Source organism: Paracidovorax konjaci (assembly GCF_900112675.1).
GTDB lineage: Bacteria > Pseudomonadota > Gammaproteobacteria > Burkholderiales > Burkholderiaceae_C > Paracidovorax > Paracidovorax konjaci.
In genome coordinates, this window is record NZ_FOMQ01000009.1 from 115,344 (window position 1) to 173,014 (window position 57,671).

At 67.4% G+C, this 57,671-nt stretch carries 43 protein-coding genes and 1 pseudogene (1 of these 44 only partly in view); 17 read left to right on the plus strand and 27 right to left on the minus strand.

Going from position 1 to position 57,671, the window contains the following annotated elements:
• Window positions 1-14: 14 nt before the first annotated feature.
• The 5 genes and pseudogenes from BM144_RS14655 to BM144_RS14675 all read right to left on the minus strand — a co-directional run bounded on the left by BM144_RS14655 (window position 15) and on the right by BM144_RS14675 (window position 5,174).
• Window positions 15-812: a flagellar hook-basal body protein gene (locus BM144_RS14655; RefSeq protein ID WP_092953559.1), complete on the minus strand. Its 798-nt coding sequence runs from the start codon at window positions 810-812 to the stop codon at window positions 15-17.
• Between the two features lie 55 nt (window positions 813-867).
• A pseudogene (gene flhA / locus BM144_RS14660) lies at window positions 868-2,967 on the minus strand (flagellar biosynthesis protein FlhA).
• Window positions 2,964-4,058 (minus strand): EscU/YscU/HrcU family type III secretion system export apparatus switch protein, encoded by a 1,095-nt coding sequence (locus BM144_RS14665; protein WP_092953561.1) that lies wholly within the window; start codon window positions 4,056-4,058, stop codon window positions 2,964-2,966. Before BM144_RS14665 ends, flhA begins: the two are co-directional and overlap by 4 nt.
• Window positions 4,059-4,064: 6 nt before the next feature.
• Window positions 4,065-4,898 carry a flagellar biosynthetic protein FliR gene (locus BM144_RS14670; RefSeq protein ID WP_092953563.1) on the minus strand — a complete coding sequence of 278 codons (834 nt, stop codon included), beginning with the start codon at window positions 4,896-4,898 and terminating at the stop codon, window positions 4,065-4,067.
• 9 nt (window positions 4,899-4,907) lie between these two features.
• Window positions 4,908-5,174 (minus strand): flagellar biosynthetic protein FliQ, encoded by a 267-nt coding sequence (locus BM144_RS14675; protein WP_092953565.1) that lies wholly within the window; start codon window positions 5,172-5,174, stop codon window positions 4,908-4,910.
• 351 nt (window positions 5,175-5,525) lie between these two features.
• On the opposite strand from BM144_RS14675, the gene BM144_RS14680 reads away from it, so the two are divergent.
• The 3 genes from BM144_RS14680 (at window position 5,526) to ligD (ending at window position 10,173) form a co-directional block, all read left to right on the plus strand.
• Window positions 5,526-6,083, plus strand: a complete 558-nt coding sequence (locus BM144_RS14680; protein ID WP_092953567.1) for a hypothetical protein — start codon at window positions 5,526-5,528, stop codon at window positions 6,081-6,083.
• A 250-nt stretch (window positions 6,084-6,333) separates the two neighbouring features.
• Entirely contained in the window at window positions 6,334-7,437 is a 1,104-nt protein-coding gene (gene ku / locus BM144_RS14685; RefSeq protein ID WP_092953569.1) for a non-homologous end joining protein Ku, read from the plus strand.
• Window positions 7,438-7,449: 12 nt separating this feature from the next.
• Window positions 7,450-10,173 carry a DNA ligase D gene (gene ligD / locus BM144_RS14690; protein ID WP_092953571.1) on the plus strand — a complete coding sequence of 908 codons (2,724 nt, stop codon included), beginning with the start codon at window positions 7,450-7,452 and terminating at the stop codon, window positions 10,171-10,173.
• Window positions 10,174-10,220: 47 nt separating this feature from the next.
• On the opposite strand, the gene bioB is transcribed toward ligD, so the two are convergent.
• The 4 genes from bioB to BM144_RS14710 all read right to left on the minus strand — a co-directional run bounded on the left by bioB (window position 10,221) and on the right by BM144_RS14710 (window position 14,566).
• Window positions 10,221-11,300: a biotin synthase BioB gene (gene bioB, locus BM144_RS14695; RefSeq protein WP_092953573.1), complete on the minus strand. Its 1,080-nt coding sequence runs from the start codon at window positions 11,298-11,300 to the stop codon at window positions 10,221-10,223.
• A gap of 329 nt (window positions 11,301-11,629) precedes the next feature.
• Entirely contained in the window at window positions 11,630-12,274 is a 645-nt protein-coding gene (locus BM144_RS14700) for an aspartate/glutamate racemase family protein (protein ID WP_092953575.1), read from the minus strand.
• 13 nt (window positions 12,275-12,287) lie between these two features.
• Window positions 12,288-13,178 (minus strand): amino acid ABC transporter substrate-binding protein, encoded by an 891-nt coding sequence (locus tag BM144_RS14705; protein ID WP_092953577.1) that lies wholly within the window; start codon window positions 13,176-13,178, stop codon window positions 12,288-12,290.
• Window positions 13,179-13,237: 59 nt separating this feature from the next.
• The gene (locus BM144_RS14710) at window positions 13,238-14,566 is read right to left on the minus strand and encodes an aspartate aminotransferase family protein (protein ID WP_092953579.1); all 1,329 of its coding nucleotides are present in this window, start codon (window positions 14,564-14,566) and stop codon (window positions 13,238-13,240) included.
• Between the two features lie 143 nt (window positions 14,567-14,709).
• Between BM144_RS14710 and BM144_RS14715 the strand changes: the two genes are divergently transcribed.
• Window positions 14,710-15,588 (plus strand): MurR/RpiR family transcriptional regulator, encoded by an 879-nt coding sequence (locus tag BM144_RS14715; RefSeq protein ID WP_092953581.1) that lies wholly within the window; start codon window positions 14,710-14,712, stop codon window positions 15,586-15,588.
• Between the two features lie 16 nt (window positions 15,589-15,604).
• On the opposite strand, the gene BM144_RS14720 is transcribed toward BM144_RS14715, so the two are convergent.
• The 8 genes from BM144_RS14720 to scpA form a co-directional block, all read right to left on the minus strand.
• Window positions 15,605-16,081, minus strand: coding sequence for a VOC family protein (locus BM144_RS14720; RefSeq protein ID WP_092953583.1), 477 nt, complete (start codon window positions 16,079-16,081; stop codon window positions 15,605-15,607).
• Window positions 16,082-16,140: 59 nt separating this feature from the next.
• Window positions 16,141-18,189 (minus strand): acetyl-CoA carboxylase biotin carboxylase subunit, encoded by a 2,049-nt coding sequence (locus tag BM144_RS14725; RefSeq protein ID WP_092953585.1) that lies wholly within the window; start codon window positions 18,187-18,189, stop codon window positions 16,141-16,143.
• A gap of 61 nt (window positions 18,190-18,250) precedes the next feature.
• A complete protein-coding gene (locus BM144_RS14730) occupies window positions 18,251-18,787 on the minus strand; it encodes an NYN domain-containing protein (RefSeq protein ID WP_092953587.1) in 537 nt (178 codons plus the stop codon).
• Between the two features lie 55 nt (window positions 18,788-18,842).
• On the minus strand, window positions 18,843-20,375 hold the full coding sequence (locus tag BM144_RS14735) for an acyl-CoA carboxylase subunit beta (protein ID WP_092953589.1): 1,533 nt from the start codon (window positions 20,373-20,375) through the stop codon (window positions 18,843-18,845).
• 13 nt (window positions 20,376-20,388) lie between these two features.
• Window positions 20,389-22,365, minus strand: coding sequence for an NACHT domain-containing protein (locus BM144_RS14740; protein ID WP_092953708.1), 1,977 nt, complete (start codon window positions 22,363-22,365; stop codon window positions 20,389-20,391).
• Complete coding sequence (gene meaB, locus BM144_RS14745; protein WP_092953711.1) at window positions 22,358-23,392, minus strand: methylmalonyl Co-A mutase-associated GTPase MeaB; 1,035 nt, start codon at window positions 23,390-23,392, stop codon at window positions 22,358-22,360. The genes BM144_RS14740 and meaB overlap by 8 nt, the downstream gene beginning before the upstream one ends.
• Window positions 23,389-23,817 (minus strand): GNAT family N-acetyltransferase, encoded by a 429-nt coding sequence (locus tag BM144_RS14750; RefSeq protein ID WP_092953714.1) that lies wholly within the window; start codon window positions 23,815-23,817, stop codon window positions 23,389-23,391. The genes meaB and BM144_RS14750 overlap by 4 nt, the downstream gene beginning before the upstream one ends.
• 104 nt (window positions 23,818-23,921) lie before the next feature.
• The gene (scpA, locus tag BM144_RS14755) at window positions 23,922-26,090 is read right to left on the minus strand and encodes a methylmalonyl-CoA mutase (protein WP_092953591.1); all 2,169 of its coding nucleotides are present in this window, start codon (window positions 26,088-26,090) and stop codon (window positions 23,922-23,924) included.
• Window positions 26,091-26,220: 130 nt separating this feature from the next.
• Here scpA and BM144_RS14760 point away from each other — a divergent pair, with 130 nt between their 5' ends.
• Complete coding sequence (locus BM144_RS14760; RefSeq protein ID WP_092953593.1) at window positions 26,221-26,856, plus strand: GntR family transcriptional regulator; 636 nt, start codon at window positions 26,221-26,223, stop codon at window positions 26,854-26,856.
• 268 nt (window positions 26,857-27,124) lie between these two features.
• Window positions 27,125-29,299 carry a sensor domain-containing diguanylate cyclase gene (locus BM144_RS14765; RefSeq protein ID WP_092953594.1) on the plus strand — a complete coding sequence of 725 codons (2,175 nt, stop codon included), beginning with the start codon at window positions 27,125-27,127 and terminating at the stop codon, window positions 29,297-29,299.
• 120 nt (window positions 29,300-29,419) lie between these two features.
• On the opposite strand, the gene BM144_RS14770 is transcribed toward BM144_RS14765, so the two are convergent.
• Genes BM144_RS14770 through BM144_RS14780 form a run of 3 tightly spaced genes read right to left on the minus strand, consistent with a single transcriptional unit; the run spans window position 29,420 to window position 31,785 of the window.
• The gene (locus BM144_RS14770) at window positions 29,420-30,220 is read right to left on the minus strand and encodes an amino acid ABC transporter permease (RefSeq protein WP_092953597.1); all 801 of its coding nucleotides are present in this window, start codon (window positions 30,218-30,220) and stop codon (window positions 29,420-29,422) included.
• Window positions 30,217-30,879: an amino acid ABC transporter permease gene (locus BM144_RS14775; RefSeq protein ID WP_092953599.1), complete on the minus strand. Its 663-nt coding sequence runs from the start codon at window positions 30,877-30,879 to the stop codon at window positions 30,217-30,219. The genes BM144_RS14770 and BM144_RS14775 overlap by 4 nt, the downstream gene beginning before the upstream one ends.
• A 3-nt stretch (window positions 30,880-30,882) precedes the next feature.
• A complete protein-coding gene (locus BM144_RS14780) occupies window positions 30,883-31,785 on the minus strand; it encodes a glutamate ABC transporter substrate-binding protein (protein ID WP_092953601.1) in 903 nt (300 codons plus the stop codon).
• Window positions 31,786-32,137: 352 nt separating this feature from the next.
• On the opposite strand from BM144_RS14780, the gene BM144_RS14785 reads away from it, so the two are divergent.
• From BM144_RS14785 to BM144_RS14795, 3 genes are read left to right on the plus strand one after another with little or no spacing between them, the layout of a single operon-like run.
• On the plus strand, window positions 32,138-33,121 hold the full coding sequence (locus tag BM144_RS14785; protein ID WP_092953603.1) for an ABC transporter permease: 984 nt from the start codon (window positions 32,138-32,140) through the stop codon (window positions 33,119-33,121).
• A gap of 16 nt (window positions 33,122-33,137) precedes the next feature.
• Window positions 33,138-34,052 (plus strand): ABC transporter permease, encoded by a 915-nt coding sequence (locus tag BM144_RS14790; RefSeq protein WP_092953605.1) that lies wholly within the window; start codon window positions 33,138-33,140, stop codon window positions 34,050-34,052.
• 33 nt (window positions 34,053-34,085) lie between these two features.
• Complete coding sequence (locus BM144_RS14795) at window positions 34,086-35,792, plus strand: ABC transporter ATP-binding protein (RefSeq protein ID WP_092953607.1); 1,707 nt, start codon at window positions 34,086-34,088, stop codon at window positions 35,790-35,792.
• Window positions 35,793-35,882: 90 nt separating this feature from the next.
• On the opposite strand, the gene BM144_RS14800 is transcribed toward BM144_RS14795, so the two are convergent.
• The 5 genes from BM144_RS14800 to BM144_RS14820 form a co-directional block, all read right to left on the minus strand.
• A complete protein-coding gene (locus BM144_RS14800) occupies window positions 35,883-37,475 on the minus strand; it encodes an ABC transporter substrate-binding protein (protein WP_092953609.1) in 1,593 nt (530 codons plus the stop codon).
• A gap of 174 nt (window positions 37,476-37,649) precedes the next feature.
• Window positions 37,650-39,305, minus strand: coding sequence for a hydantoinase B/oxoprolinase family protein (locus BM144_RS14805; RefSeq protein WP_092953611.1), 1,656 nt, complete (start codon window positions 39,303-39,305; stop codon window positions 37,650-37,652).
• Window positions 39,302-41,005 carry a hydantoinase B/oxoprolinase family protein gene (locus BM144_RS14810; RefSeq protein WP_092953613.1) on the minus strand — a complete coding sequence of 568 codons (1,704 nt, stop codon included), beginning with the start codon at window positions 41,003-41,005 and terminating at the stop codon, window positions 39,302-39,304. The genes BM144_RS14805 and BM144_RS14810 overlap by 4 nt, the downstream gene beginning before the upstream one ends.
• Window positions 41,002-43,173 carry a hydantoinase/oxoprolinase family protein gene (locus BM144_RS14815; RefSeq protein WP_092953615.1) on the minus strand — a complete coding sequence of 724 codons (2,172 nt, stop codon included), beginning with the start codon at window positions 43,171-43,173 and terminating at the stop codon, window positions 41,002-41,004. Before BM144_RS14815 ends, BM144_RS14810 begins: the two co-directional genes overlap by 4 nt.
• Before the next feature lie 327 nt (window positions 43,174-43,500).
• Entirely contained in the window at window positions 43,501-43,956 is a 456-nt protein-coding gene (locus BM144_RS14820; protein WP_092953617.1) for a hypothetical protein, read from the minus strand.
• Window positions 43,957-44,379: 423 nt separating this feature from the next.
• On the opposite strand from BM144_RS14820, the gene dusA reads away from it, so the two are divergent.
• A complete protein-coding gene (gene dusA / locus BM144_RS14825; protein WP_092953619.1) occupies window positions 44,380-45,468 on the plus strand; it encodes a tRNA dihydrouridine(20/20a) synthase DusA in 1,089 nt (362 codons plus the stop codon).
• Here the strand turns inward: dusA and BM144_RS14830 are convergent.
• Complete coding sequence (locus BM144_RS14830; RefSeq protein ID WP_092953621.1) at window positions 45,441-48,251, minus strand: bifunctional diguanylate cyclase/phosphodiesterase; 2,811 nt, start codon at window positions 48,249-48,251, stop codon at window positions 45,441-45,443. The two genes, dusA and BM144_RS14830, sit on opposite strands and share 28 nt — an antisense overlap.
• 213 nt (window positions 48,252-48,464) lie before the next feature.
• Between BM144_RS14830 and BM144_RS14835 the strand changes: the two genes are divergently transcribed.
• The 3 genes from BM144_RS14835 to rsxB all read left to right on the plus strand — a co-directional run bounded on the left by BM144_RS14835 (window position 48,465) and on the right by rsxB (window position 51,870).
• Window positions 48,465-49,541 carry a GTP pyrophosphokinase gene (locus BM144_RS14835; protein WP_092953623.1) on the plus strand — a complete coding sequence of 359 codons (1,077 nt, stop codon included), beginning with the start codon at window positions 48,465-48,467 and terminating at the stop codon, window positions 49,539-49,541.
• 200 nt (window positions 49,542-49,741) lie between these two features.
• Window positions 49,742-51,166 (plus strand): polyhydroxyalkanoate depolymerase, encoded by a 1,425-nt coding sequence (locus BM144_RS14840; protein ID WP_092953625.1) that lies wholly within the window; start codon window positions 49,742-49,744, stop codon window positions 51,164-51,166.
• Window positions 51,163-51,870, plus strand: coding sequence for an electron transport complex subunit RsxB (gene rsxB, locus BM144_RS14845; RefSeq protein WP_092953627.1), 708 nt, complete (start codon window positions 51,163-51,165; stop codon window positions 51,868-51,870). Before BM144_RS14840 ends, rsxB begins: the two co-directional genes overlap by 4 nt.
• A 25-nt stretch (window positions 51,871-51,895) precedes the next feature.
• On the opposite strand, the gene BM144_RS14850 is transcribed toward rsxB, so the two are convergent.
• Window positions 51,896-53,410, minus strand: a complete 1,515-nt coding sequence (locus BM144_RS14850; RefSeq protein ID WP_092953630.1) for a methyl-accepting chemotaxis protein — start codon at window positions 53,408-53,410, stop codon at window positions 51,896-51,898.
• A gap of 123 nt (window positions 53,411-53,533) precedes the next feature.
• Here BM144_RS14850 and dapC point away from each other — a divergent pair, with 123 nt between their 5' ends.
• The 4 genes from dapC to dapE all read left to right on the plus strand — a co-directional run.
• Window positions 53,534-54,736: a succinyldiaminopimelate transaminase gene (gene dapC, locus BM144_RS14855; RefSeq protein WP_092953633.1), complete on the plus strand. Its 1,203-nt coding sequence runs from the start codon at window positions 53,534-53,536 to the stop codon at window positions 54,734-54,736.
• 16 nt (window positions 54,737-54,752) lie between these two features.
• Window positions 54,753-55,577, plus strand: a complete 825-nt coding sequence (gene dapD, locus BM144_RS14860; protein ID WP_092953636.1) for a 2,3,4,5-tetrahydropyridine-2,6-dicarboxylate N-succinyltransferase — start codon at window positions 54,753-54,755, stop codon at window positions 55,575-55,577.
• Between the two features lie 74 nt (window positions 55,578-55,651).
• On the plus strand, window positions 55,652-56,815 hold the full coding sequence (locus BM144_RS14865) for a PilT/PilU family type 4a pilus ATPase (RefSeq protein WP_092953639.1): 1,164 nt from the start codon (window positions 55,652-55,654) through the stop codon (window positions 56,813-56,815).
• A 134-nt stretch (window positions 56,816-56,949) separates the two neighbouring features.
• Window positions 56,950-57,671, plus strand: the 5' portion of a protein-coding gene (gene dapE, locus BM144_RS14870; RefSeq protein WP_175526038.1) for a succinyl-diaminopimelate desuccinylase. It continues 457 nt past the right edge of the window; only the first 722 of its 1,179 coding nucleotides appear in the window; its start codon is at window positions 56,950-56,952; its stop codon lies beyond the right edge, outside the window.

The following is a 57,671-nucleotide window of genomic DNA, read 5'->3' on the forward strand; positions in this document are numbered from 1 at the left end:
GGGGGGCTGCGCGCTCAGGAGAGCTCGCCGAGCTTGCGGATCGCCTGCCCCGTCATTTCGTCGTAGCCCAGCGCCACTTTCTGCATGGACTCGAAGTGGCGCATGGTCTGCACGAGCTGGACCATCTCCTGCATGGAACTGACGTTCGAGTTCTCCAGAAATCCCTGGCGCAATTGCACTTCGGCGTCCGGCAGCATCGCCATGGCGCCGTCGGTACGCATCAACCCCTCTCCCGCATGCTCCATGCCGGCCCTTCCCTCGGGCTGCACGATCTTCAGTTGGGCCACCGGCATGGCTGCGCGGGCCCCGCCCTGGGCTGCGGACTCGGCCGACACCACGTTGCCTGCGCCATCGATCTGCGGAGCGCCCATGCCGGGATAGATCTCCCCGCCCTTGCCCATCACGGGGTAGCCCGCGGCGGTGACGAGCCGCCCCTGTGCGTCGAGCCGGAAATTGCCCTGCCGCGTGTAGGCAGGCCCTTGCGGCGTACTCACCTCGAAGAATCCCGCGCCGGCAATGGCAACGTCCAGGCTTTGGCCGGTCGATCGGAGCGTGCCCGGGCGCGGGTCGGTCTGTATCAACAAGCCGGAAGTCAACGCTCGCGCCGCGGCGGGCGTACCTTTGGGCGGCCGTGGTTCGCCTGCCCCCACCATCGATGCAAAGGCCAGTCCTGCGGGGACCACCGGACGCGCCGAAGCCACATCTCTCTGGTAGCCGGGCGTCAAGGCATTGGCAAGGTTGTTGCCGATCTTGTCGAGCCGCTGCATGTCAGTCTGCATCGACTGCAGCGCGAGCGCGAGTACTTCTTGCATGGGGAGAGGAAAAGTTGAAGAGATGGAAAACGAACGTGGAGGCGATGCCAGACGGCTACAGGCTCACCACCGCATAGGACTTCAGTTCGATGGCATGCGGAACCTCCGCCATCGACAGGACCCGCAGGTGGGGCATCATTCGCTCGGAAAGCGCGCGCACGTGGCGGCGCAGTTCGGGCGCGCACAGCAGCACGGGCAGGAGGTTGCTTTTCATCATGCGTTCCGCCTGCTGCATGAGCTTCACCATGATCTGCTCGGCAAGCCGGGGTTCCAGCACGAAGGGCGCAGCGGGCGCGGCGCCCTCGTCCGTGCGCGCATTGACCTGGGCCGACTGGATGTTCTGGAGCAACTGGCTCTCGATGGCCGGATCCAGCGTGATGACGTGCAACGCGTTGGCGTCGCCCACCAGGCCCTGGCAGATCGCGTGGCCAAGGCGCAGGCGGACCATCTCCGTGAGATAGGTGGCGTCCTTGGATTGCCGCCCGGCATCCGCCAGGGTTTCCAGGATCGCTTCGATGTGGCGGATGGAAACCTTCTCGCGCAGCAGGTTCTGCAGCACTCTCTGCACATCGCTGACCGACAGTACGGTGGGAATCAACTCCTCCACCAGGCTGGACTGCTGCTAACGCACGCGATTGAGCAAGCGGTCGGCTTCCGCCCGTGTGAGCAACGTGGCGGACTCGCGCCGCAGCACCTCGGTCAGGTGGGTCATGAACACGGTCGGCGCGTCCACCAGCGTGTACTTTCCGGCCACGGCCGCCGCACGGTGCTGCTCATCGATCCACAGGGCTGGCAGGCCGTAGGTCGGATCGCGTGTGGGTTCTCCTGGAACCCCGTCCATCTTCCCCGCGGGGTGGATGGCCAGCACCTTGTCCGCACGCACCTCACCGCGGCCGCAGATCACGCCATCCAGGTGGATTTCGTACCGGTCTGCGCCCAGGCGCACCGCATCCTTGAAGCGCACCCTCGGCAGCACGAGCCCCAGGTCCTGCGCATGCTGCTTGCGGAAGGTGACAATGCGTTCCATGAGCACGCTGCCGGGCTGGTTGACCAACGCTGCCCACTGGCTCCCCACATGCACTTCGATGGGCTCGACCTGCAAGGATGCGTAGGGATCCTCTTCGGTCTTGGCAGCTTCTGCGAGGCCGTCCACCCCCTGGGCATCTCCGGCGGCATCGGGACCTTCCTCTGCCGGCGAGCCTTTGCTGCGGTAGACCACCCAGGCGACCGCGCCCACCGCGGCGATGAGGATCAGCGTGGGCAGCGCGGGAATGCCGGGGAAGAACAGCAGGCCGGTGAGCGCCGCGCCCACGAGCAGCAGCGTCTTGGGAAACGAAGTGATCTGGCGCAGCACTTCCTGGCTCAGGTTGCCGTCGGAGGCCGAGCGCGTAACGATGATCCCCGTTCCCACGGCGATGATCAGTGCCGGCACCTGCGTCACGATCCCGTCCCCGATCGTGAGCAGCGAATAGGTCCTGAGTGCCTGGTACCAGGGCAGCTTGTGCTGCATCACCCCGATGACCAGACCGCCGATGATGTTGATGAGCAGGATGATGATGCCGGCGATGGCATCGCCCTTCACGAATTTGCTGGCGCCGTCCATCGCGCCATAGAAGCCCGCTTCTTTCTCGATGTTCTTGCGCCTGCGCTGCGCTTCCGCCTGGTCGATGAAACCCATGTTGAGGTCCGCATCGATGCTCATCTGCTGGCCGGGCATGCTGTCGAGCGTGAAGCGGGCGGCCACCTCCGAAATGCGTTGCGCACCGTTGGTCACCACGACGTACTGCACCACGATCAGGATCAGGAACACGATCAGCCCGATCACGTAGTTGCCACCGACCACATAGGCACCGATGGCGCCGATGACCCTGCCGGCATCCCCGTCGGAGAGGATGAGACGGGTGGCCGCAACGTTGAGCGACAGGCGAAACAGCGTGGCGATGAGCAGCAGCGACGGAAACGTCGAGAACTCCACCGGCCTTGCCATGTAGAAGGTGAGCAGGAGAATCAGGAACGCGAAGCTGAAGTTCGTCAGGATGAGAAAGTCCAGCAACGGGCTGGGAATCGGCGCGAACAGCACCACCAGCACGCCCAGCACCAGCAACACCATGGCGATGTCGCTGTGCTTGCCGAAGAAACGCTCCAGCGCCTTCATGCCGCGGCCTTCTGCGGCATGCCGCTGCGCCGCTCCCGCATGGCGAATACCCACACGATGATCCGCGCCACGTCGGCGAACATCTGCGGGGGCACATGGTGCTCGACATCCAGTTCCTTGAACAGCCGGCGCGCGAGGGCCGGGCTGCGAACCACCGGAATGCCATGGCGTGCGGCGATCTGCCGCATCGCGGCGGCCAGGTGCCCGGCACCTTTGGCGACGACCTGCGGCGAGTCCATCTCGCCGTGCACATACCGGAGCGCGATGGCCACATGGGTGGGATTGGTGAGCACGACGTCAGCGCTGCTCGTGTGCCGCAATGCCTGGCTGCGCTTGCGCGCTTCGCGGCGCAGGTCGCGCATCCGGGCGCGGACACGGGGGTCGCCTTCCCGCTGCTTGTGCTCGTCCTTGACTTCGCGCTTGCTCATGCGCATCTTCTTGGCGAACTCCCGCCGCGTGAACATCCAGTCCACTGCGGCGATGATCGCCAGCAGCAGTGCCATCTTGAAGCCGAGCCCGCCCAGGTCGGAAACCAGCAACTGCACGTAGCCCTGGGGCGACTGGCTCGCCAGGCCATAGAACTGCGGTGCGAGATCCTTGAGCGCGTAATAGGCCGTTCCCGCCAGCAGGACCAGCTTGGCGCACGCCCGCGCGGTATCGAAAAGCGCCCGAGCCGAGAAAATCCGCTTCAATCCGTTGGCGGGGTTCAGGCGGCTGAAATCCGCCGTGATGGGCTCGGACGAAAAAATGGGCCCGGTCTGCAGCACATTGCCCAGCATGGCGGCGATGACCACCGCGGCAAAGAATGGGGCCAGCCACAGCAGCGTATCCAGGAGCAGCCGGGACACCAGCGGCCACAGGGCGGCACCGCCGGGATCGCGCACGGTGCTTTGCAGAATCGCCATGCGATCGAGGCGGAACTGCGCCTGCGCCATGTCCCAGCCCTGCCCGGCAAGGTACGCCACGGCCACCACCAGCACCAGCGCCGAAACGACGTCCGCGCTCTTGGATACCTGCCCCTTCTCTCGTGCCTTCTGCAGCTTGTAGGGGGTGGCGTCCTCGTTGCGGTCCAGATCCTGTTGTTCAGACATGGCGCCTCACCGATCCCCGGGCCGCGGTACCGCGGCGGCCTGAATGAACATCGTCTCCCACATGCCGTAGATGCCGCCGTAGATCCGGTTCATCGCGCCGCCCATGCCCGTGAACCACAGCGACAACACCGCCAGGCCGACCACGATCTTCACGGGTATGCCAAGCACCAGCATGTTGATCTGCGGAAGGTTGCGCGATATGAGGCTGAGCGCGAACTCCACCAGCAGAATGCAGAACACCACCGGTGCAGCCAGTGAAAAACCCAGCATGAAGAGCCCGCTCGCCTGCTTGAAAACGGGTGCTGCCGCGCCTTCGATCTGCCAGGCGGCACCGGGTGGAAACACCTCGAAGCTGTAGGCCAGCGCGCGCAGCAGGGCATGGTGGCCGTCCACTGCCATGAAGCCGATCACGGCGATGTAGTTGAACGCGGACACCAGCAAGGGAGACGCCCGGTTGCCCACCGGATCGAAGACCTGGGCGATGCCGAAGCCGATCTGCACATCGAGCAGGTTGCCTGCCAGCGAGAAAGCTGCAAACGCGAGCAGAATGCCCAGCGCCATGGTGGCCCCGAGCGATAGCTCCACCAGCGCCATCTGCAGCAACTCACCCGCGCCGGGCACGGTCTTCGGGGTGCCCCTCACCAATGCCTGCGCGAGGGTCCAGGACAGTGCCATGACCACCACCAGGCGCACCCGGCCAGGCACCGGCATCGCATAGAGCACCGGCGTCATCGCCAGCACGACGGCGATACGCAGCGAAGGCAGGAAGAAAGCCGCCCACAGGCCTTGGGAGCCGCTTCCAGCCAGCGCCTGGAAGGGCGAAGATTGCAGGGAGTCCATACCAGCGCGTCAGAACATCGAAGGAATGTTCGTCCAGAGTTGCGTGGCGAATTGGCCCAGCTTCTTGAGCATCCACGGGCCGAAAAAAACCATTACGCCCCCTGCTGCCAGCAGCTTGGGAACGAACGTCAACGACATTTCCTGCACCTGTGTGACCACTTGCAGGATGCTGATCAGCAACCCGACCAGCATGGTGAGCCCGAGGATGGGCAGGCAGACGAGCAGCCCCGTCCAGAACAGGTCGGACATCATGCGCAGCGCGAGGTCGGCAGTCATGGGCACCCTGACTGCGAGGAACCGAACTTCGACACGCGCATTTTCCTGTATTGAAAAGTTACAAATATTGGAAAATTATACAAACGCGCAGCAATTACGGGGGCGCGCTCTGCAGCGACGTTGCTTTATTCCTACTCCATAACCGGCATGCGTTGCGTAAGCGCATTCCTACACGGATACGCCAATCCCGACCCACACGGCAGCCTGACGGGCTGTCCGAACATGGACGGATCCCAGCCCGGAAATCACCACTGATGGGCGTGGCCCGATACCCGGCTATTCCCAGCCCAGCCGGCCGAGACAGGCCTGCGCAGGCCGTCCCGTGGCGTACACAAAGAGGAGTTCTCCCCCATGACCTCGAATTTCCAGGATCTGCAGGCCAAGGCGATTGCCTGGTGCAAAGACTTCGAGCAGTACAAGGATGAGTGCGTGGTGTTCGCGCAAAGGTTGCGTGTGGAGTTCATCGACCACCTCGGCGCGCGGTCCGGAGACGTGGAGTTCCATGCGCTGGATGAGCGGTTGGAACGCATCGCGGACGAGCGGTCTTCCCTGTGGCCCAAGCTGCAGGTCGGTGACGACGGCTTTTTCTATTTCGGACTGACGCTGTTCTTCCGGGCCGATTCGCATTGCCTGGATGAGCATGTGCGGGTGGGCATACAGAAGTCGCGCAACCACTGGCGGGTGCGTTGGAACCAGAAAGAGTCGACCTATTCCCCCAGCGGGCCGAACACGGCTTTCTTCGAGAAGGTCACCGCGGTGACGCTGGAGAAATTCTCGACGCCGTTCCGGCGGATGAAAGGGCAACTGGGGTTCGTGCCCATGCTGCAGAGCGACCACCATCTCGTGGCGTCCGCGCCGCCCAGCCCCGTGTCGGGTGCGAGTGCCACGCCGGACAGCGGCGAAACCTGATCTCGCCCACTCCCGCCGTTCTTCGCCGCCCTTCACTACCTGGCGGTAACGCAGCGCCGTTGTCCCGCTCGGGTCCGCGGTTACAGAACCCGCCAGACAAGCCGGCGAGGCTGTCGAAGGCCGTCGCGGCTGTCCTACAGCGGCGCGCCGGGGCCCGCCCTACCTTCGGTGGAAATCGTTCCCGTCCCAAGGATCCGCGACATGTGCATTCCTTCGATCGATACCGCTGCCGCACGGCAAGGAGGGCGGCATGGCTGAAAAGAAGAAGCCGGCCGCTGCCGCATCGCCTCCCGCCAAAGCAACGGCCAGCGGGCAGGCCCCCACTTCCACGCGCGCGCTCTGGAAGGGCGCCATCAGCTTCGGCCTGGTGCACGTTCCCGTGGGGCTTTATTCGGCCACACAGGACAGCGGCATCGATTTCGACTGGCTCGACAAGCGCAGCATGGATCCCGTGGGCTACAAGCGCATCAACAAGAAAACCGGCAAGGAGATCACGGCCGAGAACATCGTCAAAGGGGTGGAATACGAAGACGGCCGCTATGTGGTGCTCACCCCCGAGGAAATCTCGCAGGCCTACCCCAAGACCACCCAGACCATCGAAATCGAGGCCTTCCTGGATGCCGACGACATCCCCTTCGTCTACCTGGAGCGCCCCTACTACACCGCCCCGCTCAAGCGCGGCGAGAAGGTCTATGCGCTGCTGCGCGAAGCGCTCAAGAAGAGCCACCGCGTGGGCGTGGGCAAGGTGGTGATCCAGACCAAGCAGCACCTGGCGGTGCTCATTCCCTGCGGCCGGGCGCTCGTGCTCAATCTGCTGCGCTGGGGCGGAGAGATCCGCTCCTTCGAAGAACTCAACCTGCCTCCGGCCGGCGGCAAGGCCGTGGGCCTGAAGGATGCCGAGATGCGCATGGCGCAGCAGTTGATCGAAGACATGAGCGAGGGATGGGATGCCGACAAATTCCGCAACTCCTTCTCCGAAGAAATCATGAAGCTCGTCGAAGCGCGGGCCCAGGCGGGGGACATTGCCGAAGTGGAGCCCCTGGAAGCCGCGTCGGATACCGGCAGCGCGGAAGTGGTGGACCTCACCGCCCTGCTCCGCCGCAGCCTGGAAGGCGGGCGGCGCAAGGGAACGCCCTCCCCGGGCGGCGAGAAGCCTGCAGGCGGGGATGACGAAAAGGACACGGGGTCCAGCGTTCGCCATCTTCCGGCCCGGGCCAAGCCGCGCAAGACCGCTTCCGCCAGCAACGCCAAGACAGGCCGCAGCGCAGCCAAGTCCGCACCGGCCCGCAGCACCGCGAACGGCGGAAAGTCGGCCGCCGCCAAGAAACCCGCCGCACGCCGCCGCGCCGCCTGAGCGGCCAACGCCATGGCCCGATCGCGCCGTGCCCCTTCCGCGCTCCCGGCCGCACTGGAGGACTATGCCCGCAAGCGGGACTTCAAGGCCACGCCCGAGCCTGGTGCGCAGGGCGCGGAAGCGCTGCCGGACGGCGCCTTGCGATTCGTGATCCAGAAGCACTGGGCCACCCGCCTGCACTACGACCTGCGGCTGGAAATCGACGGAACGATGAAGAGCTGGGCAGTGCCGAAGGGGCCGAGCTTCGATCCGGCCGACAAGCGCATGGCCGTGCAGGTGGAAGACCACCCCATCGCCTACAACCAGTTCGAAGGCCAGATTCCGGCAAAGCAATACGGTGCCGGGCGCGTGATCATCTGGGACAAGGGCTACTGGGTGCCCCTGGAAGACCCGGCCCGTGCCTACCGCGCCGGCAAGCTCAAGTTCGAGATCCACGGCCACAAACTGCGCGGCCGGTGGACGCTCGTGCGCATGCACGGGCGGGGCAACGAGCGCCAGCCGCCCTGGCTGCTCATCAAGGAGCGCGACGGACAGGACCGCCCGGCGGCCGAATACAGCGTGGTCGATGCAATGCCCGACAGCGTGAAGGCATTGCCCGATCTGCCGGTGCCCGCGTCATCCGACGCCGAGGGTGCCCGGCACCGCGCGCCGCGGGCGCCTGCCGGCAAGGCGGCCGGTGCCCGGCCAACCGGCGCGCGGCGCCGACGCGTGGATGGCGGATCGCTGCCGCAAGCGCTGTCGCCCCAACTGGCCACGCTGGTCGATGGCCCGCCCGGCAACCTCGCCGACTGGCTGTTCGAACTGAAGTTCGACGGCTACCGCATCCTCGCGCGCATCGAGGGCGGGCAGGTACGGCTCATCACCCGCAACGGCAACGACTGGACACACCGCATGCCGCAACTGGCGGATGCCGTGGCGGCGTTGCCGGTCGAATCGGGCTGGATCGACGGCGAGATCGTGGTGCTCGACCGGCACGGCATTCCGGACTTCCAGGCCTTGCAGAACGCCTTCGAGAGCACCCGCGGCGTCACCAGCCGCCGTGCCGCGAAAGCTGCCGGCCGGCCAGCCGGGGCGGAGGTTGGCGGGCTCATCTTCTATGTCTTCGATCTGCCCTATTTCAATGGGCATGACCTGCGCGGTGTGCCGCTGCGCGAACGCCGCGATGCGCTCCGCACCCTGGTAGCGGCCGGCGAGAGCGACACCGTGCGCTTCAGCGAGGCCTTCGAGGCAGCGCCCGACCAGCTCATCGCATCCGCCTGCCAACTCGGCTTCGAGGGCGTGATCGGCAAGCGCGCCTCGGCCACCTACGCGGAGGGCCGCTCGGCCGACTGGATCAAGCTCAAGTGCGGGCAGCGGCAGGAGTTCGTCATCGGCGGCTACACGGATCCGCAGGGAGCGCGCACGGGCATCGGCTCGCTGCTGCTCGGAGTGCATGGCGACGACGGCCTGCTGCACTACGTGGGCAACGTGGGCTCCGGCTTCAGCGAGCGCACCCTGAAGACGCTGCATGCGCAGCTCAAGGCGCTGGGCGCATCGGACAGCCCCTTCGCCGAGGGCACCCGGGTCGGCCGCAAGGCCCATTGGGTGGTCCCGTGCCTGCTCGCCGAGGTGGCCTTCGCGGGCTGGACGCACACCCGGCACATCCGCCACGCCGTGTTCCGCGGCCTGCGTGAAGACAAGCCTCCGCAGGACATCGTGCAGGAGACGCCCGCCAGTGCCGATGCCATCGCCGCCGCGCCACCCCCTGCCCCGCCCGCCCCACCCCGCATGACCGCTCGCAAGAAATCTCCTCCGGCCCCGCAGCCCGCCAGGCCACCGGCCGGCCGCGCTGCCGCATCCGGCCCGTCCCCATCGCTGCGCGTGACCCACGCCGAGCGGGTGATCGATGCGGACAGCGGCCTCACCAAGCTCGACCTGGTGCGTTACTACGCGCTCGTGGCGCCGCTGATGATGGAGCACCTGCGCCAGCGCCCGGTGTCGGTGGTGCGCGCGCCGGAGGGCGTCGGGCACGAGCTGTTCTTCCAGCGGCACCAGGAACAGGGCTCGGTGGAGGGCATCCGCCTGCTGGACAGGGCGCTCTACCCGGACCACCCCGCACTCATGGAGGTGGCCGCGCCCGAGGGCCTGCCTGCCTCGGCACAGATGAATGCGATCGAGTTCCACACGTGGAATGCGCGCAGCGACCGCATCGCGCGGCCCGACCGCATGACCTTCGACCTGGACCCTGGTGAGGGCGTAGGCTGGGAGAAGATCCAGGAGGCCACCACGCTCATGCGCGTGATGCTCACCGAACTGGGCTTACCGGCATTTCTCAAGACCAGCGGCGGCAAGGGCCTGCACGTGGTGGTGCCCATCAAGCGCCTGCACGGCTGGGACACCGTCAAGGGCTTCTCGCAGGCCGTGGTTCAGCACATGGCCCGCACCATCCCGCACCTGTTCGTGGCCAAGAGCGGCCCCCGCAACCGCGTGGGCAAGATCTTCGTGGACTACCTGCGCAACGGCTTCGGTGCCACCACCGTGTGCGCGTGGTCGGCGCGTGCACGCCCCGGCCTGGGGATCTCCGTTCCGCTGGCCTGGAGCGAGCTGGAAACGCTTTCCGGCAGCGCGCAGTGGACCGTGCGCAGCGTGGGCGACCGGCTTCGCGAAGGCAACGCGCCGTGGGACGGCTACGCGGGCGCGGCGGTGTCGATCACCCAGGCCATGCGCCTGCTGGAATACGAACCGCCCCGCGGTTGAGCGCGGCCGGCCGCTCCCTGCAACTGCCGGCGCCGCGCTGCGCCGCATCAGGCGTGGGTCACGGCCCCGTGCAGGTCGTGGGTGTCGGTGGACGCCACCCGGCGGCCGTTGAGTCCGAGCTTGGCGAGCAACTGCACGTCGGCCTCCACGTCGGGGTTGCCGGTGACGAGCAGTTTGTCGCCATAGAAGATGGAGTTCGCGCCCGCCATGAAGCACAGTGCCTGCACGGCCTCGCCCATCTGCTGCCGGCCGGCGGAGAGCCGCACCCGTGCCCGCGGCATGGTGATGCGCGCCACGGCAATCACCCGCACGAAATCGAACGGGTCCACCGGATCGCTGTCGGCGAGCGGCGTGCCCGGCACGCGCACCAGGCTGTTGATGGGCACCGACTCGGGATACGGGGCCAGGTTGGCAAGCTGCGCGATCAATCCCGCACGGTGCACGGGCGCTTCGCCCATGCCGACGATGCCGCCGCAGCACACGCTGATGCCCGCATCGCGCACGTGGCGCAGCGTGTCCAGCCGGTCCTGGTAGGCCCGGGTGCTTACGACATCGGTGTAGTACTCCGGCGCGGTGTCCAGATTGTGGTTGTAGTAATCCAGGCCCGCGCCGCGCAGCGCCCGGGCCTGGTGCGGCTCCAGCATGCCGAGCGTGGCGCAGGTCTGCATGCCCAGGTCCTTGACGGCGGCGATCAGCTCGCCCACCTTCTCGATGTCGCGGTCCTTGGGGGCGCGCCAGGCCGCGCCCATGCAAAAGCGCGTGGCCCCCGCATCGCGCGCGGCCCGGGCCGCGGCGGTGACCTCGTCCACGCTCATGAGCTTCTGGGCTTTCACACCCGTATCGAACTCCGCCGACTGCGGGCAGTAGCCGCAGTTCTCCGGACAGCCGCCCGTTTTCACGGACAGGAGCGTGGCCAGCTCGACATCGCCGGCCGGCCAGTGTTGCCGGTGCACGGCCTGCGCGCGCCAGAGCAGGTCCATGAATGGCAGGTCGAGAAGCTCCTGGATGGCCTGGACGGTCCAGTCGCCGCCGGACGGCGCGGTGGTGGCGGCGGTAGCCGGCCGGTGCCATTGCACGGGCTGTGCGGTGGGGGTATCGGAAGTGGTTGCAGTGGGTTGCATGGTCATGGGCTCTGAAGACGCCCGCCGCCGGAGTCCTGGAGGGGACCGGCGCGGGGCAAGGGTTTCCGCAGCGCGGCATACAAATTGTGGAAGGAAAAACCGGCCGCCCCCCTCTTCGCGCCCCAAAATTCCCGCCGCAGCGCAAAGGGCTCCAATTCCCGGCATTTCACGCGGTACTTTGCCGGCAGATGCCGACCGTGGCCGCCCAGTTAAAGGCATTTGGGGCACGTGCTTTCAGCCGGCCCCGCAACATGCGCCATCGCGCCGCCATCCGTCGCCAAGTGCCGTGCCGCCCTGGCTGGATGCCTGCGGAGATGGCGTCGGTTAACGCAACCTCACGCGCCCAGCAGGGTCTGCAACTTGCGGACCGCGCTGTCCACGGTGGTCAGGATCGGCAGGCCGGTCGCCCGCGCACAGGCATCCCGCGCGCGCGCCATGCTGAACTGGGCCAGCGCAATGCGGGTGCAGCCCTGCTCCGCCAGCCACGCTGCCTGGTGCGCGATGAGCGCGTCATGGGCGGCGGCGTCGCCGGAGTTCAATGCGTCGAGGGCTCCTTCGGCCAGGGCGATCCGCAGGGGCATGCCGGGCGGAAACTCCGCGGGCATGGATCGCAGCGTGGGCGGGAAGGTCGCCACCAGGCCGAGGGCACCCTGCCCCCCGGCCGCTTCTTCCACCATGGCCTCGTTGGGCTTCAGCACGGGCAGCGGCGCGTGTTCCCGCGCCACGGCCTCGATGCACGGCCCGAAGGCGGAGCAGGTGAACAGGATGCCTTGCGCCCCCGTATCCACCGCATACCGCGCCAGGCGTGCGAAGCGGGCGTGCATCGCGGCATCGAGCGAGCCGCCGCCGGCCGCCAGATCCGCCGAGAGGCTGTCGTCCAGCAGGTTCATGCGCACGGCCTCGGGCCAGTCGCGCGCGAAGGCCTCGTTGACCGGGTCGACCGAATGGGCCAGGGCGTGGATCAGGGCAATGCGTGGCATGCGGGCGGCGGGTTCAGAGGCCCTTGTCGGACGGTTGAGCGAAGGCATCGCGGGTTTCGGCGTTGAGCGGGTACTGGATGTTCACCCCGCGCGGCGGGATGGGCGACGTGAACCACTTGCGGTAGAGCTGTTCCATCTCGCCGGACTTCATCATGCCCGTGACGACGCGGTCCACCAGAGCCTTGAAGCCCGGGTCGTCCTTGCGGAACATGAGGGACTGGTTCTCGGTGCGCAGCGGCTCGCCGGTGATGATGAAATCCTTGGGGTTGCGTGCCGATGCGATGAGGCCTGCCAGCAGGATGTCGTCCAGCACGAAGGCCTGGGCGCGGCCGCTCTCGACCAGCAGGAACGAGTCGGCATGGTCCTTGCCGGCCATCTGCTGGATCTCGAGGTTCTTCCCCTTGTCGGCTTCGCGCAGCAGCCGCAGCGACGTGGTCCCGCTGGTGGCCACCACGGTCTTGCCCTGCAGGTCGGCAATGCTGCGGATGCCGGAATCGGCGCGCACCAGCATGCGCACGTTGTAGCGGAAGATGTCCGGCGAGAAGGCGACGAGCTTCTGCCGCTCCACGAGGTTGGTGGTGGAGCCGCACTCGATATCCACCGTGCCGCCCGCCACCAGCGGAATGCGGTTTTGCGAGGTGACGGTCTGGTAGCGGATCTCCACCTTCGGCAACTGGAGTTGCGCTTTCACCGCCTCCACGATCTTCATGCAGATGTCGAGGCTGTAGCCCACCGGCACGCCGGTGCCGGCGTTGTAGGAGAAGCCGAAGGACGACTCCCGGTGGCCGAGCGTGATGGCGCCCGTCTCCTTGATCTTCTGGAGGGTGGCGCTTTCCTGTGCATGGGCGCCCAGGGCGAAGGCGGCGGACAGTGCCAGGACGGCACAGCGGAACAACGAAGGCATGGTGGAACTCCTTGCGGGCAGGATGGTGGAGAGGCGGGAAAAAAGCGCGATGCGCGGGTTCAGAATTCGCGGGTGGCCGCGTCCACCGCGTCGGCCAGCCGGACCGCGATGTCCTGCAGCACCTCGCGCGTGGCGATGAAGGGGGGCGCGAGCAGCACGTGGTCGCCCGCATGGCCGTCCACCGTGCCGCCCATGGGGTAGCAGAGCAGCCCGCGCGCCATGGCTTCCCGCTTGACGAGCGCGTGGACCTTGCGGGCCGGATCGAAGGGCGCCTTCGCGGCGCGGTCCTGCACCAGCTCGATGCCCCAGAAGAAACCGCGACCACGGATGTCGCCCACGTGCGGATGGCTGCCGAGCGCCTGCCGCAGGGCCTGCTCGAAGAAGGCGCCGTCGTCCCGCACCTTGGCGAGCAGGCCGTCGCGCTGGATCACGCGCTGCACCGCGAGCGCGGCCGCGCAGGCCACCGGGTGCCCGAGGTAGGTGTGCCCGTGCTGGAAGTACCCGCTGCCCGCCGACATCGCCTCCACGATGCGCCGCTGCGCGAGCACCGCGCCCACCGGCTGGTAGCCCCCGCCCAGGCCCTTGGCCACGGTGACGAGATCGGGCACCACGCCCTCCTGCTCGCAGGCGTAGAGGGTGCCGATGCGGCCCATGCCGCACATCACTTCGTCCAGGATCAGCAGCACGCCGTGGCGGTCGCACACCGCGCGCACGGCGCGCAGGTAGCCGGGCACGGGCGTGAGCACGCCGGCCGTGGCGCCGCCCACCGTCTCGGCCACGAAGGCGATCACGCGGTCCGGGCCCTGCGCCCGGATGGCGGCGTCCAGTTCGTCCGCCAGGCGCTGGCCGTACTGCTCGGGCGTCTCGTCCGCGCGTTGCTCGCGGTAGGGGTAGCAAGGCGCCACGTGCGTCGCGGGCACCAGCAGCGGAGCGAAGGGCTCGCGCCGCCAGGCGTTGCCGCCCACGGCCAGCGCGCCCAGGGTGTTGCCGTGGTAGCTCTGGCGGCGCGCGATGAAGTGCGTGCGCTGCGGTTGCCCGATCTCCACGAAGTACTGCCGTGCCATCTTGAGCGCGGCCTCGACGGCCTCGGAACCGCCGCTCACCAGGTAGGCATGGTCCATGCCTTCGGGCGCGCCGGCGACCAGCGCGTCGGCCAGTTCCTCGGCCACCGCGGTGGTGAAGAAGCTGGTGTGGGCATAGGCCAGCCGGTCGATCTGCGCATGCATGGCCGCGATCACGTCCGGATGCCCATGCCCGAGCGACGACACGGCGGCACCGCCCGAGGCGTCGAGATAGCGCCGCCCCGCGGCGTCCACGATCGTGACGCCCTCGGCCGATACGGCGACGGGCGGGGTCTGGTGCAGGTGGCGATGGAATACGTGTGTCATGCAGTGCCGCTTTTGGATCAAATGTTCCCGCCCATTTTGTTTTGGAACATACGTTTCGTCAATGGGCTGGCATGGAACACCTGTGCCTTTTCGGTACATTCGTTCCCGTCACCCGCCCCTCTGCCCGCCCCTCTGCCCGCCCCATGACCGTCTCCGTCCAGGACCACCTCCGCCAGCGCTATGCCGATCTCAGCCCCGCGCTGCAAGCGGTCGCGCGCTACCTGCTCGACCACCCGGCCGAGGTGGTCACGTCATCGATGCGCCACCTGGGCGTGCAGGCCGGCGCCACGCCGCCCACGCTGGTGCGCTTCGCGCAGCAGGTGGGCTTCGACGGCTGGCCCGCGCTGAAGGCGGCGTTCGCGGCCGACCTGGGCCTGGGGGGCGATGCGTACGGCGCGCGGGCCCAGCGGCTCGTGGGCCGGGCCGCCGAAGGCGGCGGGCTCGCCGGGGAGATGTTCGAATTACAGCGCCGCAACCTCGAAAGCACGCAGACGCAGAGCGCCCCGCGCCTGGACGAGGCCTGCGCCCTGATCGAAAAGGCCCGCGCCGTGCACGTGGCGGGGTTCCGCGCCAGCTACCCCATCGCATTCGGCCTGGTCTACCAGTACCGGCTGTTCCGGCAGACGGTGCACCTGCTCGACGGCCAGGGCGGTACGCTCGAGATGCAGCAGCGCGCGTTCGCGAAAGGCGACGTGCTGGTGGTGGCGAGCTTCGCGCCCTACTCGCGCGAGGCGCTGCAGGTGGCCGAGGCCGCGCGGGACGCCGGCTGCCGCATCGTGGCGCTCACCGACAGCCTGGCCTCGCCGCTGTCGCTGATGGCGCAGCAGACGCTGCTGTTCAGCATCCACAGCCCATCGTTCTTTCCCTCGGTGGCGGCGGGCATGGCGCTCGCCGAGGCGCTGGTGGAACTGCTCGCCAGCCGCGCGGGCGCCGGCGCCGCGCGCTCCATCGGCGAGGCGGAACGCCGGCTGCACGCCACGGGCGCCTACGCCAAGGCGCGCCGCAGCCGCGCCGGCGGCTGAGCGGGGCCGAAGCGCTTCAGCCCAGCGCGGCGATCACTTCGGGCGGCGCCTGTACCAGCTCGATCAACACGCCCTCGCCCGCGATCGGGAACTCGTCGTTGCTCTTGGGGTGCAGGAAGGTGATGTCGTGCCCCGCCGCGCCCGGGCGGATGCCGCCCGGCGCGAAGCGCACGCCCCGGGCCGTGAGCCACTCCACCGCGCGCGGCAGGTCGTCGATCCACAGCCCGATGTGGTTGAGCGGCGTGGTGTGCACCGCCGGCTTCTTGTCCACGTCGAGCGGCTGCATGAGGTCCACCTCCACCGCGTGGGCGCCCTGCCCCATCGCCAGGATGTCTTCATCGACGTTCTCGCGCTCGCTGCGGAAGGTGCCCGTCTGCGCGAGGCCGAGCATGTCCACCCAGAGGCGTTTCATGCGGTCCTTGTCGGTGCCGCCGATGGCGACCTGCTGGATGCCGAGGACCTTGAAGGGGCGGGAGGCGATGGTGCTGTCCATATGTACGCTATGTTTTTGGTAGCAAACTATTCAATGAATACGGCGGCATGAAGGCGATTTCATTGAAACTCCAGAATCACCTGGTCCACCGCCAGCGATTCGCCCTTGCCGGCCACCACCTTGTCCACCACGCCGTCCTGCGTGGCGAAGAGAATGTTCTCCATCTTCATCGCCTCGATCACCGCGAGCTTCTCGCCGGCCTGCACCTTCTGGCCCGGCTGCACGGCGATGTCCACCAGCAGGCCCGGCATGGGCGAGAGCAGGAATTTGCTCAGGTCCGGCGGCGCCTTGAAGGGCATGAGCTGGTGCAGACGCGCGCCGAGCGGCGAAAGCACCAGGGCCTCTATCTGCGTGCCGTTGTGCGCGATGCGCAGCGCCAGCGGGTTCTTGCCGGCGCCCCGCTCCACCTGGGCGGTGAAGCCGATGCCGTTGCACTGGCCCTGCACGCGGACCTGGCCGAGCGTGGCGGCGCTGCTGATCTGGTAGTCGCGCCCCTCCACGTGCACGAGGCTGGAACCCGAGGCATCCTGGAAGTCGGTCACCGAGACGGCGTGGTGGGCATGCTGCCCTTCGGCGTCCAGCGCCACCACGACGAACTGCTCGCCCACCTTCACCTCGTGCCCCGCGAGCTGGCCGCTGATGCCGCGGGCGCGCGCGCGGTAGCGGCGGTGCATGTAGGCCGCCAGCGCGACGAGGAAGAGCGGGTCGTCGTGCGGCACGTCCTCGGCATGGAAGCCCTGGCCGTAGTGCTCAGCGATGAAGCCGGTGTTGAACCGCCCCGACACGAAGTCCGGGTGCGCGAGCAGCGCCGCCTGGAACGGGATGTTGCTGCTGATGCCGCGGATCACGAAGCCATTGAGCGCCGCGCGCATCTTGTGGATGGCGTCCTGCCGGTCGGTGCCGTGCACGATGAGCTTGGCGATCATCGAGTCGTAGACCATGGGGATCTCGCCGCCCTCGTACACGCCCGTGTCCACGCGCACGCCGAGCTTCTTGTCGGTGTCGGCCTGGAACATGCTCTCCTCCGGCGGCTGGAAGCGCACCAGCCGGCCCGTGGAGGGCAGGAAGTTGCGGAACGGGTCCTCCGCGTTGATGCGGCATTCGATGGCCCAGCCGTCGCGGCGCACGTCGGCCTGCGCGATGGGCAGCGGCTCGCCGGCCGCCACGCGGATCATCAGCTCCACGAGGTCCAGGCCCGTGATGCATTCGGTCACCGGGTGCTCCACCTGCAGGCGCGTGTTCATCTCCAGGAAGTAGAAGTCCTGGTCCTTGCCCACCACGAACTCCACCGTGCCCGCGCTCTGGTACTTCACGGCCTTGGCGAGGGCCACGGCCTGCTCGCCCATGGCCTTGCGCGTCGCGTCGCTGATGAAGGGCGACGGCGCCTCCTCGATCACCTTCTGGTGGCGCCGCTGGATGGAGCATTCGCGCTCGTTCAGGTAGATCACATTGCCCTGGCTGTCGCCCAGGATCTGGATCTCGATGTGGCGCGGCTGCTGCACGAACTTCTCGATGAAGATGCGGTCGTCGCCGAAGCTGTTGCGCGCCTCGTTCTGGCAGGCGGCGAAGCCTTCCAGCGCCTCCTTGTCGTCGTAGGCCACGCGCAGGCCCTTGCCGCCACCGCCGGCCGACGCCTTAATCATCACCGGGTAGCCGATGTCGCGCGCGATCCCGACGGCTGCTTCAGCCGACGGGATGGCGTCGTTCCAGCCCGGGATGGTGTTGACCTTCGCTTCGTTGGCCAGCTTCTTGGAGGCGATCTTGTCGCCCATGGCCGCGATCGAATGCGCGCGCGGGCCGATGAAGGCGATGCCTTCGTCCTCGCAGCGCTGCGCGAAGGCCTCGTTCTCCGACAGGAAGCCGTAGCCCGGGTGGATGGCCTGCGCGCCGGTCTGCTTGCAGGCCGCGATGATGCGGTCGGCCTGCAGGTAGCTCTCGCGGCTGGGTGCCGCGCCGATGTGCACGGCTTCGTCCGCCAGCTTCACGTGGCGCGCGTCCCGGTCGGCGTCGGAGTAGACGGCCACGGTGGCGATGCCCATGCGGCGGGCGGTGGCGATGACGCGGCAGGCGATCTCACCGCGGTTGGCAATCAGGATTTTGGTGAACATGGTGCGTCGAAGGAGGTGTTGCGTTCGGGCGGGCGCGGGGTGGCGTGGGGGGCGGCGCGGCTCAGGTGCGATCGATGGCCGGGCTCATGTCCTCCATCCACAGCACGTTGTCCGCATAGGACTGCAGGTCGGGCGAGAGGCTGGACATCGAGCCCGAGACCCACACTTCCTTGTGCAGCTCGGACTTGACGTAGGAGATGGCGTCCTCGAAGTCCCCGTCGCCCGCGGACAGGATCAGGCGGTCGTAGACGTTCTGCGCCGCCAGCTTGATCATCAGCGTGGCGATGCCGACGTCCACGCCCTTCTGCACCCAGCGGTCGGACGAGTGGCTGCAGGAGGGGCAGTGCACGTGCAGTTTCTTCAGCTTGTAGAGCTGCACGCGGAACTTCGGGCCCATGGGCGGCGCCGTCTTGATCCAGGCGTGGAAGGAGTTCTGCGCATCGGTGGCGGGCTCGGTCGCCGAGTTGAGGTAGTAGCTTTCGTAGATCGGCCCGCCGTTCAGGCGCGTGATCTCGTTCTTCAGCTTCAGGTAATCGAAGGGCTTGGACTTTCCGTAGCTGAAAAGGTAGGCGCCGTCGACGATCCAGACGGTTTTCATAGGCCTCCCGCTGCGGCCGGGCGCGGCGCGCCGGGAGTCTTCGGGGATCCGCCGTTCACAGCGGGATGTTTCCGTGCTTGCGCCATGGGTTCTCGATCTTCTTGTTCTGCAGCATCACCAGGCTGCGGCAGATGCGCTTGCGCGTCTCGTGCGGCAGGATCACGTCGTCGATGAATCCGCGGCTGCTGGCCACGAACGGATTGGCGAAGCGGGCCTTGTATTCGGCCTCGCGGGCGGCCAGCTTCCCGGGGTCGTTCTTGTCCTCGCGGAAGATGATCTCCACCGCGCCCTTGGCGCCCATCACGGCGATCTCGGCGTTGGGCCAGGCCAGGTTCACGTCGCCGCGCAGGTGCTTGGAGGCCATCACGTCGTAGGCGCCGCCGTACGCCTTGCGCGTGATGACGGTGATCTTGGGCACCGTGGCCTCGGCGTAGGCGTAGAGCAGCTTGGCGCCGTGCTTGATGATGCCGCCGTATTCCTGGCTGGTGCCGGGCATGAAGCCGGGCACGTCCACGAAGGTGACCACGGGGATGTTGAACGCATCGCAGAAGCGCACGAAGCGCGCGGCCTTGATGCTCGACTTGATGTCCAGGCAGCCGGCCAGCACCAGCGGCTGGTTGGCGACGATGCCCACCACGTTGCCGTCCATGCGCGCGAAGCCCACGACGATGTTGCGCGCGTAGTCGGGCTGCAGTTCGAAGAAGTCGCCGTCGTCCACCGTCTTGACGATCAGCTCCTTCATGTCGTAGGGCTTGTTGGCGTTCTCGGGCACCAGCGTGTCCAGGCTCAGGTCCTTGCGGTCGGCCGGGTCGGTGCTCTTGCGCACGGGGGCCTTCTCGCGGTTGTTGAGCGGCAGGTAGTTGTAGAGCCGGCGCAGCATCATGAGCGCCTCGACGTCGTTCTCGAACGCCATGTCGGCCACGCCGCTCTTGGTGGTGTGGGTGACGGCGCCGCCCAGCTCCTCGGCGGTCACTTCCTCGTGCGTGACGGTCTTCACCACGTCGGGGCCGGTCACGAACATGTAGCTGGAGTCCTTCACCATGAAGATGAAGTCGGTCATGGCGGGCGAGTACACCGCGCCACCCGCGCAGGGGCCCATCACCATGCTGATCTGCGGCACCACGCCGGAGGCGAGCACGTTCTTCTGGAACACGTCGGCATAGCCGCCGAGCGAGGCGACGCCCTCCTGGATGCGCGCGCCGCCCGAATCGTTGAGGCCGATCACCGGCGCGCCGACCTTCATCGCCTGGTCCATCACCTTGCAGATCTTCTCGGCATGCGCTTCCGAGAGCGCGCCGCCGAACACGGTGAAGTCCTGGCTGAAGACGAAGACCAGGCGGCCGTTGATCATGCCGTAGCCCGTCACCACGCCGTCGCCGGGCACCTTGTTGTCCTGCATGCCGAAGTCGGTGCAGCGGTGCTCGACGAACATGTCCCATTCCTCGAAGGTGCCGTCGTCCAGCAGCAGTTCGATGCGCTCGCGCGCGGTGAGCTTGCCCTTCTTGTGCTGCGCTTCCACGCGCTTGGCGCCGCCGCCCTGGCGGGCCTGCTCGCGTTTTTTCTCCAACTGTTCGAGAATATCCTGCATAAAACTCCTAATACTAGCTATTAATTTGTTGCTCTATTAGACGCATTTCTTTGTCATTTAATCCCAAAATTGCATCAAAATAATAACCCCGCTTGGTTGTAATTGCCACGTCCAAGCATTCCATCAATAACCTAGAAGCATAGAAGAAATTGATAAATTGCTCAGGCTTAATAAAATAGCCACCCAGTAGCCTAGCCAAGTCGAGCGGATCTTCTTTAAGGAATGCCGCTGCAGCAGACGAAATTCTTGCGCTTTGTTGATATTTTATCTTCGCAGCTCTTGATTTCAAAAAGGAATTGAGTACATTAATATGTTCCGCAAATTTACTCAACTCTGCACTTGTCAGGGAAGGCTGTCTGAGTTTTTGCACATATTTCTCAATTTGATCCCGCAGCCCGGCGAAATATTGATAAATACTACCAATCGGTGGAGATGTGTTTATCTCCATCAGCTTAGCCTCACAGTAGCACCAACCTAAAAAAATGAGCACCCCAGAACTAGCGACCTTCATGTTTAGTACTTGTTGCAGAATTTCATCAAGAAGAGAATCCGCCTCGGGCAAAAGAGCAACCGTATATATCATTACCTCGCGCCACTTCTGATCATTCAGCGCGGATTTAACAATTTGTCTTCTCAGATTTGCATTTTGATTTTTCGCAACAAAACAAGCGGTAAAATATTCCTGAATCGTTAAATGGGAGAATGTATATAAGTCTTTAGCTCTTTCAATTACCAAGCCATGTTGAGCTTCAATTTGCTTAACTAGTTCCGAACCGTCCACTTCGGAGTTAATGTCGGCATCAGGGAGGCTGTTTATAAATTTTTCAATGACCGTGGAGATTTCGGCCTTACGAAAAACCGTCCTGGAATCAAAGTAAAATTTAGCTGCCACAGTTTCCAATAACTGCTGACGTTGCCCAAAAGATAAGTTCTCATAAAACGCGTCGCGCACAATTAATCGTGACGTATCCCATTTTTTTAAAAGCGCATTTATAGCTTCTTGATAAACATCGACTTGGCGGGTGGGAAAAGTTAAAGTCTCATCAAATGCTAGACAAAGCAGTGTTAGCAAAAGAGGTGTTCTCCCCAGATCGCGGAAGCCAGCGCTCCTCGGGTTCCGCCATGCGTCTAAAAAGAGCGCCAGCTGTTTGGATTCGTTTCCATACCAGAGATTTGCAAAAAGCTCCTGTTGCTCACTCGTAAAGTCCGCCACCTCCACGTATGAAAATCGTTCAAACGAGTAATCAGTAGCTGCTGTCCTGCAAGTTAGGCAATACTTATTTTTATAGTATTTATTTGAAAAATCAACAATATCTTTTATTATTCGATTTCTTTTATCTTGCCATTGATTAACCTCATCAAGCCCATCGAAAAGAATTAATGCTTTACCAGCATCTAATAGTGATTCAACAAACTTCTCCGAATCAGGGAAGCCACATATTTCAAATTGCTTCGAAATGTATTTTAGTAAATTACTCGATGAGTCGCTCCAATCTTTTAATGATATAAAAATCGGAGTAGCTTCACTTCCCTTGCGGCAGGCAACGATTGCCAAGTGCTTTAGAAAGGTTGTTTTTCCCGCACCAGGACGACCAAGAATAAATGTATTCTTATTGCCAAGCGCGACATCTTCAGCTTTAATACGCTCCCTGGCATCCAAATTGCCACGTACATCAAATTCATCTTCATCAAGACTCTCAGCATATCTCCTAATCGCAGAGAGCTTGTCAAAGACATAAACATCAGTATATATTTTGTCTATCTCGATTTCTTTAGGATTTCCTAGTACCTTGGTGCACCGCACAATTTTTAAGAGATTAGATTTATATCTGCTCTCTGCTTCATGCCACTGCAATTGCGCCCATGAATCTGAAACTCTTTTAACGATGAGCTCAGCACCCTTTGTAACTCCTTTTTTTGCAGCAACTATAGCAAGCTGTGTTGTTGGATTTTTTAAATTCTCCCACGCCCACTCAACAATTTCATTCATAATCCCCTCCCATTTTTAAAAAAACTCTTAACAGTCTTCGTGCAGCAGTTGAAGCAGGAACTTCATTTGAAATAACGAGTTTGGAGAAATATGGCAATAACTCCTTAATATCATTATTGGTGTTAAATGCCAATTTGAGGCCCGCATCGATGCGCTCCCACATCCAGGACTGAGCCTGCTGGCGGCGGCGCGCATCCAGGCGCCCGTTGACACCCTGCAGCCGCCGGAAGTCCTGCACGGCCGCCCAGAAGGCGTCCACGCCGCGGCCCTGCAGCGCGCTGATCTGCAGCACGCGCGGGTGCCACAGGGCCTCGTCGTGGCGCGCATGCTCGGGGTGGCCGTGCTGGCCGATGAGCCGCAGGCTGGAGGTGATCTGCGCCTCGGCGCGCGTGGCGGCGTGCGGGTCGATGTCGGCCTTGTTGATGGCCACGAGGTCCGCGATCTCCATCACGCCCTTCTTGATCGCCTGCAGGTCGTCGCCGGCGTTGGGCAGCTGCATGAGCACGAACATGTCGGTCATGCCGGCCACGGCGGTCTCGCTCTGGCCCACGCCCACGGTCTCGACGATCACCACGCCGTAGCCGGCCGCCTCGCAGACCAGCATGGCCTCGCGCGTCTTCTCGGCCACGCCGCCCAGCGTGCCGCTCGACGGGCTCGGGCGGATGTAGGCCTGCTCGTGCACCGACAGCCGCTCCATGCGCGTCTTGTCGCCCAGGATGGAGCCGCCCGAGACGCTGGACGACGGGTCGATGGTCAGCACCGCCACGCGGTGGCCCTGCGCGATGAGGTGCAGGCCCAGCGTTTCGATGAAGGTGGATTTGCCCACGCCGGGCACGCCGCTCAGGCCCAGCCGGAAGGCCCGGCCGGTGTGCGGCAGCAGCGCGGTGAGCAGCGCATCGCCCTGCGCGCGGTGGTCGGCGCGGGTGGATTCGAGCAGCGTGATGGCCTTGGCCATGGCGCGGCGCTGCACCGGGCCGGGCGCGCCGGTGATGCCGGTGAAGAGCGGGTGCGGAGCCTGCGTGTTCATGCGCCCGCCTCCGCTGCAGCGCCCGCCCACGACGGGCTCCAGCGGTATTCGGTGTCGAAAGGCTCCTCGGCCACCGGCCGGAAGCCGTGGCGCAGATAGAAGCGGTTGGCATCGCTGCCCTTGAGCGCGCACAGGGTCACGTCGCAGCCGCGCTCCCGGGCTTGCGCCTGCACCCAGGCCATGGCCCAGCTGCCGGCCCCCGCGCCCTGCGCACCGGGGCGCAGGTAGAGGTGGTGCAGCCGCAGCGTGCCGTCCGCCGCGCGCGGCAGCAGCGTGAGGTAGCCGATGCGCTCGCCGCCCCGCACGATGTGGCGCATGCCCTGCGGCACGAAGGCGTCGCGCAGCCGCTCGCGCACGCGCACCGGGTCGAAGCGGCCCAGCCGCTCCAGGCTTTCGCGCAGCGCCTCGGCGCGCAGCTCGGCCATGGCGGCGAAGTCGCCTTCGGTGACGGGCTCCCAGGCCAGGCCGGCAGCGCCGGAGAGCGGTGAGTCGGCAGCCGGAGAATCGGGCATCGCGCAGGTACGCATCCTCAGGCGGCCACGGCCTGGCGGATCTGCTCCAGCACGTCCTTCGCGCTCGCCGGGATCGGCGTGCCCGGGCCGTAGATGCCCTTCACGCCCGATTCGTAGAGGAAGTCGTAGTCCTGCTGCGGGATCACGCCGCCCACGAAGACGATGATGTCATCGGCGCCCTGGGCCTTCAGCGCCTCGATGATGGCCGGCACCAGGGTCTTGTGGCCGGCCGCGAGCGTGGAGACGCCCACGGCGTGGACGTCGTTCTCGATGGCCTGGCGCGCGCACTCCTCGGGGGTCTGGAAGAGCGGGCCCATGTCCACGTCGAACCCCAGGTCGGCGAAGGCCGTGGCCACCACCTTGGCGCCGCGGTCGTGGCCGTCCTGCCCCAGTTTGGCGATCATCACGCGCGGGCGGCGGCCCTCGGTTTCGGCGAAGGCGTCGATCTCGCCCTGGAGCTTTTCCCAGCCCTCGGCCGAGTCGTAGGCGGCGGCGTAGACGCCGGTCACCTTCTGCGTATCGGCGCGGTGGCGGCCGAAGACCTTCTCCAGCGCGTCGCTCACCTCGCCCACCGTGGCGCGCAGCCGCACGGCCTGGATCGAAAGCTCCAGCAGGTTGCCCGTGCCGGATTCGGCGGCGGCCGTGAGCGCATCGAGCGCCTGCTGCACCGCGGCGGCGTCGCGCGTGGCGCGGATGCGCTCCAGCCGCGCGATCTGGCCGCCCCGCACCTTCATGTTGTCGATCTGCAGGATGTCCACCGGGTCTTCCTTGGCCAGGCGGTACTTGTTCACGCCCACGATCACGTCCTTGCCGGAGTCGATGCGCGCCTGCTTTTCGGCGGCCGCCGCCTCGATCTTGAGCTTGGCCCAGCCGGAATCGACGGCCTGGGTCATGCCGCCCAGGGCCTCGACCTCCTCGATGATCTTCCAGGCGGCGTCGGCCATGTCCTGGGTCAGCTTCTCCATCATGTAGCTGCCGGCCCAAGGGTCGATCACGTTGGTGATGTGGGTCTCTTCCTGGATGATGAGCTGCGTGTTGCGCGCGATGCGGGCCGAGAATTCGGTCGGCAGCGCGATGGCCTCGTCGAAGCTGTTGGTGTGCAGGCTCTGCGTGCCGCCGAAGACGGCCGCCATGGCCTCGATGGTGGTGCGCACCACGTTGTTGTAGGGGTCCTGCTCGGTGAGCGACCAGCCCGAGGTCTGGCAGTGCGTGCGCAGCATCAGGCTCTTGGGGCTCTTCGCATCGAAGCCCTTCATGATGCGGCACCAGAGCAGGCGCGCCGCGCGCATCTTGGCCACTTCGAGGTAGAAGTTCATGCCGATGGCCCAGAAGAACGAGAGCCGGCCGGCGAACTCGTCCACGTCCAGGCCCGAGGCGATGGCGGTTTTCACGTATTCCTTGCCGTCCGCCAGCGTGAAGGCCAGCTCCAGCGCCTGGTTGGCGCCCGCTTCCTGCATGTGGTAGCCGCTGATCGATATGGAGTTGAACTTCGGCATGTTCCGCGCGGTGTAGCCGATGATGTCCCCGATGATCCGCATCGACGGCTTGGGCGGGTAGATGTAGGTGTTGCGGACCATGAACTCCTTGAGGATGTCGTTCTGGATGGTCCCGGAGAGCTGGTCCTGCCGCACGCCCTGCTCTTCCGCGGCGACCACATAGCCGGCCAGCACGGGCAGCACGGCGCCGTTCATGGTCATGGAGACGCTCACCTTGTCCAGCGGAATGCCGTCGAACAGGATCTTCATGTCCTCCACGCTGTCGATGGCCACGCCCGCCTTGCCCACGTCGCCGGTCACGCGCGGGTGGTCGCTGTCGTAGCCGCGGTGCGTGGCGAGGTCGAACGCCACCGACACGCCCTGCCCGCCCGCCGCGAGCGCCTTGCGGTAGAAGGCGTTCGATTCCTCGGCCGTGGAAAAGCCGGCGTACTGGCGGATGGTCCAGGGCCGCACCGCGTACATGGTGGCCTGCGGGCCGCGCAGGTAGGGCTCGAAGCCGGGCAGCGTGTTGGTGTGGGGCAGGCCCGCCGTGTCTTCGGCGGTGTAGAGCGGCTTCACGGCGATGCCGTCCGGCGTGATCCAGTTAAGTGCCTGCACGTCGCCGTCCGGGGCGGACTTGGCGGCCGCCTTGCCCCACGCGGCGAGGTCGGCTGGCTGGAATTCGGGCTCGGGGGAACGGCTGCTGCTCATGGAAACGGCTCGCTGTGAGGGATGGCAATGCCCGCGCCGCCTTGTCTCCGGGCGTGTCGCGAGAGATGCGGCCAAGTCTATCCGATCCGTAATTATTAATTTATAGTTTTTTTGGGCTACATTTCGCGCCATGTCCACGGCCCCGCTGACCCCCCGCGCGCTCTACGAAGAGGTGGCGGAGCAATTGCGCCAGCGCATCTTCCAGCGCCAGCTGGAGCCCGGGAGCTGGATCGACGAGCTGAAGATCGCCGAGGAGTTCGGCATCAGCCGCACCCCCCTGCGCGAAGCGCTCAAGGTGCTGGCGGCCGAGGGCCTGGTCACCATGAAGGTGCGCCGCGGCGCCTATGTGACCGAGGTGTCCGACAAGGACCTGCGCGACGTCTACCACCTGCTGGCCCTGCTGGAGAGCGACGCGGCGCGCGTGGTGGCGGGCCGTGCCTCGGACGCGCAGATGCGCGAACTGGAGGCGCTGCACGCCGAACTCTCGGCCGCCGTGGCCGACCGCGAGCGCTTCTTCAGCGTGAACGAGCGCTTCCACATGCGGCTGCTGGAGCTGGCCGACAACCGCTGGCGCAACCAGATGGTGGCCGACCTGCGCAAGGTGATGAAGCTCAACCGGCACAACTCGCTGCTGCGCCAGGGCCGCATCGAAGAGTCGCTGCGCGAGCATGGCGACATCCTGGCCGCCCTGCAGGCGCGGGACGCGGAAGCCGCGGCCACCGCCATGCTGGGCCATTTCAGCCAGGGCCTGCAGGCCGCGGCCTGAAGCCAGCCGCGGGCCCGGAGGCCCCGGTCGGCCGCACGGGCTGGCTTCTCCCCTAGAACGCCAGCCTGACATGGAGCTTTCGCGGCCACGGCGCGCGGCCGGCCGGGGGGCATTTGCGCCCGTGCTTGCCCCCGAAGGCCCATCCCCGGCATCATGGCGACACAAACCGATACGTCGCACCACACACAAGGCAGGCGATCCATTCAGGCGGCACCTCCGGGTCCGGGCCGCGCGGGAGACGCCCTGCCATCCGGGAGGACCACCGCGCATGCTGGATCTGGAGCGTTTTTTCCTGTGGGAGGGAGCCGAGGGCCCGGCGCCTTCGTCGCTGCTGGTCGGCAGCCACGATCCCGTGCTCGTCACGCTGTCGGTGGCCGTGGCGGTCCTGTCGTCCACGCTGGCGCTGTATCTCTCGGGCCAGGCGCGCAATGCCCAGGTCGCGCTCTCGCGCACACTGGCGCTGACCAGCGCGGGCGTGGCCCTCGGCGCGGGCATCTGGGCCATGCATTTCATCGGCATGCTCTCCTTCACGCTCTGCGCGCCGGTGCACTACGACGTGGGGACCACGCTGCTGTCGATGCTGCCGGCCATGGCCGCGTCCTGGCTGGCGCTCTCGCTGCTGGCGCGCGACCGCGTGGCCACGCGGCAATGGCTGCTGGGCGGCGTGCTGGTGGGCGCGGGCATCGGGACGATGCACTACATGGGCATGGCCGCGATGCGCATGGCGCCGCTGCTGCGCTACGACCCGGTGTGGTTCCTGGCCTCGCTGGCCGTGGCGGTGGTGCTGGCGAACGCGGCGCTCTGGGTGCGCTTCATGCTCCAGCGCCGCATCGGCATGGCCGCCTGGCAGGCGAACCTGCTGGGCGGCGCCATCATGGGCACGGCCATCGCGGGCATGCACTACACGGCCATGGCCGCCGCCCGCTTCGTGGGTACCGCCGAGCCGGAGGGCGCGGATGCCCATGAATGGGCGCTGATGCTGGCGCTCACGGTGGCGCTGGTCACGGCCTGCGTGGGCCTGTTCGCGGGCGCGGTGAACGGCCTCATCCTCTACCGCGACCTCTACCGCAAGGTGCGGCGCAGCGAATCCCGCCTGCGCGCGCTGGTGGACACCGCCGTGGACGGCATCATCACCATCGACAGCAAAGGCATCGTGCAGAGCTTCAACCAGTCGGCCGAGCGCATCTTCGGGTGGGCCGCCGCCGACGTGCAGGGCCGCAACATCCGCATGCTGATGCCCTCGCCCTACGCCCAGGCGCACGACGGTTATCTGGAGCGCTACCTCGCCACGGGCGAGGCACGCATCATCGGCACGGGCCGCGAGGTGGTGGGCCTGCACCGCGACGGCAGCGCCATCCCGCTGCGCCTGTCCATCGGCCGTGCGGATGCCCCCGGGGGGCCGCTCTTCGTGGGGTTCCTGATCGACCTGCGCGGCGTCAAGGAAGCCGAGATGCGCCTGGGCATCGCCGCCAGCGTGTTCGAGCACAGCTACGAGGCCGTGCTGATCCTCGATTCGGACCACCATGTCGTGGACGCCAACCCCGCGTTCGAGCGCATGACCGGCCTGTGCCGCGAAGACCTGCTGGGCCATCCGCTCGAAGACCTGTATCCGGCGGCGGCCGGCGCGGACGACGCCGACCCCGATGCGCCCGCGCCCGCCCGCACCCGGTTCCCGGCGGTGTGGCGGGCCGTGCAGTCGCAGGGCTATTGGCAGGGCGAGATGCTCGGGCGCGGCGTGGAAAGCGCCATGCCCCAGCGCGTGTCCATCGCCGGCGTGCTCGGCAAGGAGGGGCACCCGCACCATTACATCGTGGTCATCACCGACATCAGCCAGCTCAAGGCCCATGAGCTGGAACTGGAGCACATCGCGCTCTACGACAGCCTCACGGGCCTGCCCAACCGCCGCCTGCTGTCCGACCGGCTCGTGCATGCCATCGCCCAGGCCCAGCGGCGCCGCCAGCTCCTGGCCGTGTGCTACCTCGACCTGGACGGCTTCAAGCGCGTAAACGACCAGCACGGCCACGCGGCCGGCGACCAGCTCCTGATCGAGGTCGGCCGCCGCATCCAGGCCCAGCTGCGTGCCGAGGACACGCTGGCCCGGCTGGGCGGCGACGAGATGGTGGTGCTCATCAACGGCCTGCAGACCCCGGGGGACTGCGACCCCCTCATCGAGCGCATCCTGCACGCCGTGCGCCAGCCCGTGCCGCTGTCGCACGGCCAGGGCTTCGTCTCGGCCAGCATCGGGCTCAGCTTCTACCCCCTGGACGGCGACGCGCCCGACCTGCTGCTGCGCCAGGCCGACCATGCCATGTACGAGGCCAAGCAGGACGGCAAGAACCAGTGCCGGCGCTTCGGCGCGGCCGGCCCGGTGGCGCCGCCGGCCCGCACGGCCGCTGCGCCCGCCGGGCCCGCGGCGCTGCGGCCCGGAGCATCGGGAGAGTGACCCGTGCCCTGGCCGGGCACCCCAATTTGCTACTTAATTGATAGCAAACTATTCAATGGATCCGGCGGCATGGAGGCGAAATGACTGGAAGCCCGTGGCTGGCACCGCGGCCCGGCGCGGTCAAAACCTCGGCCGGGCGAGCCGCTTGCTGGCCCGGGATATCGCATAGTTCACGAGGCAGTAGAGTGCCGCGACCACCAGGTACACGGGCACCAGGGAGTGGTAGTTGGCGATCAGCACCTTGGCGTTCTGCATGAGTTCGCCGTAGGTGACGACATAGCCGAAGGTGGTGTCCTTGACCACGATGACCAGTTGCGCCACCAGCGCCGGGACGATGTAGCGCAGGGCCTGGGGAAAGACGATGGAGAAGAACACCTGGGCTTCGGTCAGCCCCAGGCTGCGTGCGGCATCGGTCTGGCCGCGCGGGACGGCGAGCACACCCGCGCGGTACACCTCGGCCACCACCGCGGCGGTGCTGAGGCCCACCGGCAGCGTCAGCATCCAGTAGGTGCCGAGCTTGATCCCGGCCTGCGGGAGCACCAGGAAACACACATAGATGAGCAGCAGCGTTGGCGTGCCGCGCAGGAACTCGATGACCGCGGTGCTCGGCCAGCGGACGATCCGCGGCCGTGCGAGGCGGCCCACCATCAGCACCAGCCCGAGCGTCAGTGCGATGGCGGCGGACATCGCCGCCGATGCCACCGTGCCGAGCAGGCCGCTGGCCAGGAACTTCCAGGTCGTCGGCCAGGCGAAGAATGTCCAGTAGCGCGCGTCGAGCTGCCCGGCCGAATGGAACCGGAACACGACGGCCGCAGCCACGAGGAGCAGCACGGCTGCCGTGGCCGCGCTCATGGCCCGCATGCGCCTGCGGGCCTGCGGACTGGGGGCGCCGAACAGAATGTCTTCGAGGGTGCGGCTCATCGCAGTATCCGCATCTTCTTTTCGAGGGTGGCGCCCGCCCAGGCGATGAGCAAGCCGCTTGCCACGTACATCGCTGCCGCCACGGCGAAGGCGGCCATGCCGGCCGCGGAATCCGTGGCGATCTTGGACACCAGCGCGGTCAGCTCCCGGCCGGGAAACGGCACCTGCGAGGCCAGCGAGGTCGACAACATCAGCGCGATCAGCAGCGAGGTCATCGGCTGCACCACTGCACGCAGCGCCTGCGGCATGACCACCGCGGAGATGACGCGCACCGGCCGCATGCCCAGGCTGAGCGCGGCCTCGATCTGGCCGCCGCCCACGGTGTTGATGCCCGAGCGCAGGTAGTCCGCCGTGAACGCGGAGCAGACCAGCGTCAGCGTGAGCACCACGGCCGGCTCATAGTCGATGAGCACCTCGAGATCGGGCAGCGCGAACACGATGAAGATCAGCAGCGCCACGCTGGGAATGTTGCGGAAGATCTCGACATATCCCGTCAGCACGAAGCGCAGCGGCGGCAGCGGCATGAGCCGGAGCACCGTCACGGCCATGCCCAGCAGGAAGCCGGGCACGAACGACAGGGCGGTGAGCTTCCATGTCAGAAAAAGGGCCTGCCCGAAGGCAGGCCCGTAGTCGGCCAGGACTTTGGCGACGTCGCCCATCGCTCAGGGAAGGGCGGGCGGCGTCGGCACGGCGGTGCTGCCCGTGCGCTGCCCGATGGAGATGGTCCAGAGCTTCGCCCAGGTGCCGTCGGCTTCGATCTTCTTCAGGAAATCGTTGATGAAGGCCACGCCGTCGGAGCCCTTGGGCAGGCCGATGCCGTAGGGGTCCTGCGCACCGAAGGGTGTGCCCGCCAGCTTGGCGTCGCCGCTCCCGAGGCTCAGGGCGTTGAGCAGCAGCGTGTGGTCGGTGACGTAGGCGTCCACGCGCCCCTGGCGCAGCGCGTCGAGCGCTTCCTGGTGCGTCTGGAATTCCTGCACGGCCGCCTTGGGCGCGTGCTGCGCCAGGATGGCGGGGCCGGTCGAGCCGGCCTGCGTGGCGACCTTCCTGCCGCCCAGGTCGCCGTACGACTGGATCGCCTTGTTGTTCGCCTTAACGAGCACCCCGGCCTGCGAGGTGTAGTAAGGGCCGGCGAACGCGATCTTCTCGGCGCGCGCGGGGGTGATGGAATACGTGGCGAACACCATGTCCACCTGGTCGTTGATGAGCACCTGCTCGCGCGTGGACGAGTTCACCTGCGTGAGCTGGAACCTGGTCGCGTCGCCGAGGATGTAGCGGGTGATGAGCTGCGCCAAGCCGGCGTCGAAGCCGCGGATTTTGCCGTCCTTCTCGTTGAGCAGCGAGAAGAGGTTCGAGGTTTGCGTGCCCCCCAGGCGCAGCGTGCCGGCCTGCTTGACCTTGGTGGCCCAGGTGCTCGATGCGATGGCCGCGGCGCTGGCCACGGGGCCCTGCGCCACCAGCTCGTCGAAGGCCGCCGCATTGATGGGCGTGCCTTGCGCGAAAAGCGACCCGCTGGCCGCGACCGCCAGGGCCGCCACGGTGGATTTCAGAAGGGATGTGATCGACATGCGGTCCTCTCGAATCGGTGTGAATTGAATCAATTTATAGCAGCTATGGAATGCACGACGCCGCTCGCAAGGGGGTGGGCCCCTGGGGATGCACCCGATACGCCAACCCGCCCCCGCCGTGGCGGACAGCCGCCCCTTCCGGCGCGCAGCGGCAGCCGGGTGCCCCCGGCAGTATCCACCCACCCGGCGGCGCGATACCGCCCGGTCACCACGCGCATCGCATATGCATAGTTGCGAATCTTCGTTCAGGCCGCACCGCCTGCCGCCTACAGTGGCCAGGCCATCCGCCCCACCCGTTCCTGCCACCCCGGCACCGCCCTGCTCCCCGTCCGCCTTTGCCCACCTCCGCTCCATGAGACTCAAGCTCGCATTCCGGGCGCTCGGCCGCACCCTGTGGCAAGCCCTGCCCACCGTGCTGGGTGTCGTGGTGCTCAACTTCCTGCTGCTGCAGCTCGTGCCGGGCGACGCGGCCGATGTCATCGCGGCCGAATCGGGCTCCGCCACGGCGGAAAGCATGGCCCAGCTGCGCAGCCACTTCGGGCTGGACATGCCGCTGCTCCAACAGTTGGCCAGCTATCTGAACCACCTCGCCCACTTCAGCCTGGGCACCTCGCCGCGCTACAACATGCCGGTCACCGATCTGATCGCCGGGCGCCTGGGCAACACGCTGCTGCTGATGCTCACGGCCCTCGGCTTCGCGCTGGCCGTGGGCGTCACGCTGGGCTGCACCATGGCCAGCCGCGTGGGGCGCTGGCCGGACCGCCTGCTGTCGGTGCTGGCCCTGCTGCTGTATTCCACGCCCAGCTTCTGGCTCGGCCTGATGTCCATCGTGCTGTTTTCCGTGCACCTGGGCTGGCTGCCCACGGGCGGCAGCGGCACCATCGGCAGCGGCGCCACGGGCTGGGCTGCGGCCGTCGATGCGCTGCGCCACCTGGTGCTGCCGGCGCTGGCGATGTCCGGCTTCTACATCGCGATCTTTTCACGGCTCACGCGCGCATCCATGCTGGAGGTGAGCCGCCAGGATTTCGTGCGCACCGCGCATGCCAAGGGCCTGGCTCCGCTGGCCGTCACGCTGCGCCACGTGCTGCGCAATGCGCTGATCCCCGTCACCACCGTGGCCGGCATGCACTTCGGCACGCTGCTGGGCGGCGCCGTGGTGGTGGAGACCGTCTTCAACTGGCCCGGTCTCGGCCGGCTGGCCTTCGAATCCGTGATGGCGCGGGACTACACCGTCCTGCTCGGCATCCTGCTGCTCTCGTCGCTGCTCGTGATCCTCGCCAACATGCTGGTGGACCTGCTCCACGCCTGGCTGGATCCCCGCATCCAGGTCCGCTGATCCCCCCGCCACTGCCATGTCCACACCGTTCCACGCACTGCCCGCCGCCGAAACCGCACCGCTCGCGGCGGATAGCGCTCCCGCACCCGCCGCCGGCCGGCGCGCGGCGCTGCGTGCGCTCACGCGCAATCCGTCCGCGATGGCGGGCGCCCTGCTGCTCGTCCTGATGGTCCTGCTCGCCTTCAGCGCACCGTGGCTCTACCCTGGCGACCCGCTCGACATGGTGGCCACGCCGCTGCTCTGGCCCGGGCAGGAAGCCCAGTTCCCCCTGGGCAGCGATTCGCTGGGGCGCGACGTGGCCGCGGGTCTGGCGCATGGCGCGCGGGTGTCGCTGGCCGTGGGCGTGGTGGCGGCCGCGCTCAGCCTGCTGATCGGCATCGTGGTGGGCGCGCTGGCCGGCTACTTCGGCGGCGTGGTGGACGACGTGCTGGTACGCATCACCGAGCTGTTCCAGACCGTGCCCTCTTTCCTCTTCGTGATCGTGGTGGTGGCCATCGGACAGCCGTCCGTCCCCGTGATCGTTCTCGCGATCGGGCTGGCCTCCTGGCCCGTGATCGCGCGCCTGGTGCGGGCCGAGTTCCGCGCGCTGCGCGAGGCCGAATTCATCCTGGCCGCGCGCAGCCAGGGTTTCAGCCACCTGCGCACCATCGTGCAGGAGATGCTGCCCAACGCGCTCCCGCCGGTCATCGTGACCACCTCGGTGCTGGTGGCCAGCGCCATCCTCATCGAATCGGGCCTGTCCTTCCTCGGCATGGGCGACCCCAACGCCGTGTCGTGGGGCAGCATGATCGGCGAGGGGCGCGAACTGCTGCGTACCGCCTGGTACCTCACGGCCCTGCCCGGCCTGACCATCGTGCTCACCGTGCTGGCGCTCAACCTCCTGGGAGACGGGCTCAACGACGCCCTCAATCCCCGCTTGCGCGGCCGCTGAGCCCGCAGCGATCTGCCCCTCGAAGGCTTTTCCATGACATCCGCCACCGCCCCGCTGCTGGACATCCGCCAACTCGGCATCCGCTTCCAGACCGCGCAGGGCCCCGTCGATGCCGTGCAGGACCTCGACCTCACACTGCGGCGTGGCGAGACCCTGGCCCTGGTGGGCGAATCGGGCTGCGGCAAGTCCACCACCGCGCTGGCGCTGCTGCGCCTGCTGGCGCCCGGGGCGCAGGTACGGGGCCAGATCCTCTTCGAGGGCCGGGACATCCTGTCCCTGCCCCCGCGCGAGCTGCAGGCCCTGCGCGGCGCCGATATCTCGATGGTCTTCCAGGAGCCGATGACGTCGCTGAATCCGGTGCACACCATCGGCGCGCAGATCGCCGAGACGCTGCGCCTGCACGAGGGCCTGCCCGCGGCGGCGGCACTGCGCCGCGCGGTCGAGCTGCTGGAGCTGGTGCGCATCCCCGATCCGCACCGCCGCGTGCACGACTACCCGCATCACCTCTCCGGCGGCCAGCGCCAGCGCGTGATGATCGCCATGGCCGTGGCCTGCCGCCCCCGCCTGCTGGTGGCCGACGAACCCACGACCGCGCTGGACGTGACCATCCAGGCGCAGATCCTGGAACTGCTCGACGGGCTGCGGCGCGAGCTGGACATGGCACTGCTGCTCATCACCCACGATCTGGGCCTGGTCGCCCAATGGGCGGACCGGGTGGCGGTGATGTACGGCGGCCGCAAGGTGGAAGAGGCGCCCACGGCCCCGCTGTTCGTCACCCCCGCCCATCCGTACACCCGCGGCCTGCTCGGCGCCTCTCTGCACGGCGGCCGAACGTTGCACTACTCCGAGGCGCGCCTGCCCGAGATCCAGGCCCGCGTGGAGCCGGCCACCGGGGAGCGCAGCTTCACCCTGCACGTGCCGCCGGCACGCGGCACCACGCGCATCGGCGGCGGCACCGCGCCCCTGCTCGACGTGCAGGACCTGCGCACCGACTACGCCACGCGCAGCGGCGGCGTGGTGCATGCCGTCGACGGCGTGGGCTTTCAGATCGGCGCGGGCGAGACCCTCGGCCTCGTCGGCGAGTCGGGCTGCGGCAAATCCACGCTCTCCCGCACCCTGCTGCGGCTGGTGGCCCCCACCTCCGGGCGCATCGTCTTCGACGGCACCGACATCGCGGGCTTGCCCGAGCGCTCGCTCAAGCCCTGGCGGCGGCGCATGCAGATGGTGTTCCAGGACCCGTACGCATCGCTCAATCCGCGCCGCAGTGTGTTCGACATCCTGGACGCCGTGCTGACCGTGCACGGCGTGGCCAACCGGCAGGAAAGGCGCCAGCGCATCGCGGCCATCCTCGACCGCGTTGGCCTGCCGCGCAGCGCCGCCGGTCGCTACCCGAACGAGTTCTCCGGCGGCCAGCGCCAACGCATCGGCATCGCCCGCGCGTTGGTGGTGAGACCGTCCCTGGTGGTACTGGACGAGCCCGTATCGGCGCTCGACGTTTCTGTGCAGGCCCAGATCCTGAACCTGCTGGCCGAGCTGAAGGAAGACTTCGGCCTTTCGTACCTGTTCATCTCGCACGACCTCTCGGTCGTGCGCTACATCGCCGACCGCGTGATGGTCATGCACCAGGGCCGCATCGTCGAAACCGGCAGCCACCAGGACATCTGGCAGCGGCCGCAGCACCCGTACACGCGCAGCCTGATCCGGTCCGTGCCCGGGGTGGAGCACCGCAAGGCGGCCTGATCGGCGCGGAACTGTCGCCGATCCACTCCACCGCAGAGGCGTGCACGGCCGCTGCGCGTGAAGCACGCCAGCAGGCCGCACGCTCCTGTGTCACTTCTTCGGTTCCACCCACACATCCGCCAGGTTGGATTCCACGCCATCGGCCGTCAGCGAATGGTCGTGCACGCGCTGGTGGGCGATGGTAATGAACGCGGGCTGGTAGAGGTTCAGGTCCGGCACATCGCGCGCCACGATGTCCTGGAACTCCTTGAACAGTTGCTTGCGGCGCACCGGGTCGTTCTCCACCGCGGCGTCTTCGAGCAGCTTGTCGACCACCGGGCTGGCGTAGTGGGTGCCGTTGGAGAAGGGAACGCCCTTGATGAAGTTCTTGCTCCAGTAGAGGCGTTGCACGCCCACCGTGGGATCGAACAGGTTGCTGGCCCCGTTGGTGGTGAAGGCGAAGTCGCGGTCGGTGTAGATGCGCTTGATGAACGCGCTGGGGTCCTGCGCGCGCACGGTCACGGCGATGCCCACGCGCGCCAGGGCCGTGCGGATGTAGTCGGCCAGGCGCTGGCCGTCGCCGCTGATGGGGTTGAAGTCCAGCGGCACGGCGAAGCGGCTCGCGCCCTTCCTGGGGTAGCCGGCTTCGTCGAGCAGCGCGTTGGCCTTCTTCACATCGAACGCATAGGGCGACGGCGCGGGGTCGTGGAAGGCCTTGAGGCCGGGCGCGATGGGCGAGTAGCTGACCTGGCCGTAGCCGTAGTTGACCACCTTGACGATGACGTTGCGGTCCAGCGCGTGGGCGATGGCCTGGCGCACCTTGTCGTTCTTGAAGTATTCGTTGTCGAGATTGAACTCCAGCCGCGTCACGTTGTGCGAATAGCTGTTGCCCTTGGTCTCGAAGCGAAGCGTGGGCACTTTCTTCAGGCGGTCCAGGTCGGCCTGGGGCACGGGCGTGCGGTAGCCCAGGTCCACGGTGCCGGTCTCGAAGGCCACGGCGGCGGCGGCGGGGTCGGTCACGAAGCGCACGATGAGCTGGTCGATGAAGGGCTTGGGCTTGTCCCAGTATTCAGGGTTGCGCTCATAGACGATGTGGCTGCCGCGCACCCATTCCTTGAACCTGAATGGCCCGGTGCCCACGGGCGCGTTGTTGGCCGGGTTGGCCTTGGCGTCGGTGCCGTCGTACAGGTGCCTGGGCACGATGGGGGTCTCGGACGCCACCAGCGCGCGGATCAGGTAGGGGGCGGGCTTGGACAGGCGCAGCACGGCCGTGTGCTTGTCCGGCGTGTCCACGCCCGTCACGTTGGCGAAGGTGTTGCGACCGCGCGGGTGGATCTGCTTCAGGAGGTTGATCGAATACGCCACGTCGGCGGAGGTGAACTCCTTGCCGTCGTGCCATTTCACGCCCTGGCGCAAAGTGAAGGTGTAGGTCAGGCCGTCGGGGCTGATGGACCACTTGGTGGCCAGTTGCGGCTGCGGGTTGACGTCGTAGTCGTACTTGAGCAGGCCTTCGGTGACCTTGGCGCTCACGCTGAGGATGGGCGTGGCGACGTTGGCCACGGTGACCAGTGCCGTGGGCTCCGAGGGCAGCAGCAACGTGAGCGAGCCCTCGTGGTTCGGCGGCGCGGCGTGGGCGGCCAGGCCGGCGGCCAGCAGGCCGGCGATGAGGGTGGAACGGGGGATCAGGCGCAGGAGCGGAGACATGGAACAGAACGATCAGGAGGAAGGAACAGGGTGCAGCGGATGACCGGTGCATTCGAAAGAAGGAACTGGGTTGCCGTCGCCGGATGGCCGGTGCGATGGGCTGCAACGGCCATCCGGGGGCTGCCAGCGCTGGCAGCCATTCCCATTGCATCAACAGTGCATGGAACGGCCTCCTCAGGTCACCAGGCCCAGCAGGCGGTCCTGCTGGCGCAAGGCGGGATCGCGCGCGGCCGGGGAGCCCAGGCCACCGCCGCCGGGCGTTTCCACCACCAGGCGGTCGCCGGCCGGAACGACCTGGCGCCCCTTGGGCGCCAGCACACGGCCCGAGCCCAGGCGCAGCACGCCGGGCGCGCCATCCTGCCCACCCAGGGCGCCGCGCGCCGGGTGGTTCACGCGGTCGAAGGCGGCGGCGATCACCAGCGCCGCGTCGGGCTGCGCATGGCGCACGGCGATGACCTGGCCCAGGCCGCCGCGCACGGTGCCGTCGCCGCCGGAATCGGCGCGGTATTCCTTGCGCTCGAAGACCAGGGGGGCCGCGGTTTCCAGGATTTCCAGCGAGACATTGCGCACGCCGCTGGGATAGGCCGTGACCGACAGGCCGTCCTTGCCGGGCCGAGCCCCGGTGCCGCCCGTGGAGAAGCTGATGATGTTGAAGCGCCGTCCGCGCCGCAGGGCCTCGGCGTCTTCGGCACTGGCGCCCGGCAGGGCCTCGCCGCCCACGAGCTGCAGGTTCCACAGCGAGGACGACCCTTCCGCCGGCACCCGGTCCGGCCGCGCCTGGCGCAGCGCGCCGAACACCACGTCCGGCAGCAGCTGGCCCACCACGTGCCGAGCCGTCACAGGCGCCGGGTGCAAGGCATGGAGGATGGAGCCGGCGGGCGCACTCACGCGGATGGCGGCGAGCGAGCCCGCATTGTTGGGCACGTCCTCGCCGATCAGGCAGCGGATACCGAACGAGGTGTAGGCATCGGTGTACGCCTTGGGCACGTTGATGCCGCGTGCCACCGTACCCGAGGTGCCGGCGAAGTCCACGTGTACGCCGCTCCCGTCGATGGTGACGGCGGCCTGCAGGGTGATGGGCGCGTCATACCCATCCGCCACGAGCGTGTTGAGCCAGGTGCCGCGCGGCCAGTGCTGCAGCGCCGCGCGCATGGCCTGGGCCGAGCGGTCGATGGCGTAGGCACCCAGGGCCTCCAAATCGGCGAGGCCGAACTCGCGCAGCAAGGCGCGCAGGCGGCGCGCGCCCACGTCGTTGCAGGCGACCAGGGCGAACAGGTCGCCCTCGACCTGGGCCGGGTCGCGCACATTGGCGTGGACGATGGCCAGCACCGCGGGGTCCACCGTGCCCCGGCGGATGAATCGCAGGATGGGCAGGAACAGGCCTTCGTGCCAGATCTCCAGCCCGTCGGGGCTGGAGCCGATGCCTCCGATGTCGATCACGTGCACTGTGGCCGCGAACAGCGCCACCAGCCGGCCGTCGTCGAACACGGGTGTGACCATGGTCATGTCGTAGAGATGGCCTGTGCCCTTCCAGGGGTCGTTGGTCAAAAACACATCGCCGTCTTGCATCGTGGCGGCGGGAAAGCGCACCAGGAAATGCTTGACCGACTCGGCCATGGAATTCACATGGCCGGGCGTGCCCGTGACGGCCTGCGCCACCATGCGCCCGTCGGGCAGGAACACGCCGGCCGAGAGATCGCCCGCCTCGCGCGTGGGGGTGCCGAAGGCCGTGCGGATCAGTGTCTGGGCCTGCTCCTCGACCACGGACAGCAGGCGCGCCCAGGCGAGCTGGTGGCGGATGTCCGCCTTGGCGTGTTGTGCCGCGCTCATGCCGCCACCTCCGCCGTTTCTTGCACGCCGTACTGCGTGCGCGCCGCCGCGGGCGTGATGAACCCCGCCTGCAGGTCGCGCTCGATCAGCGCCGGATTTCGCCCGGCCGGATCGCCCAGCCCCGCACCGCCGGGCGTCTGCACCACCAGCACCTCGCCGGCTGGCACGAGCTGGCGGCCCTTGCCGCGCAGGGCCGTGCCGCTCCCTTGCAGGTAGGCCCGCCCCGGCGCTCCGTCGTGGCCACCCAGGGCGCCGCGCGGCGGGTAGATGACACGGTCCCAGGTGGCGGCCAGCACCATCGGCTCGCCCAGGGCGTGCTCGATGGCGATGGTCTGCCCCAAGCCGCCGCGCGTGGCCCCTGCACCGCCGGAATCGGCACGGTACTCCTTGCGCCTGAAAATGAGCGGCGCCTGGGTTTCCAGGATCTCCAGCGATACGTTGCGCACGCCGCTCGGGTAGGCCGTGGCGGAAAGCCCGTCCTGCCCCGGCCGTGCGCCGGTACCGCCCGTGGTGAAGCTCACGATGCCGAAACGCCTTGCCTTGATGAGCACGTCATTCGGTCCGCCCGCGATGGGCTGGCCGCCCGTGAGGCGGATGTTCCACAGCGACGAAGACCCCTCGGCCGGCACACGGTCGGGCCGCGCCTGGCGCAGCGCGCCGAACACCAGGTCCGGCAGCATCTGGCCGATGGCCGCGCGCGCCGCGACCGCACTGGGCGGCAGCGCGTTCACGATGGAGCCCTCCGGCGCAATCACGCGGATGGGCGCGAGCGAGCCCGTGTTGTTGGGCACGTCGGCACCCACCAGGCAGCGGATGCCGAAAGAGGTGTACGCGTCGGTATAGGCTTTGGGCACGTTGATGCCGCGCGCCACCGTGCCCGAGGTGCCGGCGAAGTCCACCAGGATCCCGGTGTCGCTGATGGTCACCGCCGCATGCAGCTGTACGGGCTCGTCGTAGCCGTCCACCGTCATGTGGTTGCGCCACGTGCCCTTGGGCCAGTCTTTCAGTGCCTCGCGCATGGCCCGGGCGCTGCGCTCGATGATGTAGTCGCCCTGGGCCTGTAGGTCGACCAGGCCGAATTCGCGCAGCAACTGCCGCAGGCGGCGCGCGCCCACGGCATTGCAGGCGACCAGGGCGTGCAGGTCTCCCTCCACCTGCTCGGGCTCGCGGACATTGGCCCGCACGATGTCGAGCACGGCTTCCTCGATCACGCCGCGGGTGACGAAGCGCAGGATGGGCAGGAACAGGCCCTCGTGGTAGATCTCCAGCGCGTCCGGGCCCGCGCCCAGGCCGCCGATGTCGACCACGTGCACGGTGGAGGCGAACAGCGCCACCATCTTGCCGCCGTGGAACACGGGCGTGACCATCACCACGTCGTAGAGGTGGCCCGTCCCCTTCCAGGGATCGTTGGTGATGAAGACGTCGCCGTCCTCCATGGTGTCCGCAGGAAACGCGCGCAGGAAGTGCAGCACGGAATCGGCCATGGAATTCACGTGGCCTGGCGTGCCCGTGACGGCCTGGGCCACCATGCGGCCATCGGGCAGGAAGACGCCGGCCGAAAGGTCACCCGCTTCGCGCGTAGGCGTGCCGAAGGCCGTTCGGATCAGCGCCTGGGCCTGCTCCTCCACCACGGCCAGAAGGCGGTTCCAGACCAGTTGCTGGCGGATGGTGTGGCGGTTGGACGATGGCGCATTGCTCATGCTGCCACCGCGCTTTCTGCCTCGGCCTGCGCCCGCGCGGCCAGGGCCGTGGTATCGGTCAGCACCAGGGCACCCAGGCGGCTGGTGCGCACTTCGAAGCCTGCGATGACCTGGGTCGTGGTTTCGTCCTCGACCACCAGGGCGGGCCCGGTCAGCCATTGGCCGGGCTGCAGGGCCGTGCGCTCGTAGACCGGGATGTGGTGCCAGGCGCCTGCATCCTCGTCGTACACGCGGCGTGTGCCGCCGGGCACGGCGCGGCCCGTATCGGCGGGCACGGCGTCCGGTGCGGGCGCGGCGCGCCCGCCGGCCTCCACGGCCACGGACCAGCTCACGGCCTCGGCCGCGATGTGGGGCAGGCTGCGGCCGTACAGGGCCGCGTAGCGGGCCTCGAAGCGAGCGCCCAAGGCTGTCGCGGCGGCGGCGTCGAAAGGCCCCTCCGGCAGATCGACCGGGATTTCATGCCCCTGGCCGGCGTAGCGCATGTAGACCGTGCGCTGGCGCAGCAGGGGCGCGCCGGGAGCCGCACGCAGCACCACGTCCTCGGCATGGGCGGTGAGTTCGGCCAGCAGCGCCTCGACCGCGGCATGGTCCGCCTGCAGGATGCGCTGGTGCAGGCTGCGCACCGTCTGGTACGCCACGGGCGCCCAGAGGAAGCCCAGGGCCGAGCCCACACCGGCCGAGCCTGGAATCACCAGCCGGGCAATGCCCAGCTTGCGCGCCAGCAGGGCCGCATGCAGGGGCGCCGCGCCGCCGAAGGCGATCAGCGTGCTTTCGTCGGCGGCCTTGCCCAGCTCGGACGCGTGGACGCGCGCGGCATTGGCCATGTTCTCGGTCACGATGTCGACCACGGCCTGGGCCGCGGTTTCGATCTCCAGGCCGGTCTGGGCCGTCAGGCCCTGAACGAGGGCGTGGCGGGCGCGCTGCGGGTCGAGTTGCACTTTGCCCACCGCGAAACGTGCGGGATCCACCGTGCCCAGGGCCGCATGCGCGTCGGTGACCGTGGGTTGCTCGCCGCCCAGGCCATAAGCCGCCGGGCCGGGGCTGGAGCCTGCGCTGTCGGGCCCCACCTGGACCACGCCGAGGTGGTTGACCCGTGCGATGGAGCCGCCCCCCGCGCCGATCTCCACCATCTCGATCACGGGGATGCGGATCGGCAGGCCCGAGCCCTTGAGGTGCCGGTGCACACGCCCGAACTCGAAGCTGCGGCTGATCTGCGGCTGGTAGTCGTCGATGAAGCAGATTTTGGCCGTGGTCCCGCCCATGTCGAAGGACAGCGCGCGCGATGCGCCGATCTGCTCCGCCACCTGGCGCGCCAGCACCGCACCGCCCGCGGGGCCGGATTCGACCAGCCGAACGGGTTCGTCGATACCGGTCTGAAGGGTGGTGATGGCGCCGCCCGACGTCATGAGGAAAGGCTCGCCGCGCAGGCCGCGCGCCTTCACGCCCTCATGCAGGCGCGCCAGGTAACCCGCCACCTGCGGCTGCACATAGGCGTTGGCGCTGATGGTGGACAGGCGCTCGTACTCCCGGATCTCGGGGCAGACATCGGAGGCCAGCGAGACCCACAGGCCGGGCGCGTGCGCATTCAACAATCCGCGCACTCGGCGCTCGTGCACCGGGTTGGCATAGCCGTGCAGGAAGCACACCGCCACGCTGTCGATGCCGTCCGCCTGCAGTTGCCGGGCCAGGGCGATGACCTGGGCCTCGTCCAGCGGCGTGAGCACCTGGCCCGCCGCATCCACGCGCTCCTTCACGCCATGGCGCCAGTGGCGCGGCACCAGGGGTGCGGGTTTTTCGAGGAACACGTCGTACTGGGCGAAGCGGTCTTCGAGCCCGATCTCCACCAGATCACGGAAGCCTTCGGTGGTGATCAGGGCCGTGCGTGCACCCTTGCGTTCGATGAGCGCATTCGTGGCCAGCGTCGTGCCGAGGATGAGCAGGTCCACATCGCCCCAGGCCAGCGCGGCCTGCTGCAGGATCTCCTCGATGCCGCCCAGCACGGCCTGCTCGGGCGCACCGGGCGTGGTCAGGACCTTGGCGGTGAACTTGGCATCGCCGCGCAGCAGCACGACATCGGTGAAGGTGCCGCCCACATCGACGGCCAGGCGCACGCGGGAATCGGCTGCCGCAGCACGCGGCGAGAAAGGAGCGGAGGAAGGGAGAGACATGCAGACAGGCGGCTGTTGCGGCAGCCGGCGTTGAAGAGACGGGGATGCACGACGGCTCGGATCGGCCCGATCGCGCCCCTGAACAACCGCGCAGGGAAGCATGAGCCTAGTCAACGCCTCTCACGGCGGGAACAAAGCTTTCCGCATGTGCATATGCGCCGCCCGCCAGAGGCACCGCGCATGCAGAAAAGCCCCCCGCCCGTCTGTCTATCGATGTCGGCAAAGCAGGCCGGCGCCGGGCCCGCCTGCCAGCGGTGGCGCGGGCGAAAACACCGGCCCGCTGCCCCTTCCCGGCATCGCCGGGATCGGTCCCACGCCGCTCCGTGGCTACCGCGCCTTGTAGAACACGGCTGCGCCCGGTTTCGGCTCGAACAGCGGCACGGTGCGCTGCTTCAAGGGCGTGCCTTGGGCGTCCCACACCAGAGTCTCGGACGGGTATTCGTCCTTCCGGGTCATCGCATCGATCTGCTTGGCGATCACCGCCGAGCCGGCAGCGACCTCCGGATTCCAGGCGAACACTCCGAGCCTGCCGTAGAAGGCGGCCGGCGCATCGGCGTCCAGACGCCGGTCCGGGCACATCACCAGGCCACGGTCGAGCATCACCCTCAGGGCGCCCACCGGCATCGACTTGACCGTCGGCGCGGTGCGCTGGGTGCTATGGCCTGGGCAAACATTGGCCGAGCGGGTCAGCATGTCTTCGGCCACCTGCCGATCGGACTGGGCCAGTGCGGGGACGGCGATTGCGGTGAGCGCGAACGCTGCGAACCGGTGTTTCGTGGGCATGGGCGACTCCTTGAAGGGCGATGGCAATGACAACTCTCCCCATGCTACCAATGCCGCCTCGGCGGCCGGCCCCGCCCCCCCTGACCAGTGTGCAGGGGCGCCCGGCGCTGCCTCACCGCACCAGCCCGGTATCCATCGTCCTGCAATGCCCCCGCCCGAGGGTGTTTTCGACTTGGCTGAGATAATCCGCGCCCAAACCCGCCTCCATATCACCTTCTGGCCCATCCACACCTTTATGGGAGGTGGCGCTGGATCACCACCATCCGGCAGTCGGATCTGCGAAGAAGTCTGTGGACTGTTCGTTCGTTGTGTGGTCGTGCCCAGCCGCCAGTGCGGGCAGTGGTTCGTGGTACCCCATGAGGAACTGCTGCGCACAACTGAAGGGAAGACGGGGCGGAATCATGCAAGACAGGACCGTGAAAGATGTTGCCAGATCCAGCGCCAGTGGTTGACCCAGAAGGAGAACCGAAACAATTCAGCCCCTGGCGCCTTTCGGTCGCCCCGATGATGGATTGGACGGATCGCCATTGCCGCTACTTCCACCGGCTGCTGAGCCGGCATGCCCTGCTCTACACCGAGATGGTGACCACCGGTGCGCTGGTGCACGGCGACGTCGAGCGGCACCTGCGCTTCAATGCGGAGGAGTACCCGGTCGCGCTGCAACTGGGCGGCAGCGAGCCCGCCGACCTGGCGCATGCGGCGCGGCTGGGTGCGCAATGGGGCTACGGCGAGATCAATCTCAACTGCGGTTGCCCCAGCGAGCGCGTGCAGCGCGGCGCGTTCGGTGCCTGCCTCATGAACGAGCCGCGGCTCGTGGCGGACTGCGTGAAAGCCATGGTCGATGCGGTGGATGTCCCGGTTACGGTCAAGCACCGCATCGGCATCGGTCGCAATGAAGACTATGGCTTCGTGCGGGATTTCGTGGGCACCGTGGCGGAAGCTGGCTGCAGCGTCTTCATCGCGCATGCGCGCAATGCGTGGCTGGAGGGACTCTCTCCCAAAGAGAACCGCGAGATCCCGCCGCTGCGCTACGACGTGGTGCACCAGCTGAAAGCAGAGTTTCCCGGCCTCACCCTCGCCATCAACGGCGGCCTGGCCACCGACGACGCAGTACGGCAGGCGCTGGAGGGCGGACTGGACGGCGCAATGATCGGCCGCGAGGCCTACCACAACCCCTGGTGGCTGGCCCGTTGGGACACGCTGTACTTCGGCGCGCCCGACGCTGGCCTGACGCGCGAAGCGGCCGAGGAAGCCATGCTCGAGTACATGGAGCGCGAAGCCGCGCTGCACGGCACACCCTGGTATCCGATCGCGCGGCACATACTCGGTCTGCGCAACGGGCTACCCGGCGCACGCCGCTGGCGGCAGGCCTGGAGCGACCACCGGCTGAAGCACTTGCCCGCGCGCGAGGTGATGGCCATCGCCCGCACGTTGCCGCGTGCCGCTGCAGAGGCTGCGGACACGGCCCCTGTGGCGCTGGCACCTCAGGACACGGCGGTCTCGCCGGCCTGAGCGGCCAACCAATCCTTCAGCGGAATGGGCTGCGCGTACAGGTAGCCCTGCATGGCGTCGCAGCCGTGGCGCGCCAGGAATTCCGCCTGCGCCGGGGTCTCGACGCCCTCGGCGACCACGCGCAGCCGCAGGTGCTGCGCCATCGACAGAATGGCGCGCACGATGGCCGCGTCGTTGGGCTGGTCGGGCGCGTCCTGCACGAAGCTCTTGTCGATCTTGAGTTCGTAGAGCGGCAACCGCTTCAGGTAGGCCAGGCTCGAATACCCGGTGCCGAAATCGTCGATCGAAAAGCGCACCCCCAGCCGCACCAGTTCGGCCATGCGCCTCGCCGTGTCCTGCCAGTTCTCCACCAGCAGGGTTTCGGTCACTTCGAGAATGAGCTGCGAGGCAGGCGCGCCGCTGTAGGCGATGGCATCGCGCACATAGGCCACGAAATCGTCCTGCCGGAACTGCCGGGCGCTCACGTTCACCGAAATCGTCAGGTCGCGCCCGGCGGCCTGCAACTGCGCCAGCGCGTCGCAGGCACGGCGGATCACGCGCGCGCCCAGCCGCAGGATGAGCCCGGAGTCCTCAGCGATGGCCACGAAGCGCGCCGGAGACACCTTGCCGTGCACCGGGTGCACCCAGCGCAGCAGCAACTCGCCCCCGCAGACGGCACCGCTCTGGTCGACCTGGGGGTGGATGTGGATGTCCAGCGCATCGTCGGCCACGGCCTGCGCTAGATCCTGCTCCAGCGAGAGCCGCTCCTCGGCGGTGGCCTGCATGTCGGCCTCGAAGAAGCACACCCGGTTGCTGCCGAGCGACTTGGCGCGGTACATGGCGGTGTCGGCCTCGCGCAGCAGGTCTTCGGCGGTTTCGTCGCCCTTTGGGAAAAGCGTCACGCCCGTGCTGGCCGTGATCGAATGGGAGGTACTGCCCAGATCGTGGGGCGTCTCCATACCTTCGCGCAGCCGCGCCGCCATCGCGCCCGCCGCGTCCACGCTGGCCTGCATGCCGTTCGCGATGCGCGGGATCAGCACCACGAACTCGTCCCCGCCGATGCGCACCACGCTGCCGAAACCCTGCAGCAACCGCTCCAATCGCCGCGCCACCTGTACCAGCAGCCGGTCGCCGACAGCGTGGCCGCGCGCATCGTTGAGCTGCTTGAAGTTGTCCAGGTCGATGAAGAAAAGCGCGCCGATGCGCCCTTCGCGCCGCGCCTGGTCGAGGGCTTCCTGCAACTGCTCGGACAGCAGGCGCCGATTGGGCAGTCCGGTCAGCGCGTCGTAATAGGCCAGCCGGTGCATGGCCGCTTCGGCCTCGCGGCGGGCCGTGACGTCCCGCGCCAGCGCGACGTAGCGCGACGGGCCTTCGGCATCGGAATCCCCCTCGGCCGGCAGGCCGTGCCGGCGTGCCACGGACAGCTCGAACCAGCGCTCGCCACCGGCCGTATGCTGGTGGTACTGCCGGCCCAGGGACACGCCCTGCACATCGGCCTCGCGCAGCGCCCGCAGGAATTCCGCAGCCACCTCGGGCGCGAGCACCTCCTGCAGCATGCGCCCTTCGAATGCCTTGCTGGGCGCGGGCACCAGATCGGCGCGGGCCGAGCGGTAGTAGAGAATGCGGCCATCCGTGTCCAGCTCGAACAGCAGGTCGGGCACGGCCTGCAGGATGCCCTCCAGGTCATCGCGGGCCGTGCGCAACTCGCTCGTCATCGAGCGCGCCATGGCCAGCGCGCGCTGGTGGCCCGTCGCCTGCATGGCGATGAACCAGCCGGCCAGAACGCTGATGAGCGCCCCCAGCCACGCGATCAGTGCATGGTTGTCCCGCCCCAGGCGCTGGTCGAACGCGGGCAACGGCTCCATCGAAAGCGTCCAGGGCCGGCCGCCCACCGTGAGGGTGCGCACCGCCAGCAGCCGCTCACCGCTCGCCTGGACGGCGGGCGGCAAGGCCGTGCCACCGGAGTTGTACAGGTCGGTGTTCTCCCCGGCAGGGGTGTTCCAGGGCTGGCCGTCCTGGATGCGCAGCGAAACGGCCGGATCCAGCTCGCTCATGAGCGCATCGGCCACGGCGGCGACGCGGAACGGCGCGGCCACCCAGCCGTGGATGGACGACATGCGGCTGTCCAGACTGGCCGGCATGCCGCCGCCGGAATAGAGCGGCAGGAACATCATCAGCCCGGGGTCTTCGTCGCCGCCCACGCTCCAGAGCCCCGACAGCGCCATCATCCCGGTGTCGCGGGCGCGGTCCATCGCCTCACGCGCTGCTGGCAGGCTGCCGGTGTCGAAACCCAGCGCGCTCAGGTTGCCCCGCGTGCGCGGCTCCACGCGCGTGATCACGGCATACATGCCCTGCCCGCCCCGCGAGCGGACCTCGTAGCGATCGAAACCCTGCGCCCGCATGGATTGCACGTGCGCACGCAGGCTCTCCTGCGGCACCTGCTCCAGCAGGCACAGCGCCTGCAGGCCGGGACGCGTCTGGTCCAGCTGCAGAGCCTCCACGTAGGCCGTGAATTCCCCCTGGTCGATGGTGGTGGAGCCATCCACGTAACCCTTGAGCCCGCGCAGCACCATCTCGTAGGCGCCCATGCGGTCGCGCAGGCCGGACATCACCCGTTCGGCGGCGGCATCGAAATTCTGCCGGCGCCGCGTGTCCTGCAATTGTTCGGCATGGTGCCAATAAAGATAAGTGATGCCGAGCAAGGCCGCCGACAGCAGGGGCGCGAACGCGAGGCGCACGTGCCAGAACGGCAACGCGGCCCGGCTGGACGGGCCCGAAAGGCGGGATGGCGGCGGAGGACTCATGCGCAGCGCAGGGTGGCACGGACGGCAGGCGGTGGCAAGCCCCGCCCGGGGTGGCGCGGGGCGCATCCCGGCCCGTGGGACGGATTGCGGCCCCGTCCTACCGCGGCGGCGGCGTGACGGCGGCGGCAGTGCACTACCATCACCCCGCATCGGGGTGCCGGAATCGCTGGAGCCCGGCCGCTTTGCCCTTGTTTTGGTACTTTTGCCTTTTTCATGCCGTCGCTCGATTTTTCCAGGGAAGAAAGAGGCTTCGAAGCCTTCTACGAGCAGGAACTGCCTGCCCTGCAATACGCATGCGCCTCCTACATCGCCCTCCTCCAGTCGATCCTGTCGCGCACTCCGCACCTGGACATCACCAAGGTGGAGGGCCGGATCAAGGACCGTCAGGAATGTATCGCGAAGTTCTCGCGGAAATACCGTGCGGCCCTCGAAGAAAGCAACACGCCCTATGAGATCCGGCACTACATCACCGACCTGATCGGCGTGCGGGTGGTCTGTCTGTACGAGGACGAGCTGGAAAAGGCGGCGCAGGCCGTGCGCTCTCACTTCGACGTGATCGACGTGACCGACAAGGTGTCGGCCGTGGAAAGCACCGAAGGCTCGTTCGGGTACAAGGGCCTGCACCTTGACCTGCGGCTCAACGCGGTGCAGGCATCCCTGCCCGAGCACACGGCCTATGCTGCCCAGCCCTTCGAACTCCAGGTGCGCACCATCATCCAGGATTCCTGGAGCGTGCTGGACCACAAGATCAAGTACAAGAAATCCATCCCGGGCCAGCTCAAGCGGCGCATCAACGTGCTCTCCGCCCTGTTCGAGCTCGCAGACCGTGAATTCCGGCAAATCCGGGATGCCACTGAGGCCGAATTGCGGCAGGCACCCGACGAGACAGAAGCCTCGGACGCCGATGCGGCCGCTGCGGAGCCTGCGGGGGAGCGCGCCGGCCCGGCCACGGGAGGCAGCGAGCTCAACGCCTTCACATTCCTCAAGATCGCCAATCACTTCTTCAAAGACTGCGATTTCGATCCTCACAAGGTGGATCTCTTCGTGGCCGACATCCGCGGTTGGGCGCCGGGCATCACGCGCGCGCGCTTCAACACCCTTTTGCGGGCAACGCTCGGCACGGTGAAGCGCTACAAGCAGCACTTCGAGGAAGCCAATCCGCAGACGAGCTTCAATCCCTATACGGTGATCCGGCACTGTCTCTACCTGGGAGACCGGACCACCTTCCGCAGGGCACTGCGCAACAGCTCCCGGGAAGCCTTCGAAGCGTGGCTCAAGGACCACCCGTAGCCCGGTGACGCAGACCAAAAGGCGCACCACCGGCGTGGTTACTTAAACTTACTGCTCATGAAAAGGTAGCAGCAGGGCCTTGCTGGGCAACGGCCTCGAGGTGTCACATTGGCGACTTTTCCTCCGTGTTTTCACGCCACACGCCCTTGGCGAACTGCTGCTATATTGCACTGCAACATTTCTCTGCTGAGCTCGCCCCCATGCTCTACAACCTCTACGAAACGCAGCGCTCCCTCATGGAGCCCTTCGCGGATCTGGCCCAGACCGTCTCCAAGATCTACAGCAATCCGGTGTCGCCGTTCAGCCAGACGGTATATGCCCAGCGCATGTCCGCGGGCTACGACCTGCTGTACCGGCTCGGCAAGGATTACGAGAAGCCGGTTTTCGGTATCTCGACGGTGGACGTGGGCGGCCATGAAGTCGTCATCCACGAGCGCGTTGAACTGGACAAGCCATTCTGCGAACTGCGCCGGTTCAAGCGCTTCTGCGACAGCCCGAGCACGCTGGAGACCATCAAGCGCCAGCCGGCCGTGCTGATCGTGGCCCCGCTTTCCGGGCACTACGCCACGCTGCTGCGCGACACCGTGCGCGCCATGCTGCAAGGCCACAAGGTCTATGTCACCGACTGGAAGAACGCCCGCCTGGTCCCGCTCTCCGAAGGCGAGTTCCACCTGGACGACTATGTGAACTACGTGCAGGACTTCATCCGCCTGCTGCAGGACCGCTATGGCAACTGCCACGTCATGAGCGTGTGCCAGCCCACCGTGCCGGTGCTGGCCGCCGTGTCCCTCATGGCCAGCCGCGGTGAGAAGACGCCGTTGTCCATGACCATGATGGGCGGCCCCATCGATGCGCGCAAGTCGCCCACGGCCGTGAACAACCTGGCCACCCAGCGCAGCTACGAGTGGTTCGAGAACAACGTGATCTACCGCGTGCCCGACAGCTTCCCCGGCGCCGGGCGGCGCGTGTACCCGGGCTTTCTGCAGCACACCGGTTTCGTGGCCATGAACCCCGACCGGCATGCCAAGAGCCACTACGACTACTTCAAGGACCTCATCAAGGGCGACGATGCGAGCGCCGAGGCCCACCGCAAGTTCTACGACGAGTACAACGCCGTCCTCGACATGGACGCCGACTACTACCTCGAGACCATCAAGACCGTGTTCCAGGACTACAGCCTGGTGCACGGTACCTGGGACGTGCATTCGCCGGCGGGCCAGCCCGAGCGCGTGCGGCCGCAGGACATCCGCACCACGGCGCTCCTGACCATCGAGGGCGAGCTGGACGATATCTCGGGCTCCGGCCAGACCGAGGCCGCCCATGGCCTGTGCACCTCCATCCCCGAGAAGGACCGCAAGCACGTCGAAGTCAAGGGCGCGGGCCATTACGGCATCTTCAGCGGGCGCCGCTGGCGTGACATCGTGTACCCGCAGGTGCGCGATTTCATCCTGGCCCACGATCCACAGCCGGCCACCACGGTCGACAGTGCTTCGGTGCCCAGCGAGGACGCTCCCCGCCGCCGCACGGGTGGAGTCGCTGCCTTCAAGGCCGAAGCCGCCGAAGAGTTGCCGACCGCCACCGCCGCCCCCGCATCGCGCGACCGGCGCGGCGCGCGCAAGGCTTGAGCCCCCAAGCCCGGTCCTCCCGAGAGGGCCTGGCCGCACGCATCGACGCAGCCCTGCCGCAGACCCAGTGCACGCGCTGCGGCTACCCCGACTGCGCGGCGTATGCGCAGGCGGTCGCCGCGAGCGATGCGGAGATCAACCGTTGCCCACCCGGCGGTGCAGAGGGTATTGCACGGCTGGCGGCAATCACCGGCCTGCCGCCGATCCCGCTCGATCCGCAGTGCGGTGCCGAAGGGCCCCGCACCGTCGCGGTGATCGACGAGAACTGGTGCATCGGCTGCACGCTTTGCATCAAGGCCTGCCCCACGGACGCCATCCTCGGCACCCACAAGTACATGCACACCGTGATCGCGCCGCATTGCACCGGCTGCGAACTGTGCATCCCTGTGTGCCCGGTGGACTGCATCGTTCTGGAGCCCGCCAGCGGCGCGCAGACGGGCTGGGCCGCCTGGTCGCTTCCGCAGGCCGAGCATGCGCGGCGCCGATACCAGGCCCATCAAACCCGGCTGGGATCGACGGAATACTCCGGACCGCCGGACGAGCCGCCAGCCCAGGAAGCGTACCGATCGCTGGCTTCCGCAGCGACGCCCTCTTCGGCCGAAAGCACCGCTTCGGAAACCGATGCCGCAGCGGCGCGCCGTGCCGCCGTTGCCGCAGCCCTGGCCCGCGCACGCCAGAAGCGTACTCCTGGCCCACCCGGCTGAAGCGCTCGTCCTGAAGCGCGGGGTTTCAGGCGCGGATCGCCAGCGATTTGTAGACGCCGCAGCCCAGATAGACATCGTCCACCGTGCGCACGAACGACATCTTGGTCTGGACCTTCCCGGTGGCCGGGTTCGTGATGCCGTATTCCACCCATCCGGGCGCACGCTCGGCCTGCGCCACGATGTCGGCGACCAGCCGCGCACCGTCGATGCCCGGAATGTCCTGCACCCGCGTGCCCACCTTCGCCGGGTTGCCGCCGAAGGCCAGGTAGGTTCCGGCCCGGTCGAGCACGAAGACATACATGTCGCGATCGTGGTAGGGCTGCGCCGGATCGGTGACCATGCGCAGGAACGCCTCCCGCGAGCCGGCCAGGCGCCGCTGGGCAGAGGCCCGCTCGACCAGCGCCACGGCTTCCTCGGCCGTCCCTTGCTGAAGCCTGAACGACAGCACTGCGCGCGACAGGGTCGCCGCCCGGCTTTCGAGCGCTTCGGCCTGCTGTACGGCCAAGCCCACCATCTGGGCGTTGTGCTGGGTGATTTCGTCGATCTGCCGCACGGCGGCGCTGATCTCGGCCAGCCCGGTGCTCTGTGCGCTGCTGGAACCGGAGATCTCACTCACGTTGCCCGCCATGCCGCGGATGCCTTCGGCCATGCCCGAGATGCCCTCTCCCGCGGCGCGGATGAGGTCTGCACTGGCGCCCACCTGGCGCACCGACTCGCCGATCAGGTCGCGGATCTCCCGGGCTGCGTTGCCGGATCGCTGGGCCAGCGTCCGCACCTCGGCGGCCACCACCGCGAAGCCCCGGCCCTGCTCGCCCGCGCGCGCCGCCTCGACGGCCGCGTTGAGCGCGAGGATGTTGGTCTGGAAGGCGATCGAATCGATCACACCGATGATTTCCGCCATGCGCCGCGCACTCTGCTGAATGGCTTCCACGGATTGCACGGCGCGGTCCATCGCGCGCGTGCCCTCGTCGGCCGCGGCGCGCACCTGCCCGGCACGCCGGTCCGCGGCCTGCGCCGTCTGCGCGTTCTGCTGCACGGCGGACACGAGTTGCTCCACGCTCGCGGCGGTTTCTTCGAGGTTGGCGGCCTGCTGCTCGGTGCGGTCGGCCAGCGCCCGGTTGTCGGTGGCCAGGCTCTGCCCGGCATGGGCGACCAGGGCCGCGTTGCTGCGGATGTCGGCCACCATGGACGAGAGCGTGACCACCATGCGCCCCAGCAGTTGCGCCAGCAGCGCGGGTTCGTCCCGGCCGCGCGGCGGCGTGCTGCGGGACAGGTCGCCGCCCGCCGTGGCCTCCATGGCCTGGGCCAGTTCGTCCAGGTCGGCAGTGAGGCTGGCCGCCAGCGCGAGCGACAGGTAGACCAGCAGAATGCCGAACGCCACCGCGGCCCATGCGCCGGCGGCTGTTCCATAAACGGCCGACACCGCGACACCAGCCAGCAACCCCAGAAGCGCCGTTGCCGTGTACAGCGCGAGCTTTGCAGGAATGCGCAATCCGCGCAGCAATTGCACGGCCGGGCGCAGCGGCAGGAAAGCAGCCATCCTGTTGTCTCCTCTCGGTATGGGGGCTGGATCGTATTGGCCGGCACTTACGGCGGATTGACAAGGCGGGAATACGCCGATCCGGCCCGGCGCGCCGCCCTGCAGCCCCGATAATGGCGCCCCATGAATCCCCTGCTCTCCCACCTGCAGCCCTACCCCTTCGAGCGGTTGCGACAGCTTTTCGCGGGGGTGCAGCCCCCGGCCGGCCTCCGCCCCATCAGCCTGGGCATGGGAGAGCCCCGGCACCCCACCCCGCCCTTCATACAGCAGGCCCTGACCGACAGCCTCGGCGGTCTGGCGAGCTATCCCGCCACGGCCGGCGAGCCCCGGTTGCGCGAGGCCTGTGCCGAATGGGTGCGCCGCCGCTACGGCATCGCCATCGATGCGGCCACGCAGATCCTGCCGATCAACGGCTCGCGCGAAGCGCTGTTCGCGTTCGCGCAGACCGTGATCGATCCGACGCAGGCCGGCGCCACGGTCGTCTGCCCCAATCCCTTCTACCAGATCTATGAAGGCGCGGCCCTGCTGTCGGGCGCCCAGCCCTACTATGCGCCGAGCGATCCCGCGCGCAATTTCGCGGTGGACTGGGACAGCGTGCCGCAGGAGGTGTGGGAGCGCACGCAACTGCTGTTCGTGTGCTCGCCGGGCAACCCGACCGGAGCGGTCATGCCGCTCGCCGAATGGGAAAAGCTCTTCGCGCTGAGCGACCGCCATGGCTTCGTGATCGCCTCGGACGAGTGCTACAGCGAGATCTACTTCCGGGACGAACCGCCCCTCGGTGGGCTCGAGGCCGCATCGCGCCTGGGCCGCACCGACTACCGCAACCTCATTGCCTTCACGAGCCTGTCCAAGCGCAGCAACGTCCCGGGCCTGCGCAGCGGATTCGTGGCGGGCGATGCGGCGCTGATGAAGGCGTTCCTGCTCTACCGCACCTACCACGGCAGCGCCATGGGTCCGGCCGTTCAGGGTGCCAGCATCGCCGCCTGGAGCGACGAGACCCACGTGCAAGACAACCGCGCCCTCTACCGCCGCAAGTTCGAGCAGGTCACGCCCCTGCTCGCCGAGGTGATGGATGTCGCCCTGCCCGACGCGGGCTTCTACCTGTGGGCGGGCGTGCCCGAGCGGCTCGGCCTCGACGATGCGGCATTCGCGCGCGCCCTGCTCGCTCAATACAATGTGACCGTGCTGCCGGGCAGCTACCTCGCCCGCGAATCCGGCGGCCGCAATCCCGGAGCCGGCCGTGTGCGCATGGCGCTGGTCGCCGAAGTCGAGGAATGCCTCGAAGCCGCCCGGCGCATCGTTCAATTCATCCAATCCCATCCCTGATTTCCTCACCGGAACCATGACCCAACAACTGCAGAACATCATCGACACCGCCTGGGAAAACCGCACCAGCCTGTCTCCCGCCGCCGCCCCCCGCGAGGTGCAGGACGCCGTGGAACACGTGATCGCCGAACTCGACACCGGCAAGCTGCGCGTGGCCACCCGCGAAGGCGTCGGTCAATGGACCGTGCACCAGTGGATCAAGAAAGCCGTGCTGCTGTCGTTCCGCCTGAAGGACAACGAGCTGATCGAAGCCGGCAGCCTGGGCTTCTACGACAAGGTGCCGACCAAGTTCGCAGGCCGCTCGGCCGCCGAGATGGCCGCCACCGGCGTGCGCGTGGTCCCGCCGGCCGTCGCTCGGCGCGGCAGCTTCATCGCCAAGGGCGCGATCCTCATGCCCAGCTACGTGAACATCGGTGCCTACGTGGACGAAGGCACCATGGTCGACACCTGGGCCACCGTCGGTTCCTGCGCGCAGGTCGGCAAGCACGTGCACCTCTCCGGCGGCGTAGGTCTGGGCGGCGTGCTGGAGCCCCTGCAGGCCAACCCGACCATCATCGAAGACAACTGCTTCATCGGCGCGCGTTCGGAGATCGTCGAAGGCGTGATCGTCGAAGAGAACTCCGTCATCTCCATGGGCGTGTACATCGGCCAGAGCACCCCGATCTACGACCGCTCGACCGACACGGTGAGCTACGGCCGCGTGCCTGCCGGCTCGGTGGTGGTGAGCGGCAGCCTGCCCAAGGGCGATGGCAAGTACAGCATGTACGCCGCCATCATCGTCAAGAAGGTCGATGCCAAGACGCGCTCCACGACCAGCCTGAACGACCTCCTGCGCGACTGAGGTCGGCAGCCTCCACGCCCGTCCTCTCGTCCGGCCTCTTTCCACATCGCACCCACCTTCGCAAGGGACATCCCATGAGCACGATGGAGCGGATTCTTCGCCTGATGGCCGAAAAGCGGGCCTCGGACGTCTACCTTTCGGCCAACGCCCCGGTCCTCATCAAGATCAACGGCGAATGCGTGCCGGTCAACAGCCAGTTGCTGCCGTTCGACGCGCCGAAGAACCTGCTCTCGGAGATCGTGCCGCCCGACCGCATCGAAGAGCTGGAGGAGACGGGCGAGCTGAACATGGGGGTGCCGCTCACGGGCGTGGGCCGCTTTCGCGTGAGCGCCATGCGCCAGCGCGGCAGCTATGCGGTGGTGGTGCGTTTCATCGCGCAGCACATCCCGGCGCTGTCCAGCCTCAACCTGCCGCCCATCCTGGGCGACCTGATCCTCGAAAAGCGCGGGCTGCTGCTGGTCGTCGGTGCCACGGGCTCGGGCAAGAGCACCACGCTCGCGTCGATGATCGACAGCCGCAACGAGCAGCTCACGGGCCACATCCTCACGGTGGAAGACCCGGTCGAGTACCAGTTCAAGAACAAGAAATCCATCATCAACCAGCGCGAGATCGGCGCCGACACGCAATCGCTGCAGACGGCGCTCAAGAACGCGCTGCGGCAGGCGCCCGACGTCATCCTGATCGGCGAGATCCGCGACCGCGAGACCATGTCCGCCGCTATCGCCTATGCACAGTCGGGCCACCTGTGCCTGGCCACGCTGCACGGCAATAACAGCTACCACGCCCTCAATCGGATCCTGAGCTTCTACCCCGTGGAAGTGCGCCCCACCATGCTGGGCGACCTGGCCTCGGCGCTGAAGGCGGTCGTGTCGCAGCGGCTGGTGCGCTCGCCCACGGGCGACCGCCTGCCGGCCGTCGAAGTCCTGCTCAACACCAAGCTGGTGGCCGAGATGATCGAACAGGGCGATTTTTCCGGGGTCCGCGAGGCCATGGAGAAGTCGATGGCCGAAGGCTCCCAGACCTTCGAACACGATCTGGCACGCCTCATCCTGGACGGCCGCATCGACCGCAAGGAAGGCCTGGCCTACGCCGATTCGCCCACCAACCTGATGTGGCGCCTCCAGAACGATTTCTCGCAGGCCGCCAACGCCGCGCGCGATCGCAAGGATGCGGGCGCCCAGGAGGAAGAAGACCAGCCCTCCTTCACCGAGATCGTGCTGGACGTCAAACCCCACTGACCCGCCGGCCCGTGCCCGCACACCGGTGCGGCGCCCGGGCCGGCGCCGATGCTTCCGGGTGCTGGCGAACTTCCTTTTCCCTTTCTTCCCTCCCTCACTTCCGGGCCCCGCGCCATGCGATGCCCGCGTCCACGATGTCCCGTACCCTGATCCTGGCCGAACAGCTCATCTCCCGCCCCTCCGTCACCCCCGACGACGCCGGCTGCCTCGACCTGCTGGCCGAACGCCTGGTGCCGCTGGGCTTTGCCTGCGAGCGGATCGACAGCGGTCCGGACACCTTCCGAGTGAGCAACTTATGGGCAAAACGGCCCCATGCCGCCGGATCCATTGAAAAGTCTGCTACAAAAACCATAGTATTTGCCGGGCACACCGACGTCGTGCCCACCGGCCCGCTGGAGCAATGGGGCAGCCACCCGTTCACGCCCTCCCACCGCGACGGCAAGCTCTATGGCCGTGGCGCGAGCGACATGAAGACATCCATCGCGGCCTTCGTGGTCGCCGTGGAGGAATTCCTGGCCGCCACGCCCGAGCCGTCCATTGCGCTGGCCTTCCTGCTCACGAGCGACGAGGAAGGCCCCTCGGTGGACGGCACCAAGGTCGTCGTGGAACGCCTGTCCGCGCGTGGCGAAACGCTCGACTGGTGCATCGTCGGTGAACCGACCTCCGTGCAGAAGACCGGTGACATGATCAAGAACGGCCGGCGCGGGACGCTGTCGGGCAAGCTCACCGTGCGTGGCATCCAGGGCCACATCGCCTACCCCCAGCTGGCGCGCAACCCCATCCACCAGGCCCTTCCGGCCCTGGCCGAGCTGGCGGCGACCGCCTGGGACCAGGGCAACGATTACTTCCCGCCCAC

Coding starts and splice junctions, on each gene's coding strand:
- BM144_RS14655 (WP_092953559.1), bottom strand. CDS start 812: ATGCAAGAAGTACTCGCGCTCGCGCTGCAGTCGATGCAGACTGACATG.
- BM144_RS14665 (WP_092953561.1), bottom strand. CDS start 4,058: ATGTCTGAACAACAGGATCTGGACCGCAACGAGGACGCCACCCCCTAC.
- BM144_RS14670 (WP_092953563.1), bottom strand. CDS start 4,898: ATGGACTCCCTGCAATCTTCGCCCTTCCAGGCGCTGGCTGGAAGCGGC.
- BM144_RS14675 (WP_092953565.1), bottom strand. CDS start 5,174: ATGACTGCCGACCTCGCGCTGCGCATGATGTCCGACCTGTTCTGGACG.
- BM144_RS14680 (WP_092953567.1), top strand. CDS start 5,526: ATGACCTCGAATTTCCAGGATCTGCAGGCCAAGGCGATTGCCTGGTGC.
- ku (WP_092953569.1), top strand. CDS start 6,334: ATGGCTGAAAAGAAGAAGCCGGCCGCTGCCGCATCGCCTCCCGCCAAA.
- ligD (WP_092953571.1), top strand. CDS start 7,450: ATGGCCCGATCGCGCCGTGCCCCTTCCGCGCTCCCGGCCGCACTGGAG.
- bioB (WP_092953573.1), bottom strand. CDS start 11,300: ATGACCATGCAACCCACTGCAACCACTTCCGATACCCCCACCGCACAG.
- BM144_RS14700 (WP_092953575.1), bottom strand. CDS start 12,274: ATGCCACGCATTGCCCTGATCCACGCCCTGGCCCATTCGGTCGACCCG.
- BM144_RS14705 (WP_092953577.1), bottom strand. CDS start 13,178: ATGCCTTCGTTGTTCCGCTGTGCCGTCCTGGCACTGTCCGCCGCCTTC.
- BM144_RS14710 (WP_092953579.1), bottom strand. CDS start 14,566: ATGACACACGTATTCCATCGCCACCTGCACCAGACCCCGCCCGTCGCC.
- BM144_RS14715 (WP_092953581.1), top strand. CDS start 14,710: ATGACCGTCTCCGTCCAGGACCACCTCCGCCAGCGCTATGCCGATCTC.
- BM144_RS14720 (WP_092953583.1), bottom strand. CDS start 16,081: ATGGACAGCACCATCGCCTCCCGCCCCTTCAAGGTCCTCGGCATCCAG.
- BM144_RS14725 (WP_092953585.1), bottom strand. CDS start 18,189: ATGTTCACCAAAATCCTGATTGCCAACCGCGGTGAGATCGCCTGCCGC.
- BM144_RS14730 (WP_092953587.1), bottom strand. CDS start 18,787: ATGAAAACCGTCTGGATCGTCGACGGCGCCTACCTTTTCAGCTACGGA.
- BM144_RS14735 (WP_092953589.1), bottom strand. CDS start 20,375: ATGCAGGATATTCTCGAACAGTTGGAGAAAAAACGCGAGCAGGCCCGC.
- BM144_RS14740 (WP_092953708.1), bottom strand. CDS start 22,365: ATGAATGAAATTGTTGAGTGGGCGTGGGAGAATTTAAAAAATCCAACA.
- meaB (WP_092953711.1), bottom strand. CDS start 23,392: ATGAACACGCAGGCTCCGCACCCGCTCTTCACCGGCATCACCGGCGCG.
- BM144_RS14750 (WP_092953714.1), bottom strand. CDS start 23,817: ATGGCCGAGCTGCGCGCCGAGGCGCTGCGCGAAAGCCTGGAGCGGCTG.
- scpA (WP_092953591.1), bottom strand. CDS start 26,090: ATGAGCAGCAGCCGTTCCCCCGAGCCCGAATTCCAGCCAGCCGACCTC.
- BM144_RS14760 (WP_092953593.1), top strand. CDS start 26,221: ATGTCCACGGCCCCGCTGACCCCCCGCGCGCTCTACGAAGAGGTGGCG.
- BM144_RS14765 (WP_092953594.1), top strand. CDS start 27,125: ATGCTGGATCTGGAGCGTTTTTTCCTGTGGGAGGGAGCCGAGGGCCCG.
- BM144_RS14770 (WP_092953597.1), bottom strand. CDS start 30,220: ATGAGCCGCACCCTCGAAGACATTCTGTTCGGCGCCCCCAGTCCGCAG.
- BM144_RS14775 (WP_092953599.1), bottom strand. CDS start 30,879: ATGGGCGACGTCGCCAAAGTCCTGGCCGACTACGGGCCTGCCTTCGGG.
- BM144_RS14780 (WP_092953601.1), bottom strand. CDS start 31,785: ATGTCGATCACATCCCTTCTGAAATCCACCGTGGCGGCCCTGGCGGTC.
- BM144_RS14785 (WP_092953603.1), top strand. CDS start 32,138: ATGAGACTCAAGCTCGCATTCCGGGCGCTCGGCCGCACCCTGTGGCAA.
- BM144_RS14790 (WP_092953605.1), top strand. CDS start 33,138: ATGTCCACACCGTTCCACGCACTGCCCGCCGCCGAAACCGCACCGCTC.
- BM144_RS14795 (WP_092953607.1), top strand. CDS start 34,086: ATGACATCCGCCACCGCCCCGCTGCTGGACATCCGCCAACTCGGCATC.
- BM144_RS14800 (WP_092953609.1), bottom strand. CDS start 37,475: ATGTCTCCGCTCCTGCGCCTGATCCCCCGTTCCACCCTCATCGCCGGC.
- BM144_RS14805 (WP_092953611.1), bottom strand. CDS start 39,305: ATGAGCGCGGCACAACACGCCAAGGCGGACATCCGCCACCAGCTCGCC.
- BM144_RS14810 (WP_092953613.1), bottom strand. CDS start 41,005: ATGAGCAATGCGCCATCGTCCAACCGCCACACCATCCGCCAGCAACTG.
- BM144_RS14815 (WP_092953615.1), bottom strand. CDS start 43,173: ATGTCTCTCCCTTCCTCCGCTCCTTTCTCGCCGCGTGCTGCGGCAGCC.
- BM144_RS14820 (WP_092953617.1), bottom strand. CDS start 43,956: ATGCCCACGAAACACCGGTTCGCAGCGTTCGCGCTCACCGCAATCGCC.
- dusA (WP_092953619.1), top strand. CDS start 44,380: ATGTTGCCAGATCCAGCGCCAGTGGTTGACCCAGAAGGAGAACCGAAA.
- BM144_RS14830 (WP_092953621.1), bottom strand. CDS start 48,251: ATGAGTCCTCCGCCGCCATCCCGCCTTTCGGGCCCGTCCAGCCGGGCC.
- BM144_RS14835 (WP_092953623.1), top strand. CDS start 48,465: ATGCCGTCGCTCGATTTTTCCAGGGAAGAAAGAGGCTTCGAAGCCTTC.
- BM144_RS14840 (WP_092953625.1), top strand. CDS start 49,742: ATGCTCTACAACCTCTACGAAACGCAGCGCTCCCTCATGGAGCCCTTC.
- BM144_RS14850 (WP_092953630.1), bottom strand. CDS start 53,410: ATGGCTGCTTTCCTGCCGCTGCGCCCGGCCGTGCAATTGCTGCGCGGA.
- dapC (WP_092953633.1), top strand. CDS start 53,534: ATGAATCCCCTGCTCTCCCACCTGCAGCCCTACCCCTTCGAGCGGTTG.
- dapD (WP_092953636.1), top strand. CDS start 54,753: ATGACCCAACAACTGCAGAACATCATCGACACCGCCTGGGAAAACCGC.
- BM144_RS14865 (WP_092953639.1), top strand. CDS start 55,652: ATGAGCACGATGGAGCGGATTCTTCGCCTGATGGCCGAAAAGCGGGCC.